Raw genomic sequence first — 57,671 nt, 5'->3', positions numbered from 1 at the left:
CCACTCCAAGACATGGATATTCAACGATGGACCCCGACGGCACCATGACCCAGTCTATAGCCGGGAGCTTCCCATGAAGATAGAAGGAAGTACTGCGGCGCCCGACGTACTTCGTCCGGCTGTTTCCTTCGAGGATGCGAAATGGGACTCGATCGAATATTTGCTGGACGAGGCCGATACATGGCTCGCTCGCGGAGGAGAGCCGCGCCTGCTAGGGTTGTCAGATCCACGCATCACCGAGGTATGGAGCAAAGTAAGTCCAGATCACGAGCCTCCCCCCGGCCTACTGGCCTTCCTGCATCGCGCTGGCGCGGACGCACCGTTCATGAGTCCATACCTTGAACATAGTTATCGCCTGGAACACTACGAAGATAACCTTCGTTCCGCTAGGATTTTCGTAGGCAGCCTGTCATCGAATGACAACCCCACTGATTTGCATTGCCTGGACGAGAAAGGCGCCTTACGTGCATCGATCGTCATTATCGCGTGCGATATTATCGGCGAAACCTACTACTGCATGGATGTATCGAACAAGGATTCTCCGATTTACCAGCTATACACCGAGAACTGCGAACTGATGGAGAGTTCCCATACGATGCTTGGATTTCTCGGGCTGGAACTGATCAACTACTGGGCCAAACAGGATTGGCCGGAAGGATAGAAACCTCTTCGGCGTCGGCCGCGATGCTGGCGTTAGCTTCCCGAAGCCACCGCGCGCCGCACCGAAACCCGCACCACATCAACCCCAAGTGGCGTTCCCTTGTTGAAAGGCTCCGGCGGCGTCAGTTCCAACTGCATGGTGTCGGGCTGGCGAGTGGCATCGCGCTCAACATACGCGACAACCGACTGCTCGCCCTGCCCTGCCGGGAGCACGAGTGCCTGCGCGTGTCCATCCACGACCAACGCCATCGCCTTTGACGAGCGCGACGCAACATACCGAACGGTCACCTCGTAGTGACCCTCGCCCAGGGCTGCGTGCCACTGCAACTTGTACACGGTTGAGGGATCCTCGTATCCGTAACCGTTGTAGTTGAGGAACTTTTCAGCGTCGGCTTCTGGCAGGTCTACCATGCCGTTCGCCGGGGCGCGTACATCCCGCGGAATGACGCGCAAGGGCTTTGCCAGCGACAGGGCGATCACGGGTTCGAATGCCTTCGCCGCCTGTCCCGCAAGCAAGGTACCAGCGTGGATATCCAGGCCATCTCCGGCACGCCTGGCGTCAACGGCTGCACCAGGCGCACCGCCAAGCAACCGAATATCGCCGAATGGCGACCCGACCACGCCAGGTAAATGCAACACACCATCGGCGGGAGCATGGTCGATAAAAAGGTAAACCTTATCGCGTCCGATCGTGGCATGGCCGAAATCGAGCCTGCCGAACGGCGAAGCCCGCGTGCCATACACCGCCTCGCCGTTGGTCGCCATCCATGCCCCGATGCCGTGCAACACATCCGCCTCGAACGGCACCACGCTGCCATCACCCTTCGGCCCGATATTCAGGATGTAGTTTCCGCCGGCACTCACCACACGCACCAGCCGGGAAATGTTCTCCCGCACCTTCGCCTGTACATCGCCTCGCTGCTGCCAGCTGCGATAACCCCAGGTTTCAGGGAACATCGACGCCGGCGACTGCCAGGGTTCCTCAACGCGCACCTTGGGTTCGGCGTTGTCGCCCATCACGGTGAAGTCGCCCTGGTGATTCCACACGCGACCTGAAACCATGGTCTGTGGCTGCAGCGCGTGCACTGTTTCTTCAAAATGCCGGCTTTGTGCCGCGGTGGGCTTACCCATGTCGAACCAGATTTCGGCGATCGGCCCGTAGTTGCCCAGCAGTTCCTTCAACTGTGCCACGTTGAAGGCTTCCTGCCCCGCCGTGATCGGATTGCTGTTGCCCTCGATATAGGTGTTTCCACCCGGATGGTGCCAATCGATGGTGGAGTAATAGACACCGAAGGCCAGCCCTTCCTTCTTGCAGGCCTCAGCCAGTTCCTTCACCACGTCGCGCTTGAACGGCGTGGCATCGACGATGTTGTACGGCGTGACGCGCGTATGGAACATGTTGAAACCATCGTGGTGCTTGGCCGTGACCACGATGAACTTCATGCCGGCCGCCTTGGCAAGCCTGGCGATAGTGTCGGCGTCGAAGTCCACCGGATTGAACGACGACGCGGTGGCGGCATACGCCGTCCCATCGATATTCCCGTTGGCGAGAATCTGCTCGCTATAACCGTTGTCCACGCGCTTGCCCTGCCACTCACCGCCTAGTGCTGAATAAAGCCCGAAATGGATGAACATGCCGAAGCGCCGATCTTGCCACTGGGCGATGGTGGCGGCGCTGGGCCGATGGGTGCCCAGCGGGCGGGGGACGTCCTGTGCACCTGTCGTGGCAGCCAGGGCGTGCCCGCACAGGGCAAGGAGGGAAGCGGCGACGGCCGCGCGAACGCTGTTCTGCATGGGGTGATTCCGGTCATGGAAAGGCATCCGCTGACGTCCCTCAACGCGCGAACAGTAAAGAGTGTGTCCACCGCGCGGCGCCTTGGCAACCCCTTCTTGTGACGCCGACAGGTGATAATCGGCCACCTTCGACTTGAACCCCGTCCTTCCATGAGCCAGACCAGCCATCGCGTCCATGGCCTTGCCGGTGACGACCTCGAGCCCGACTGGCCCGCGCTCACCCTGGATGAACTGGTGGCGTTGAGCATGGACTACCCGATGCTTGCGCCGCCGCTGGCGATCAGTTGGCACAGCCCCCGGCCACTCTCGGCCGCGGCCCTGGTGCGCCATGGCCAGGGCACGGTGTTCGTGAAGCGGCATCACCATAGCGTGCGGTCGATCCGGTCGCTGGACACCGAACATCGCTTCATGCATCACCTGCGCTCGCGGGGCATACCCATCCCTGGGTTGCTCACCGATACGATAGGACGCACTGCGGTGCAGGCAGGTGACTGGGTCTACGAGGTTTACCAGGCGATCACCGGTGATGTCTACCGCGAAGCGTTCTCGTGGTCGCCGCTGGACAACCTGCAGCACGCGCACACCGCCGGCTGCATGCTGGGCAAGCTGCATAATGCATCCGAAGGATTCGACGGTCACGATCGCGGCACGCATATCCTGGTTGCGCGAAGTGACTTGATCCTGGCGCCTGATCCGCTGAAGGAACTTGAAAAACAGTTCCCTGAGCGCCCAGCCTTGCGCGACTATCTGCAAGAGCGTCCATGGCGCGATCAACTTCGCACAGCGCTCGAACCCTGGCATGCACGGGCTCACCGCGGGCTGGCTGGGAAGCCCACACTATGGACGCATGGCGACTGGCACGTATCGAACCTCGGGTGGAGCGGCGGCGGCGCCAATGCACGGATCACCTCTGTGTTCGATTTCGGACTGGCGGCACCTACCTTCGCCCTGTTCGACCTTGCCACGGCTATCGAACGCAACGCGATTGCCTGGCTTGCCCTTGACGAACCGGGGGCCGCGCACCTGGACATCGCCCTGGCGCTGATCGAAGGTTATCGCCAGTCGCGGCCATTGCCAGCCAGCGACATCGCCCTGCTCGCCGACCTCCTGCCCATTGTCCACGTCGATTTCGCGCTCTCGGAAGTGGAGTATTTCCAGGCCATCACCGGCGCCCCCTCCCACGCCGATGTGGCTTACGAGACCTTCCTGTGTGGGCATGCGGCATGGTTCCACACCGCCGAGGGCGCGGCGCTTCTCGCTGCCATTCGACAATTTGCCGGCATTTCGTGATTTAATCATCCCATTGAAGCGGGGGTGCCTGGCGTACAGTCAGGCTGAGAGAGTCCCTTGGAACCTGACCCGGTTAGTACCGGCGTAGGGAGCTTGATGAATCGCATCGCCCGGACGGCGATGCGGTTTACCGTCGCTTCGCTTTGCCCGAAGACGACGATGACCCTACCCCGCACGCCCCTCGCCCTTGCCCTCATTTCCGCCATCGCCGTGGCCCATGCCGCGGACACGCCGGATGCGCCTTCAGTGGTGCAAGCAAAGAACCTTGCCACCGTTGACGTCAACGCCACCGTCGACAAAGGCTATCGCGCCAGCGACGCGCAACTGGATACGTTCGGCAGCTTCGGCTCTGCGCCACTGCACGACACACCTGCGTCGATCCTGGTGATCACCCGCGACCAGATCGACGACCGTCAGCCACGCTCGCTCAGCGAACTGGTCCGCGGCGATGCAGCTATCGGCGACAACTACGCGCCGGTGGGGTACTACCAGGACATTGCCATCCGTGGCTTCCCCCTGGATCTTGCCACCGCCTTCCGCCTTAACGATCTCACGATCTCCGCCGAGCAACCGCTGGCACTGGAAGACAAGCAGCGCGTGGAGATCCTCAAGGGGTTGGGCGGCCTGGAGGCCGGCGTGTTGGCTCCCGGTGGCCTGGTGAACTATGTCAGCAAGCGGCCTGCAGACGTCCATACGGCCACCATCGGTACCGATTCCCATGGCTCGGCCTATACCGCCGTGGATCTGGGTGGCTGGCTTACGCCTGGGTTCGGGTTGCGCGTGAATGCTGCGCACGAGAACATGCATTCCTACGTCGATCACCTTGACGGCCGCCGCAGCTTTGTCTCGCTGGCGGCCGACTGGAAGATCAACGACGACAGCAAGCTGGAGCTTGATACCGACTACCAGACCAGCGGCCAGCGCTCGGTATCGGGCTACCAACTCCTGGGTGGGACCACCCTTCCGCCGCACCCCAGCCGCACGCAACTCCTGGGCTATCAACCCTGGCAGCGCCCGGTAGGCATCGACGCCAGCAACACGACGCTGCGCTATAGCTACCGATTCAGCGACGACTGGACGGCGCGCCTCTCCGCCGGACACAGCCGTACCCGGATCGACGACAACGTCGCCTTCGCCTATGGCTGCTTCTATGCGGCAAGCTGTGCCTCGGGTGCTACACCGGGGTACTTCTTCGCCCCCAACGGTGACTACGATGTCTACGATTTCCGCAGCCCGGACGACACACGGCAGAACGACGAGCTGCGCGCGGTGGTGGCCGGCAGCTTCGACACCGGTTCAATCACCCACGAAGTGAATATGGGTGCCAGCGCCTTCCGCCGCACCATGGACCAGCGGCCGTATGTGTACGATTACGTTGGCACGGCGAACATCAGCGAAGCCAACCCGCCCGTATTCGATCCGTCACCCAATCAGCCCGGCCCATTAGCGCGCGTGCTCACCAGCTGGCAGCGCGCGGTGTTCGCCGTGGATCGCGTGCACCTTTCAGACACCTGGCAAGCCATCGCCGGCGCCCGCTTCGTCCGGCTAAACGAGCGCGAGTACGACGATACCGGCGAGCTTTCCCGTGACACGCGCCTGGTAAAACTGCTGCCGCAGGCGGCGCTGATGTGGCAGCCGACGGCGCCGCTCACCACCTACGTAAGCTTCAGCAAGGGATTGTCACTGGGCACCGCGGCACCCTACTGGACCACCAACGGCGGCACCGTCTTGCCACCGCTGCTGTCCCGCCAGCTCGAAGCCGGCGTGAAGTACGCCTTCGGCGACTCACTGGACCTGCAAGCGGCGGTGTATCGCATCAGCCAGCCGTACCAGTTTGCCCGTCCGGACGATTCGGCCACCGGTTTCACCTTCGTGCAGCAGGGCAACGAGGTGCACACCGGCGTAGAACTGAACGCCGCAGGCCGGGTCACGGAGAATTTCCGCCTGACGGCCAGCATCAACGTGATCCGCGCCCGCGCGCAAGGCACTGGCACACCTTCGTATGAAGACCACCAGGTTGTGAACGTGCCGCGCCTTCGCTCAGCCGTGTACGTCGACTACCGCCTGCCCTTCGCACCGTCTTTAAGCCTGCTGGGCGGCTGGCGCTACGCCAGCGCGAACGTGGCCACGCCCGATGGCGCCACCCGCGTGCCGGCGTACCACGTATTCGACGCGGGCCTGCGCTACGAAGCGCAACTCAATGGCCATGCACTCACCTGGCGATTGAATGTGGACAACGTGTTCAACCACTTCTACTGGCGCGATACTGGCACGAGCGGCGGCGACAGCTACCTCTTCCCGGGCATGCCGCGACTGGCGCGCCTGTCGGTGACTTATGACTTTTGAGCTTTCCTGGTTTGAAGTGGCATCGGCGGTCGTAAGCGCCGTGGCGGTGTGGCTTAGTGCACGCCGCCATCCGTGGTGCTGGCCGGTGGGCCTGGTGTCGGTGGCAGCCTATGCGTGGGTGTTCGTCGATGCGCGCCTTTATTCCGACGCGCTGCTGCAAGGGGCGTTCGCGGCCTTCATCGTGTACGGCTGGCGGCGATGGCTCAACAACCTTGGCGACGACGGCCGCGTTCGCGTGGCGCCATTGCCGGCAGGCGAAGCTCTATGGCATTTGGGCCTGGGTGTACTCGGCGCGGTAGCGCTGGGTGCATTCATGCACTACCGCACCGACGCCGCCTTGCCGTGGCTCGACGCTTCGCTGGCATCCTTCAGCCTTGTCGCCCAATGGTGGCAGGCGCGAAGGCATACCGCCGCGTGGCCGATGTGGATTGCGGTGGACGTGATCTACGTGGGGGAATACGTCTACAAGTCGCTTCTGGTCACGGCCATTCTGTATACGGGGTTCGTGGCGCTTGCGGCGATGGGATGGGTGGCGTGGCGGCGCCAGCACGTCGCTCCCGTGAGCCATGACACCTATTCGACCCACCCTTGAAACACAACTGAAATAATTGAAATTAAAGGATTTTTTACTTAAGAAACGCCTTGTGCGGTCGATAAGCGGGCGAGCCACGTACTCCCCCGATATTCCCTCCCCAGGAAAACGATCGTGCCTTTCCCTAGCTTCAACATCCCCACCTTTCCCCGCCTTACCGGCCTTCGTGTCACCTTCGTCCTGCGCATCGCCTGCTTCGTCGTCGTGATGGCGGTAGCTGCCACCATCGGCATGACCGCCATGTCCCGTGCAGGTGAGGCGCTGCGCACGATGTACAGCTCCGAACTTGCCACGGCCAGCGTCGTGGGCCGCATGATGAACATCTACCGTTCCAGCGCCCAGGAAGTACGCGAGTCGCTGCAGATGAAGCTGCCATCACGCTCGGAAAGCGCCACCGGCGTCATCAATACCAACCAGAAACTCATCGTCCGCATGTGGGATGCCTACCTGCAAACCAGCGGCGGCGTGCCCAGCGGCGACGACTTCAGCTCGTTCACCAGTCACAAGGCCTCGATCGATAAATTCCTCGGTCGCATGGCCGAAAAACTCAATGAAGAGAAATACGACGAAGCCAGCGAGCTGCAGGACGATCTTCTCGGGCCTGTCTACATCACCCTGCAGACCGACGCCGGGAATATCCTGGATAAAGTTGCCAGCGACGGCGCGCAGCGCTTCGAGCAGCAGGTACACCAGGTAACCGTGGCTCGCTGGGCCATGCTGGGCGCCATTGGCATCGGCTTCGTCATTGCCCTGCTCCTGGATATCCTGCTTCTACGCCGCGTGATCGGGGGTGTGCGAGCTGCGTCTACCGTAGCCGAAGGCATCACCCTGGGTCGGCTGGGACATGCCTGCGCCCTGGACGGCGACGACGAACTGGCCGTGCTCTCCCGCTCACTGGCCACGATGGACGGCAAGCTGCAGGACATCGTCACCGGCCTTCGCGGCAGTTCAGGCACCGTGCGCGGCATCAGCCGGATCATGTCCGGCGGCAGTGAATCGCTGTCGCATCGCACACAAAGCCAGTCGGCGGCGCTTGAGCAATCCTCAGCGCAGCTGGCCAGTCTTTCCGATGCCATCGTCCACCATGCCTCGCTCACCCAGGCGGTGGATGGCGAGATCAGGCAGCTGGGTGAAAAAGCCCGTGACGGCCGGGATATCGTGGCGCGCAGCCTTGATGCCATGGCCCAGATCAAGGGCGGCAGCGCCCGCATCGCCGAAGTGGTTGAGATCATCCAGGCCATCGCCTTCCAGACCAACCTGCTGGCCCTGAACGCCGCGGTGGAAGCCGCACGCGCCGGCGAACAGGGACGCGGGTTCTCGGTGGTAGCCGCCGAAGTGCGCAGCCTGTCCCATCGCTGCTCGGACTCGGTCAAGGAGATCCGCGCATTGATCGAAGACAACACCGACCGCGTCGAAGTCGGCGCGGTACTGGCAGCGCAATCGCGCGCCGCCTTCGACGACATCGCCACCGGCTTTGCGCGCGTCGCCGACCATTCCGCCACCATCGCCCAGGGCAGCAAGCAACAGACGGTGGCCCTGGCGCAGATGGGTGCGGCTTTCGGCGAGCTGAACACCATTACCGGCCAGAATGCCGAACTGGTGGATGACATCCAGTCCGCTGCGGCCAGCCTGCAGCGCGAAGCGGGTGGGTTGGGGAACCTGGTGGCGTTCTTCGCGCCGGAGACGACGCCTTCCGTCACTAACGCGCGGACCTCTGAAGAACCCGCGCTGGCGTAAAAAGACGCTTCCTTGATGGCGAGATCCATCATGGTGTGCCGCCTGGAGATTGAGCATCGTTTGATGGGATGTGTCAGGTAACTTTGCGACCATTCGCATAGCATCGCTGCGCAGAAATCAGGATCATTCACGCGTTGCCGGTGTACCGGCAACCGGGTGTCGAAGCCTGGGAAGAAGTCGCGCCCCGCAGCATCACCTGCGGGGCGCGAGGTTCACCGCCATACGGCGGGCGACCAGGCGGGCGTATGCCCGGCCGTCTTCTTCCGGTCTTCGACCCTGGCTCGCCCGCCACCCCTACCCATAAACGGGCTTTGGCAAACGAGCTACGGTGGCGGATGAACGTGTTCGGCTAGCGGAAGTAGCCTTGGGTTGACTGTCTTCGATGACGGACCAGGGCGAGAGGTGCACAGGCCGGGGCGTTCATTCGCCTGATCCGTCGACGCCACGGCGCAGTCAACCCGTCGCACCGACCGGGCACAAGGCACCACACCTCTCGACTGGATATTCAGCCACCCTTGCGGCCACCGGGAACTCCAACGACACAGCTGTCGGCGATCACTGACAGACGCGTCGTATCTTTATCCTTCTAATGCCGGAGCGCCGCGCCTTATGGCAAGTCGCGACCACCGAAACATTGGAAAAGGAGATTCCTCGATGATGCGTCAGAAATTCGTTCGGATAATTCAGTCAGTTACCGCAACCCTGTTGCTTGGCTGTACTTCTGCCTATGCCCAGGGCCTGCAAGCGCCGTCGGAGAACCATGTCGCTGTTTCGAAGAACCTATCGAATCAAGCTGCTTTGGTGTCACCAAAGAACCGCACGCCGACATCAATACAGCCGGCCGGCAAAAAGAAAATTGCTATCGTGATCTACCCGGATTTCGAGACGCTGGACGTTTTCGGCCCCGTGCAGATGTGGGGTCGCCTGGATGACCATGAACTGGTCATGGTCTCGCAGCATGGCGGCCTGGTTAAATCTGCCCAGGGCTTCGAAGCGGTGGCGGACTACTCATTCGACAATGCCCCCCAATTCGACATCATCATGGTTCCCGGAAGTTTGGCAGGGACCGAACGAGAAGTGAAAAATCCCGCCATGCTGGAATTCCTTCGCCGCCAGGACAGGGGTACCGAGTTGACAACTTCGGTTTGCACCGGATCGGCCTTGCTTGCGCGGGCGGGGATCCTCGATGGACGCAAGGCCACCTCCAACAAAAGAAGATGGGAATTCGCCACCAGCCAGGGCTCCATGGTTCACTGGCAGGGTCGTGCGCGCTGGGTTGTCGATGGCAAATTCATTACCTCGTCCGGGGTTTCCGCAGGAACGGACATGGCGCTGGCGTTGGTGGAAATGCTTTACGGACGCGCACGTGCCGAACGCGTTGCAGCGGGCGCGGAATATACATGGAACGACGACCCATCCAACGATCCCTTCGCCGTGGAATAAGTCCACGTTACCAGGCGCGCGTGGCTGGATACCGATGGTCAACGGTTGACGTAGCTCTGCATTTGCTCGGAATAGCGCGCGCCCTGTACTTCGATTCCGGTGATCGCCTCTTCAATCTTCCGTAGATCGCCTGCCGTCAATGCAACGCGATCCGCGCCGAGGTTTTCCTCAAGCCGGTGCAGCTTCGTCGTGCCCGGGATGGGGACGATCCAGGGCTTGCGCGCCAGCAGCCAGGCCAGTGCGATCTGGGCCAGCGTCACCTGCTTGTCGGTGGCAATGCGACCGAGCGCATCCACCAGCGCCTGGTTGGCCTTGCGTGCTTCAGGTGCAAAGCGCGGCGACGAATTCCGGTAGTCGGTAGGATCGAGGGTCGTGGTGGCGTTGATGGCACCGGTAAGGAAGCCCTTGCCGAGCGGGCTGAAGGGAACGAAACCGATACCGAGTTCTTCCAACACAGGAAGAATGTCCTCTTCCGGTTCGCGCCACCACAGGGAATATTCACTCTGCAGTGCCGTTACTGACTGCACGGCGTGGGCACGGCGGATGGTCGCGACACCCGCCTCGGACAGACCGAAGTGCTTCACCTTGCCTTGCGCGATCAGGTCCTTCACGGTTCCCGCAACATCCTCGATCGGTACATTGGGATCCACGCGGTGCTGGTAGAGAAGGTCGATGACATCCGTCTTCAATCGTTTGAGCGACGCTTCCACCACCTCGCGGATATGGTCGGGCCGGCTATCGAGGCCCTCCAGCGGCTTGCCGTTGCTGAAACCGAACTTGGTGGCGATCACCACCTCGTTGCGCATCGGCGCGAGGGCTTCGCCTACCAGTTCTTCGTTGGTGTAGGGCCCATAGGCTTCAGCGGTGTCGAAGAAGGTGACGCCGCGCTCGAATGCCGTGCGGATCAGTTTGATGCCTTCTTTAGTGTCGATGGCCGGCCCATGGCCGAAACTCAGGCTCATGCAGCCGAGGCCAAGGGCTGAAACTTCCAGCCCGCTCTTGCCGAGGGATCGCTTTTGCATGGTGGATTCTCCGATGGGGGTGAGGGTCCCAGAAAGTCTATGGGCGGTACCGGCTTCGAATTAGCCCCCGCGGAGTACTAGCATCTATATCCACAATTCATGAATAAGTGTTTGCCGCAGGATTATCCACGCGCCTATCCTATGAATAGGCCGTTCCAGATCCCTTCCCAGCATCAATCATGAAAGGTGGTCATATCCCATGCGCAAGGATTTCCACGAACTGAGTGCTTTCCTCGCTGTCGCACGGGAGTGCAGCTTTACCCGCGCAGCGAAGAAGTTGGGCACCACCCAATCAGCGCTCAGCCACTCCGTCCGCAAACTGGAAAGCCGCCTGGGTGTACGCCTGCTCACGCGCACCACTCGCAGCGTGTCGCCCACGGAAGCCGGCGAACGGCTGCTCGGCAACATCGGTCCGATGTTCGACGACATCGAGGCTGAAGTCGCCGCCCTGAGTTCGTTCCGCGAGAAACCCGCAGGCATGATTCGCATCACCGTCTCGCAGCACGCGGCCGCCACGTTGATCCAGCCGATGCTGGCGCGATTCCTGCCGAACTATCCGGACATCAAGATCGAGGTATCGATCGACAACCAGCTGGTGGACATCGTGGCCGATCGCTTCGACTTCGGCGTACGCATCGGCGAGCAGGTCGCCAGCGGCATGATCGCCACGCGCATCGGCCCGGACTTCCGCATGATCGTGGTCGGCTCGCCCTCGTACTTCAAGGATCGTGCGCCGCCCGTCACGCCGCAGGACCTCACCTCGCACAGCTGCATCAACATAAGGTTGCCTTCCTACGGCGCCCTCTATCCCTGGGAATTCGAAAAAGACGGCCGCGAAATCAAGGTGCGCGTGGATGGCCAGCTGATCGTGAACAGCAGCCCACGGATCCTCGATTCGGCCATCGCCGGACTTGGACTGGCGTGGGTTCCGGAAGACCTCGCCAGGCCGTATCTCGACGACGGACGATTGATCGCAGCGCTGGACGAATGGTGCGTGCCGTTTCCGGGCTACCACCTCTACTACCCGAACCGGAGGCATACATCATCGGCGTTTACGCTGTTTATCGAGGCGTTGCGGTATCGGGGGTGAGGGCACCATCAGCTGGTTCATGGCAGACAGCTCGCGCTACCGTACCCACCGTGAGCCCCTGGACCAGCACCGAGAAGACAACCACACCGTAGGTCAGGGTGAGGATGGTGTCGCGGGCCGGGCCAGGCGCCAGGGAAAAAGCCAGCGCAACCGAGATGCCGCCACGAAGGCCGCCCCAGGTCATTACCCGCCATGAACCGGATGGCAGACGGAAGAATCTGGGCAGGATACGGACTGGCACCCCGACCGTCAGCAGTCGCGCAGCCACAGTGACAAGAATGGTTCCCAGGATGGCAAGCAGCAAGGGAAGGGAAAAAGCGATGACAATGACCTCCATGCCGATGAGGACAAACAGTACGGCGTTGAGAATCTCGTCGAGCAACTCCCAGAACATGTCCACATACCGCCGGGTGGTATCGGACATCGCTTCCGCACGGGCACCGTTGCCAACCATCAATCCAACCACGACCATCGCCAGCGGTCCCGAAACGTGCAGGTGGGTGGCCAGCGCATAGCCGCCCATCACCGCTGCAAGGGTCATTAGGACTTCGACCTGGTACTGGTCGATGCTTTTTAGGAGACGGAAGGTCAAAAAGCCCAGGACCACGCCGAACGCGATGCCGCCACCGGCTTCGTGCAGCAGCATCATGCCCGCTTCGCCCAGCGTCGGCGTTACACCCGTGGCAGCTACACCAAGCAGCAGGGAAAAGAGCACCACACCCACGCCGTCGTTGAACAGCGACTCCCCTGCAATCACCAGTTCAAGCGACCGCGGTGCGCCGATGGACTTGAGAATACCCATGACCGAAATCGGGTCGGTGGGTGAGATGAGCGCACCAAACAGCAGGCAGTCGATCAGTGGCAGCGGCACGCCGACCCATGGCAGGAGCCCCCACATGGCGACGCCGACGACGGCCGTGGACAGGCACGTTCCAACAATGGCAAGGGATGCAATCTGCCATCGATATTGCCGCAGGGTTCCCAGGTCGACATGCAAGGCCCCGGCAAACAGCAAAAACGACAGCATCCCCTGCATCAGCACGTCGGAAAAATCGATGGACCGAAGAAGTGATTTCTCGAACGCGTCCAGACCATGATCCAGTCCGAATGCATGCAGCCCCACGATGCCAAGGGAAATGACCAGCGCGATGGCCATCACCCCGATGGTGGCAGGCAGGCGCAGAAACCGGTGATTGACGTATGCAAGAAGCGCGGTCACCACCAAAAACAACGCCGCGACATCAAGCATGACCACGCTCCCTCGACAGGCATGCTGTCATGATTACATTTTTGCCACGAACCCGTCAGGGTGCAAGCAGGAGCAACCATGTTCGAGACATTCCACCAGTGGGCCGTCCACTATGCCTTTCTCGGCATTCCCGCATGGCGCTGGCTGATGGGCAGCGGCACTGCGCTGGTAGGGACGCTTGTCGTCTCGACGGCTATCAGGTTGATGTCCAGGGCCCTGTCCCGCAGCCACCTTTCCGGCGCCCGAGCCGTCGGCGTCGCCGCCTCACAGACACACATATGGCTGGTCTTTATTGCCTTTCTCGTGCTTGGCGCCCAGGCACTCGGCTTGTCCGATCGCGCCAATCGCTACATCGACGTCATCGGCACCATTGCGATCGCCGTGCAGCTCGGCCTCTGGGCCAACAGCCTGGTCCGCTCATGGACGTCGCTCTCGTTGACTGCGGAAGGGACACAAAGCTACAACCCGGTCGTGTTGTCCATGATGAGCTGGTTCGCGCGCATCATGATCTGGGCGACCTTGCTGCTCGCGGCACTGAGCGTTGCCGGCGTCAACATCACGGCCTTTGTTGCAAGCCTTGGCGTGGGTGGCATCGCCGTCGCGTTGGCCTTGCAGAACATCCTCGGTGACCTCTTCGCATCGATGTCGATCGGACTGGACAAACCGTTTGAAATCGGCCAGTTCATCACCTTCGGTGACGTTGCAGGCACCATCGTTCACGTCGGTGTGAAAACCACCCGTATCCGGTCATTGTCAGGCGAGGAAATCGTCGTCGGCAATGCGAAGCTGCTCAACAATACCCTGCACAACTATGCCCGCATGCAGGAGCGGCGGATCGTGTTTACCTTTGGCGTGACGTTCGACACCGACGAGCCCACGCTTGCCACCATCCCGGCGATGGTTCGCTCCATTGCACAGGACACCGCCGATGTCCGCCTCGACCGTGTCCACTTCAAGGCTATCGGCGAAAGCTCGCTCGACTTCGAAGTCGTCTATTACGTCACTTCGCCGGACTTCAATCGCTACATGGACGCCCAGCAGTCCATCAATCTTGGACTGGTTGCCGCCTTCGCCGAAAAAAACATCCAGTTCGCCTTTCCGACCCGTACCCTCGTTATCCCCGCCCCTCTTGCCATTTCAAGGGCCACCGAATCCGAGGCAGCATAGCTGCTGGCCCAGCGGGAAACCTAGCCATCATGACCACTGCGATCATGCTGTTTCGCCGCGACTTGCGGCTGGCCGACAACACCGCACTGGCTGCCGCCTGCCGGGATCATTCGCGGGTGCTGCCGCTTTATATCCATGCCGATGGTGAAGAAGCACCGTGGGAGACGGGTGCCGCGAGCCGCTGGTGGCTTCACCATTCTCTGCATGCATTGCAAGCTGATTTGCAAGAGCGCGGTGCGCATCTTCACCTCAGAGCAGGGGAAACGTTGCAGGTGCTTCGCCACGTGATCGAGCACAGCGACGCCCAAGCAGTCTATTGGAATCGCAGGTACGAACCGGCCGTGATTGCACGCGATACCCAAGTCAAGGCGGCCTTGCTCGAACAAGGGGTCGCGGTACACAGCCACTCCGCCGCCTTGTGGTCCGAGCCCTGGCAGGTACAAACCAAACAGGGTGAACCTTATCGCGTGTTTACACCGTACTGGCGCAACCTGCGTTCATCGATCAGCATATCGTCGCCATCGGCCAGTCCCGAAAGCGTCCAATGGGCCGAACTGCCGGACGGTCTGCCACTGGAAGCGCTCTCACTGTTGCCGCGCGTGCGCTGGGACAAGTCCTTTGGCGACACATGGCAACCCGGCGAACGCGGCGCCGGGGATGCGCTGGACCTGTTCTGCGACGATGCCCTGGGCGATTACGCAACCGGACGCGACAAACCCGCACGACATGGCACATCGCGTCTGTCCCCGCACCTGCATTTCGGCGAGATCTCGCCATGGCAGATTCATCGAACCCTCCACGCGCGTCTGGAACGAGTGGACGCGCGCCGCCGGCCGGATATTGAACCTTACTTGCGTGAACTGGGCTGGCGCGAGTTTGCGCACCACTTGCTGTATCACTTTCCGCATACGGCTACCGAGAGCTTCAATCCACGCTTCGCCAACTTCCCCTGGGCCACAACGGACGAAACGCAGCTTAAGCGCTGGCAGCAGGGCCGCACGGGCATTCCACTGGTGGATGCCGGCATGCGGGAGTTGTGGCAAACCGGCTGGATGCACAACCGCGTGCGTATGGTGGTGGCGAGTTTCCTTGCCAAGAACCTGCGCCAGCACTGGTCCCATGGTGCGCGATGGTTCTGGGACACCCTGGTGGACGCGGACCTCGCCAACAACACGCTCGGTTGGCAATGGGTGGCTGGCTGCGGCGCGGATGCGGCTCCGTATTTCCGCGTGTTCAATCCGGTGACACAGGCGAAGAAGTTCGATCCCGACGGCGCATACCTGCGCCGCTGGTTGCCGGAGCTGGCTGATTTCTCCATCGATCTATTGCACGAACCATGGAAAGACGAATCGCTGCGCAAGCGCGCAGGATATCCGCTTCCGATGGTCGAACTGGGCGCTTCCAGGCAGGACGCGCTCAATGCTTTCCAGTCGTTGCGTAAGCCCTGATGGGCCCGACAGACGTCCGCCCAGAAAAAAGCGCCCACGAGGAGCGCTTTTATCGTTTCTGGCGGAGAGGGTGACCGCCATGCGCACGTCCAGATTCTTCTAGCAGAGTCCATCGCGATCTCTCCGCTTAGGCTTATTTAAACACTTTTATCGAGGATCCCATCCAATTGGATGCAGCTCTTTCGAGCTGCATCCAAGGCGGCGTGGCATACTGGTTGGCATACTTCGAACGCTAGCGGAGCTTAATTTCATGGCAGTGCTAACCGATACGCGGGCGCGAAACATCAGGCCGAGCGATCAACCAATCAGCCATGGCGCGGTGACAGGTCTCGCGCTGCATCCATCCTCGTCTAGCAAGGGCCATGGAAAGTGGGTGTTTCGATATGTGAGCCCCGCGACCAAAAGGCGGCGCAACGCAGGGTTAGGAACGTACCCCGAAATAACAACCTCGTGTGGCGATACGCAAGGCGGCGTGTAAAAACGCATTGACTGCGCCGTCGCTGTCCAACAACCGAGCCCGCTACGTGGTCTTGCAGGGTGGCTGTCGACTTCGCACACCTTGTGATGACACTGTCCTTCCACCGGTTTGGACAATGTCTGTCGCATCCGTGAGCCGCCCTTCTGAGCGGCTTTATAGTCGGCCCGGTGTCAGCCAGCTGCTCCTCAACGGAGTCGTTGCGGTTGGTGGCAAAGCTGGCCACGCTTCACATGCGGAGAAGCCCAGCGCGTCGCCGTGCTACGACCCTCACGTTTACAGGGCGCCGGCGTCCTCGCACGATCTCTCGATGCCTCTGAAGGAGCCTATCGATTAAAGAAGACCTGTCTCGGTGCCGGCCATCGAATCGAACGACGGCCGATCACGTACCGGCTTCTCTGTGCCTCCGCGTTTTTCCGTAGCAAATTCTTCCAGCGCTGCCCAACCGGGAATGGTCAAGGCGGCCCCGGCAAGCGTGCTGATGCTTGCCCGCTCACCGTGGTACCACGGGTTGTATTCATCTTCCTGGACATTGCAGTAACGCAGCACAGATTTCACCTAAGCGTTCAGCAGCGGGCGCAGTGGCTCCACGGCTCTTTCATCACGCCCACTCAACCGCACTCTACGCAAGTCGTCCATTCTTTTTCTCGCATGTCGACCGCCGACTCGAATAGCGGTTAGATAACCGGATAAAGAACTTCCCCAAAATCCTCTCCTGGATGATCGAGCATCAGCTGGATTACCAGCGGCACGATCGTTCCCAGGATCACTGTCCCGTCGCGCAGCTGTTCGCGATTGACCTGGCTTTTCCATGTAGCCCCACCATGGACGAGCTGATTACGAAGGACGTACAGACGATCGAATACGATGCTCAAGAGCCTCGCCGTATCCCCGCCAGCGATGGCGCCAAGTGCAGCTTTCTTGCCCTTTGAAAAGCTCTCCTCCCAGCGATCAGAGGAATCGTGGGTACGCTGCGCCACCCAGAACGGCTCGAACACAAACTTGTTGCCGACCAAGGTGCGTATAGGACCTGAGAACTGGCGGAACAGGGCGTCGTGCAGGGTGCGGCTTGCATCGAGCCGCACTAGCTTGGCAACGAAGGCATGGAAGCGATCACGCTCGCCCTCCTCCTGCCCAAGCTCGCGTGCATAAGCAGCGTTTAGCGCTACCCACTGGAAAATAAACCTCGCATCCAGATCGTCGCCCTCCGTTTCCGACCGGGCGAGCCAACTGATGGCGCGGTGAAGCCGGATGCTTGCATCCGCCCCCTGACCTTCGCGTACTTCCCTATGGCGCGCCTTGAGTGTCAAGGCGTCTGGCTGCGTCATGCGATGCTCCCCTTGCGACCTGAAAATAAGATCACACCCGTCGGACGTAGACAATCCCCGGATTGAGCTGATGCCGGATCCGGGGTCAGCGGGCAGCGCGCCGACGCGGCATAAGGCTTTCGACAAGCCTTTCCACTTCGGTTGATTCGCGCCGCACAAGGCTCTCACTGCCGCAGGCAGGGCAAACCTCGAAGTGCGTCAGCCCCTGCAACAAGGCGTCACCCGTGGGCGGGGTCGTCTTGCGCCATTCGCAGTCGAGGCACTCGAAGGTCCAGCTCCTCACCTTGCCCCACATGCTCAGTCACCCGCCGTCGGATTATTGACGCCCGACAGATAAGTGCACAGGCCAAAGAGGGCAAACCCATACACAACCGCACCACCAATAAACTTGAACACGGCAATATTCCTCCAACGCAAATAAATCTCACGCCGTGGCGTGAGGGGCATTCGGCGTCCATGCCGTGCCAGGCGTTCCGTCGTATCCCATTCTGCGTTTTGATGCGACATACTACGTCGCACATCGATGCATCATGGAGATCGTCGATAGCCGCAGGGGGCGGAGCACGTGAGTACTGCAACGAGTGACACGATATGGCGCCAATGGAGTCTGTTGCGCCTGATTCCACCGAACCGTTGGCCCACCACGGTAGCGGACCTCCGCGATTCGCTGGCTAAACAAGGCATCGACGTAAGCCGCCGCACTGTCGAGCGTGACCTGCAGTCGCTCTCAGCGCGCTTCCCGCTAATTGCCAATGAAACCAGTAAGCCATTCGGCTGGTGCTGGGTGAAGGATCCGAACTTCGGGTTCGCGCCCAAGCTGAGCATTTCGCAGGCCGTTGCGCTATTACTCGCGCAGCTTCACCTGCGCACGCTGATGCCCGATAGCCTGATGCGCGAACTCGCGCCGATCTTCGATCAGGCGAACCAGGAGCTGGCGAACGGCGCGTGGAACGAGTGGCACCGACGCACGGCTGTCATTCCGACCTCCCTCGCCCTATTGCCGCCCGCTATGGATTGTTCCGTGCTGGGCGACGTGCATGAGGCACTCGCCATGCGGCATCAGCTGGTCGCTACCTATCGGTCCAAGGGCGCTACCGAGGCGCGAGAAATTACGATTCACCCACTTGGGCTGATCATGCGTGGCTCGGTTCAATACCTGGTCTGCACGCTGTTTCACTACGCAGATATCCGTCAGCTGGCCGTGCACCGCCTATCCAGCACGGCGGTCACCCGTGACGCCGCCACGTCCCCTGACGACTTCGTGTTCGCCACCTATGTCCGCACGGCGGCTAAATACGAGTCACAAGGCCCCATACGCCTGGTCGCGCGTTTCACCCCTGAGGCCGCCGAACACCTCCGTGAGACGCGCCTGTCGACCGATCAGCAAATCACCGACATGCCCGATATCCGGCGCGTTGAGGTGACAGCTACCGTAGAGGCGGACCAGACCCTGCGCTGGTGGCTTAAGGCATTTGGAAGCAGCGTGGAAGTGATGGAACCGGCGGAGCTTCGCGAAGAGATCAGGCAAGAGGCGGTGAAAGCTGCTTCGCTGTACCAACTAAGCCCACAGTCCAACCCCCACGAATAAGTCTGACCGCCAAGCCTCGAAATAGCATGGCCGTGGATAAGGAGAATCGGTGCCCCACTCGTTTCAGTTTCAAACCTCGCCATTCGCTGGACCGGACACCACAGAAGCCAACGTCTTTGTCCATGGCTACAGTGCAGGGCATAGCGATGAGGACAGGCGGTTCCTGCTCGACAAGATCCCGGATCAGCTAAGCAACTACACCAATATCTTTGCGTTCTGGCCTTCGAACCATCTTCTTCGTTTCGACGCATCCTCACTTCCGGCACTTCTCGCAGCAGGTCTGAAATTCGTCCCTGCAATGTCGAGTTTGTCCCTCAACGTCCTTGGTATTCCGGGGGCGTTTGCCTTGGACCGGATGGACAACTTCACTCAAGCCCGCGCGCGGGCGGAGCATATGGGGGCGGTGCTGTTTGACCAGTTGCAGGATTATCTGCGTAGCAACCATCCAAAGATCCGCACCATCAACCTGATCGGACACTCGCTCGGTGGGCGACTGATTATCAGCAGCCTGAAGAATTCTTCGTATCGACCGCAGTTGGCTGTCAACGATGTCCTACTGATGGCGGCCACCGTCGAGGTTACCGCCATAGAGGCGCAACACCTGCGCGAACGGTTCAAGGGAAGGCTTATCAATGCCTTTTCCAAGACAGACCGGATCCTGCTGTTGAATTGGGGCGAGATCTCCCTGGGTCGTAATGAGGTCGAGCACTTCGAGAGCATCGAGGTGAAAGATTTCGGCCACGGCGACTACTGGAAGCGGCTGAATGAAGTGCTGGCCGAAACTCGCTTTAAGAATGCTCACGCGCCCAGCTCGTCTGAGCCCGCTCAAACACCCGCTGAAGCGCTCCTGCGAAAGCAGAGGCCCGAAGATCTCGCCGAAGAACACAACATGACACTAGAACTGAATAGCCCAAGTGATGTCTACCAGCAAATCAACGACGAGCTGGCAATTATTATCGGTGAACTGAGACATCCCGCGGACGACGAAGCGTTGAACCGTGCTCGCGAAGAGGCGCTCCTACGGCTTACCGAACATCGGGAATTATTGCTCGATCGGCTCGCGCAACTTGAGAAGAACGCTGAGTGGAATACGTTCACCATTGCGTTTTACGGCGAGACCGGCGCGGGCAAATCGACCCTCATCGAGACGTTGCGCATTCTCCTTCAGGAGCCTGGAAAGGTGGCGAGTCAGCAGGTGTTTCGCAAGCTGCGAGAGCAGCACGTCCTGACTGATGAAGCCAAAAAAGGGCTGCAACGTAACATTGATGAAGTCGAAGCGCGACTTGAGACCTTGACGCAGGAACTGACCACCACGGTACTGCAGTTCCAACAACTTTTAAGTCATGCCCAGGAAGCGCTGGATCATGCCGACGCACGGTCCGGTGAGGTGAAGCAACGCCTCGGCAAAGCGCTTTCCCAGCACGAGCAATCTCACGGAGACGCTCTTGCCGCCGTCACACGCCTGCATTCGCTTATTGTGGAACGCAAGAGTAGCGCTTCGCCGTGGCAGAGGCTGCTGAACCTTTTCAGAAAGATGCCTGAAGAGCATCAACTGAATGAAGCCGCCGCTGCATTGACTGTCACCTCAGCTGAACGCAACAGGGCTGCCGAAACGCTGTATGTCGAACAGACGAAGGCGGAAAAAGAGCGTATTGCCATGGAGCATCAGGTGCTCGAGATAGCGGCAAGGCGCGACGAGGCGTGTGCGGCGCTTTCCGCCCAACAGGCGGATACGACGCAGCAGCAGCGGACGCTGACTCACCACCGCACTGAACAGGAGACTCAGCTTGCACAATTGCTGGGAGAGTTGCAGGTTCATGCTGACGGTCAAATCATCGGACACGGGTCGAGTGATTTCACCCGCGAGACGCAGCGCTATGAATTCGAACTGGATGGCCAACGCTTTGCGCTGCTGGATGTACCCGGCATCGAGGGCAAAGAAGGTCTGGTCCTGGACCAGATAGAAAGTGCCGTCCAGACCGCTCACGCGGTGTTCTACGTCACCAACCAGGCCGCGCCGCCACAAACGGGCGAAGGAAAGCAGCAGGGCACACTGGAAAAGATCAAGCAGCACTTGGGGGCGCAAACCGAGGTGTGGACCATCTTTAACAAGAAGATTACCAACCCCAGGCAATCACTGACTGGCCGCCCACTGGTTTCCGAAGACGAAGCCGCCAGCCTTGCTACGCTTGATCAAAGAATGCGCGAGCAGCTCGGGAAGCACTATAGGCATGTGTTTCCGCTCAGCGCGCTTTCTGCCTTTCTCGCTTCCACCGATCACTTCGCGCCGGATTCGCAGAATGCCAGGCGCCGCAGCAAAGTACTTGAGGACTTCGGTGCCGACGAGTTGCTGGAAAGATCTTGTCTGCGCTCCTTTCTGGAACTGCTCAGTGGCCAGGTCATCCAGAATGGTGAGGCCAAGATCATTCGGGCCAACTTCAACAAGGCTAATGAGGCGCTTAACCACACCACCCAAACCCTTTCAGGCATTCAGCAAGCCCTGCATGCGCTGTCAGAAAATCTCTCGCAGGAAGAGCAAAGCGCCAAGATCCAGTTGAGCAGCAGCTTTGGATCGCTGCGAAAACGCCTTGAGTCCAGTGGAGAAACCCTGATCGACAGCCTTGCCAGCAAGGTGCGTGGCGGCGTTTATGCCAGCATTCGAAGAGATATCAGCAACGACACCTTCAAAAGCGAACTGACCAAACAGCTTGAGGCTATGCAGGGAAAGCTTGGCAAGGAAATGCCCGTTGCAGTAAACGTAGAAGTCGGTAAATTTCAGAAGGCCGCCGAAGATATTCTCGCCGGGTTTGAAGAACACGCCCAGGAGTTGACCTCAAGCTACGGAAGACTCGGCAGTATCGAATTCAACCAGCCTTTCGACCTCAACATAAAAATCGACAATGGCATCAAGGTGGTGTCCCTGTTGGCCAGCCTGGTGGGTATCGCCGCAGCTCCATTCACCGGCGGCGCCAGTCTGTGGATCGCTGGGGCATCGATATTGGGCGCGGTGGTATCGATCGGCAAAGCGGTCTGGAGTGCGATTAGCACGGACTACAAGATGTCGCAGCAACGCCAGGCCGTCGATACGAGTCTGCTTCGCGCTACCAATAAATTGCGGAACATGCTGCGCGAAAGTCTGGACAGCGCCCTGGGCGAGATGCAGAAGACTATCGACCAGCTGGATCAAGCCCTCGAAGCGCCTGCCAGGCAGGCTGCCAACCAGGTGAGGACGCTGTCGCGCTCGACCACTCGCCTGCAAATCCTCTCCCGCAAAATCGAACTCGCAGGAAACCTCTGATGGAAAACACTCTCAAGACCTTCAAGGATCAACAGGCAGATGCACTGACGCTACTGGAGAGGCTTCAGAATTTCCTTGGCCACGGAGCACAGGCAGGCGTATCGATAGACCCGGCGTTGAGCAGCAAGCTGATGAACGTCATCAGCAGCGTGTCTGGTGAGAAGCTCAAGGTCGCACTGATTGGCGGCTTCTCTGAAGGCAAGACTTCGATCGCGGCGGCCTGGATGGAAAAGCTGGACAGATCCAGCATGAAGATCAGCCACCAGGAATCCTCGAACGAGGTGAAACTTTACGAAGTTGGCGACGATTTCCTGCTGATCGACACTCCCGGTCTGTACGGCTTCAAAGAACAGCAGAACGCAGAAACGAACGCCGTCGAGAAGTACAAGGACATCGCCAAAAAGTACGTAAGCGAATCCCACCTGGTTCTCTACGTGATGAACTCGACCAACCCCGTCAAGGACAGCCACAGAGATGACCTGACGTGGCTATTCCGCACACTGGATCTGCTGCCACGCACAGTATTCGTGCTCAGCCGTTTTGACGAAGTGGCTGACGTAGAGGATGAGCAGGACTACCTGACTCATTTGAAGGTCAAACGGGACAACGTGGAGAGCCGGCTTCGCGATCAGATTTCCTTGACTGACGACGAAGCAGCGGCGCTGTCCATTGTCGCCGTCGCCGCCAATCCCTTCGACCTGGGTGTGGAGCACTGGCTGGGCAACCCCGAAGAGTTCAAGGCTCTGTCCCATATCGACACACTCCAGACGGCCACCACGGCAAAGATTCAGCAGAATGGTGGCAGCACCGCACTGGTCAACGACATGCTCGCCAGCGTTATCCGAGACGTGCTGAGCAAGCAGCTGCCCGTTGCCATCGATAACGATGAGAAGGTGTCTGTGGAAGTCGAAAGGCTCGACGCGCTCAACTCTCGTCTGGGCAAGCAACTGGCAGCAACCGGGCAACAGATCGAAGAGGCGCGGATCAGTCTTCGCGATTTCGCTGCGCGCTACTTCTCCGACCTTATCCTGCAGGCCAAGGGTTGCAGCCTTGAAACCTTCGCGGAGTTCTTCGAACGCGAAGTGGGCGCCGAGGGCATCATCCTGTCCACCCGTCTGCAAAATGAATTCAGCCGCCAGACCCAGTCGATCACGCTCGAAGTCGGGAAGATGCAGATAGGCTTCGACAACGAGGTCAACCACTTCAATACTACGGTCAAGACCTTGGGCAAACAGGGCATCAACCACGTTCTGAAAGGCAATTTCATCACTAACACCACGGTGCTGGCGGCACGCGATGGTCTGACTACCATCGCTAAGACGGTAGGCATGGATATCGGCAAGTATCTGAAATTCAAGCCTTGGGGCGCGGTGAATGTCGCCAAGGGAGCCAATGGCGCGCTTGCCTTTCTCGGCGTGGCCCTCGAAGCCTGGGACAGCTGGGAGCAATACAAACGCGAAGAGGCCTTCAAGAAGGCAGTCGCGACGATGGTCCGCAATTTCGAAAAGCAGCGTGAGGACTTCCTTGCCCTCGTGAACTCGGAGCGCTTCAAAGAGGAATTCTTCCCGGATTACTTGCTGCTCAACACACGTCGCCAGGAGCTGCACAGCAATCTGGACGAAAGCCGTGCACGTCAGCGGCATTTCCAGGCATGGCGGGTTGAAGCTGAGGCGATCGACGCCGAGTTCAAAAGGCTGAACTGACCTCGGGTAGGCGCCCGCTGAAGGATGAAGCGAGCGTTTCGTAATTCGATGCGATGGATAAAAGTAAGGCGGCCGCCTCCCATTATGCAGAAGCGGCACGATCCCGTAGGCTGGGGTTGTCCGTATGCGCAAGCAAAGACAACCCCGGTGCCACTACCCCGCCAGGCGGTCCTGGCCCTATCGGAGTTATGCCGATTATCCGGCGACAGCCCCTGGCTGCTCCCGGCTCGCACCATGTCGAAGGCAACGACCACGCACATCCACCTTGGGACACTCAATGCCGCGGCGTCGGCGCGTCTGCGGCCCACGCTGGTGGGTACTGGCCCATTTTGTATCCATGACCTTCGCCGAACGAGCCGTACGCAATTGGAAGCCTTGGGCACCGCCTCCGTCGTTGCGGAGCGCTGCCTTAATCATCGCGTCAGCGGCATCAGCGGCATATGCAACCGCCATGACTACCTCGATGAGCGTAAAGAAGCGCTACAGAGGTGGGCCGATGTACTTGAACAATTAGGTGCGTAGGCGCGCAACACCTAGCCATGGAACGCATAAGGCTGTGCAGTACATAACGGCCGGATTTTGCCGCTCCGGTTGTACCCAAGGTTGTACCCAACGAGGGCCGGGAGATCATCCCGGCCCCTTATTTTCAGTGATCTTTGTCACCTTAGAGGTTTATGTACAAAACCTCGCATGCGACGACTTTGGCATAAATACGCCAAGTCAGATGGGCGTTCACCTCGGTCCCCGAAGGCGGGGCCGCGCGAAAAGGACGTCATAGGCAAGCCGGCCATCGCTCGCATGGGCCTGGGCCTGGGCCTGGGCCTGGGTCAGACTAACTTTTGGTGCCATCCCGTGATAGGTACCGTGTTTCAACAGCTCCATCACTCTACTTGACAACCGCGTCACACTAATCGATAAACAAGGCCACAGGGGCTTCGCGATCGCTCGTAGCTGTGGCTGCGCGCATATTTAGCTTGAAGCGGCATTTTGAAGCACTCCAAGCCAGGGATTGGGCATATGAATTCTCTTTTTAGGCGTCGGACTGTGGTTGCCCATGGCCGCTTGGCGATGCGCGAGTTGCGCCTCGACGCGGCGCGCCAGCACCGACACGGCGTGCAGATCATGTCATTTGAACAACTCGCGGTCCGGTTGGCCGGCGGCTTCGCCCGTCCGATCGATGACGAGTGTTTGCGAAGCGCGATGCAGGCCGTGCTGCCGGGCGCGACCCTTGGAGAGCTGGAAAGCATCAAGCTGCTTCCCGGCATGATCGCAGCGGCGGCCGACACACTCCACAAGGCGTGGCGGGCAGGTATCGACCTTGCCGCACGCGCCGGGGATCATCCTCGCCTCGACTCGATCGCGCGCCTGGAAGCTGCGGTTCTCGCCCAGTTACCGCCCGGCATGATGCGTCCCACCGATCTCGTCGGCCGCGCATTGCAGCGCATTGCTCACGCTCGTGCGGTTTTGGGTCCGGTTGAGATCGTTGGAATCACAGAGCTTTCCCCGTGCTGGCGTCCGCTCTTGCAGGAACTCACCGTGCATACCCCGGTAACCTGGACAGCCGGCCCTCGGCCGACCCCGCCGTGGCTGGACGCGTACGACGTGATGATCAACCGCGCAGATGTGACCGCTCCGGTAGTCAGCACGGTCAGCACCGCGAACGCGTATCACGAGGCGATCGAAGCCGTTCGATGGGCGCGGGGCCTGATGGCCTCAGGCGAAGCGGAGCCCGCCGATATCGCGATCGCGGCTGCGTCGACCGGTGACTATGACGACCATCTCCTCGCCTTGCGCGCCGATGCGAACCTGGATCTTCATTTCGTTCACGGCATCAAGGTCACGACAACACGGGACGGCCAGGCGGCTGCGGCGCTCGCCGATCTCCTCATTCACGGCTTTTCGCAGACCCGGATGCGGCGGCTCGCTGCGTTGTGCAGTTCGGGAACCGGCCGGTTTGGCGGCTTGCCGCAGGGCTGGCTGCGAATGTTGCCAACCGATGCGCCGCTGGCATCGTTGGCATCTTGGCAACGCTTGCTGGACCGGCTGAACGCCGCCGACTGGCCCGACGCGAAGGACCATACGCCGACCCTGCGTGGCATCATCGATCTGTTGGCGAAGGGACATCCGGCAGTCGACGAGATTGGCGTAGCCTTTTTGTCCGGTCGCGCCCTGGCGATCTGGCGCAAGGCTCTTCTGGCTGGACCATCGGGATCGCTCGATGCAGCGCTGGAAAGCCTGAAACAAGATGACGGGCTTGAGGCCTGCGTTTCCGTGGCTTGGATGCCTGCAAGCGCCCTGGCGGCTTCACCGCGCCGTTTCGTTAGGCTGATCGGCATGAATTCATCTCGCTGGCCGCGCGGCATTTCCGAAGACCGTCTGATTTCCGATCACATCGTCCCAACCGCCGAGCTGGACCCACTGCCGGTCGGCGCGGCGGATCGGCGAGATTTCGAGACTATCCTCGCCACGACAAGCGGTGAGATCGTCATGTCGCGCGCCCGTCGCGACGGCGAAGGCCGCTTGCTGGGGCGCAGCGCACTGCTCGGTCCGGCATCTGACGAGATTTATATCCGTCGCAATGCGGCTCCGGCTCACGCATTCAGCGAGACCGATCGGCTCATGGCGCGACCCGATGAGTTCGCGCGGGACAGCCAGGCCATCAGCGCCACCACAGCCTGGCGGAACTGGCATCGCAAGGAGATCACACCGCACGATGGACTTGTCCGCGCCAACCATCCTCTCCTGCAAGCTATCCTCGGCCGTACCCAATCGGCCAGCTCACTTCGCGTGCTGCTTCGCAACCCGCTCGGCTTCGTATGGCGCTACGGGATGCGCCTGCGCGCCCCAGAGAGCGGTGCTGATCCGCTTGTCCTCGATGCATTGGCCATGGGCGACCTGGTTCACATGACACTCGATCTGGCGCTTGCGACGCTTGAAAAGAACGGCAGGCTCGCCGCGGCTGACGAAGCGCAAGTCGCTGGCGCCGTGCAGGATGCTGCAACCAGAATCGCCGTGATTTGGGAAACCGAACGATCGGTCCCACCGGCTCTAATCTGGCGGCGGACGCTCCACGACGCCCAGCTTCTCACCACGCGCGCCCTGACTTACGGTGACGAGCATCTGCCCGACGCCCGCTCCTTCGGCGAAGTCGCCTTCGGCGGCGCCACGCCCAAGGCGGACGCCGCCAGCCCGTGGGATTCGCAGACACCCGTCGAAATCCCCGCAACCGGCTTTCGCATCGCCGGCTATATTGATCGCCTGGACATTGCCGGCGACGGGAAGCGCGCGCTCGTTCGCGACTATAAGACAGGACGGCCGCCCAAGGACGATATCAGCCTCGATGGTGGCCGCGAGTTGCAACGCTGCCTCTATGCCTTCGCCGTCAAGGCGCTCCTTGGCGACGACGTGTCGATCAGTGCATCGCTACTGTTTCCGCGCGATCAGGTCGACTTCCAACTCGGCCACCCGGAAGCGACGCTCACCGAGATTACCGGCTACTTGCAAGCCGCCCGGGCGAACCTTCAATCCGGTCTGGCCCTCATCGGTCCCGACACTGGCGGCGCCTACGACGATCTGGCGTTCGCCCTGCCGGCCAATGCGGGCGCCACTTACTGCAAACGAAAACTGCCTGCCGCTACCGAAGCTTTCGGCGATGCTGCGCTGGTCTGGGAGGCACAGTGATGACCGCTGCTACCAAGACACTGCCCGATGACGCCGCCCGCCGCACCGCCATCGGCGTCCACGACCGCTCGATCCTGGTCGAAGCCGGCGCAGGCTCCGGCAAAACCGCCGTGATAGCCGGCCGCATCGCCGCTATGCTCGCAGAGGGCATCGCGCCCAAGTCGATCGCAGCCGTCACCTTTACAGAACTGGCAGCAAGCGAGCTGCTGATCCGCGCTCGCGAGTTCGTCGCCGACCTCGCGGCCGGCACAATTCCGACTGAACTGCGCACTGCTTTTCCTGACGGCTTGTCAGCCAACCACAGCCGGAACCTTGCGGCCGCAGCATCGGTTATCGACGAGATCACCTGCTCGACAATCCATGGCTTCTGCCAGCGGCTGATCAAACCCTACCCGGTCGAGGCAGACATCGATCCCGGCGCGAGCGTAATGGACCGCAACCAGGCCGATCTCGCATTCATCGAAATCGTCGAAACGTGGCTGCGCGAACAGCTTTCGGGTGGTGGAGGCGGCATCATCGAGGAAATGGTGCTGCACAATCCCGGCGAAACCGTGGGCTTGATCCACAAGATCGTCGCCAACCTGCGCAAACGCAGGACCGTCTCCGCGGCGCCGGTCAGCGTCCTGGCCCCGCACTTGGGCGCTTTCCATCACGCCGTCGAGGGTCTGATGGAGTTCATCCGCACCGCGCCAGCGGTGGAGGGAGAAACCGCGTTGCTCGCCGAGCGCTTCGCCGGAATGGCCGCAGAGCTGGACAGCGGGCCGGTCGTCGAAACGCCAGCCGGCTTGGTGCGACTTCTGGTTACGCCGCCGCATCCCGACCTCTGCACCAAAGCCGGCTCGTTCCTTGTCTACAAGAAAAAAGGCAAATGGGTCGAAGCCGCCAAGCGCGAAGGCTTCGCCAAGACCGAAGGCGAGCGGCTAAATATCGCGGCGGACGCGCATTACGCAGCGTGCTGCCAAACCTGGCAGGAATTGGTCCAGAACGTCGCCAGTCGCGTCCTGTGCGACCTCATCGCTCAGGTGCAGTCTGTGCTGGCCCGTTTCCGGGACTACAAGCGTTCGGCCGCCCAGCTTGATTTCGATGATCTGATCTTCGCGGCGCGCGATCTTTTGCGCGATCACGACGATGTCCGACGGTCCCTCGCCGCCCGCTTCGGCCACGTCCTTGTCGACGAGTTTCAGGATACAGACCCGCTTCAGACGGAAATCTTCTGGCGCCTCTGCGGCGATCCGCCGGCCGGGGTCGCGAGCGCGGACTGGAGCGCATTCATCATCCGTCCCGGAGCGCTCTTCCTCGTCGGCGATCCCAAGCAGGCGATTTATCGCTTCCGCGGCGCCGATGTCAGCGCCTATGTCCGGGCGCGCGATGCCTATCTCGCGCAGGACCCTGACAGCGTCCTGGCGATCTCCACCAATTTCCGTTCCTGCGCGCCGATCCTGACCTATGTGAACGACCGCTTCAAGGCGCTGCTTTCGAGCGAGGGACAACCCGGCTTCACGGCGCTCGACCCTTTTCACGCCGATCGCGGCGAGGCGCTTTGTGTTGCTGCTCTCGACATCGCTGTTGCCGACGAGAACGGCAAGGCCTCAGCCGAGCAACAGCGCGACGGTGAAGCCGACGCGATCGCCCAAATGTGCGCCCGGCTGATTAGCAGTGAGATGATCCTCGATCGTCGCTCCGGCGCCAGTCGACGTTGCAGGCCAGGCGACATTGCGTTGCTCGCGCCCACTGGCAGTGATCTTTGGCGATACGAAGAGGCGCTCGAGCGCCACCGCATCCCGGTCGCCACACAAGCAGGTAAAGGCCTGTTCCGCCGCCAAGAGATCCAGGATCTGATCGCGCTGACGCGTGTTCTCGCCGACCGCCGAGATACGCTCGCCCTCGGGGCCTTGCTGCGCGGCCCGCTCGTCGGTCTGACCGAAGAGGAACTGCTCGACGTCATCTGGGCGCTTCCTCGTGCCGAAGACGATCCCGAACGGCTGCCCCGGCTCGATCTCGGCGTTGAGGTGGAGCATATTGGGCATCCGCTGGCCCGCTCGACCATTGAAACGCTACAGGCGCTCTATCGTCAAACCAACAGCACCACACCGCACGATCTGTTGTCGCAAGCGGTGGGCGCGCTGCGGGTCCGCCCCATCTTGCTGGAACGCCATCGCGGCCATGCAGAGCGCGCGCTTGCCAACGTCGATCTCTATCTCAGCCTGACCACGTCCTTTGCTGTTCGCGGTCTGTGCGCTTTCGCCGAGACGATGACAGCGGCGTGGACCGATGAGGCCCGCGCGATCGAGGGACGGCCCGATGCTCAGGAAGAGGCCGTGGCGCTCTACACGATGCACGCGGCCAAGGGCCTTGAATGGCCGATCGTCGTCCCGATCAACACGATGACCGGCATCATGGCGCCCGAAAGCGCGGTGACCGACCGCGACAGCGATACCTTCTACTGCCCGGTGTTTGGGGTGAAGCCCGTTGGCTATGACGCTGCGCGGGAGGCTGAGAAGGCCGAACTCAACCGCGAGCGCATTCGCTTGTGGTATGTCGCAGCAACTCGCGCCCGCGAGCTTCTGGTGCTTCCACGCCTCGACGCGGCGCAATCGAAGTCGGCATGGATTTCGCTTCTGGATCTTTCGCTTGCCGAACTGCCGGCGCTCGACCTCTCGCATTTGCCGCCCGAGCTCGACCTTGCCGCAGGCGGCGAGGCCAACGATCAGACCCGCGATGACTTTGCCGCTGAAGCGGCATCGATCGTAGCGCGCCAGCGTCGCCTGATCTGGCTTGCACCAAGCCGCGACGAAAGCGCCGATGGACCGGTTTTGACCCCGGAAGCGGTTGAAATCTGGGCAGCGTCGGAGGCCGGTCAGCCCGACGAGGCGGTGCGCCCCAATGTTCAGGGCGGCCGCGAAAGGGGCCTGATCCTGCATAAGCTGCTGGAAGAAATCCTGACCGGCGAGACGCCTGACGATGCCGGAGCACTCAGCGAACGCGCACAGGAGCTCATTGTCGAGATCGGCCGGCCTATCATGGCAGACCCTTCGCAGGGCCTTTCTCCAGACGAGCTTTCCGGATGCGTCGTCCGCACATTGGCGCTCCCCGAGATCGCGGAGCTGCGTCAGACGTTGGTGCCCGAACTGGCCGTGTATGCAGCGGTGGACCTTGACTGCGTCGAGCAGGTGACCGTGGGAGTCGCTGACGCCACCAGTTTCGACAACGCGGGTAAGCCCGACGTTGTCGTCGACTGGAAAAGCGATGTGCAGCCAACAACCGAAACTCTCAGCGACTACCGCGCGCAAGTGCGGGCCTATCTCGATATGACAGGCAGCAGACGCGGTCTGATCGTGTTCGTCACAACAGGTCAGATCATTGCGGTTGAAGCAACGCCAGCGGCCATCGTCGGCTAGGAGAAGGGTAGTCAATGTCTTCACTTGCCTGGATTGATTTCGATGAAGCCGAGCGCCAGCGCGCGCAGCGGATCATGGCGCTATTCCAGGAGCGGGAAACCCGCGACGAACTGGGCCTGGGCGGCATCCGCGATTCGATCGCCGATCACCTTTTCCCGGGCACCAGCACGATCCAAACCCGGCTGCGCTACATGTTGTTCATCCCTTGGTTGTTCCAGATGCTCGAAGGATCATCGGCCGGGGCGGACCAGCTCGCGCGCGAAGCGCGCGCCCTCGAAAACCGGCTCGCCAACGCGCTCAAGGCCAGCGGCGAGTCCAACGGCATCATTGGCAGGGATGCGGGTGCGGACCTCCAGAGACTGCCCAGTTCGGTCTACTGGGCCGGGCTTGGCACATGGGGCATCCGTCTCTTCCCGGGCTCAACCGACAACCTCTTTTCCTCCATGCGCCATCTCCAACGCGCGCGGCCTCGTGTCCGCGAAAGCGAGGATTCCGCGTCCGAGGCCCAAGCCCTTCAGATCTGGACGCCGACGCTACCAAGGCGTCCCACCGACCTGCTCGACCTTACGCAGTTCAAGCTCTCGCTCGACGAGGCCCAGTTCATCATCGACCGGCTCATCGCCCACCAACCGCACAGCCTCTTGGCGTTTTTAGCGCGAAGCGGGTCCAGGCAAGCTGAATGCGACAACATCTGGGAGCACCCCCATCTTGCCGATTTCCCTGACGACGCCCGCACATTGGTCAGCCATGGCGCGATATTCTCCAGCGTGATGCACGGCGCCTCACTGCTCTACAACTTGCTGCTCAGTCGGCTGCGCGATCGGGCCGAATGGATCGAAAAATACGAGATGCGGTTTGCCGAATGGCAATCCAGCCTGGACATGGCAGCGATCCGGGCTTGGTCACTCGATGCCTTCTGGGCGGCGATCGTTCATCCCGCACACAGCATCCGGCCCGCCGCCAAACGCTTCGTCACCGAATGGCTTGGCCTGTTGACCGCAGGCAGCGTCCTAGACGGTGCGCTGACACCGGCCGCCCGTCTTGTGCAGGATCGCGAGCGGCACCTGAAAACAAACCAGTCCCGATTTGCCAACCGAGCCGTGCGAGACCGTTGGACAGGCGCTTCTGGTGTCGAGCCGCTGACCTTCCGATGGGCGCAAGCCAAGTCGCACCTGCGGGATCTTGCCAGTGCTGAATAGAACGACGCTCGATCCGGAAACCCGCGTTCTCTACGGCGACAGCCTTCAGCCCCCTCCGGGCTATGTCTTCGACGCGGCGATCGCGACGACATTCTCGCTCGATTTCGAAACCGCGCTCGCCGCACCCGTCAGCCTCGCCCTGTTCGCGGCTGAAAATCGCGACGACATTCTCACCCACCCGCTGGCGCTGCTCGAAGGCGCCGAGCGGATCGCTGGACGCCTCGTCATCTATGCCGATGCAGGGCATCTTCATGCTCAAAGCCGCCCTCATTCACGGCTCTGCTCTCTGCTCGAACGCATCATTGTCGAAGTCGCCGCACCGCGCGAGGGTGCATTCCATCCCAAGCTCTGGGCTCTCCGCTATCGTCCGACGCGCGCCGAAGATCCGACGCTCCTGCGGCTGCTGGTGCTATCGCGCAACCTTACGCGAGATCGTTCCTGGGACATTTCGCTACGCCTCGACGGCGAGCTGACGCGCCGCCCCGATGCGAACAACCGGCCGCTGTTCGATCTTCTGAGCCGACTGCCAGACCTCGCCGTCGCCGGCATCTCCAGCGATGCGCGCACACTGACCGCTGAGGTTGCCGAAGACATTCGGCGCGCCCGGTGGACCGTACCCGACCCATTCGATGAGGTCAGCTTCGCGATCAACGGGTTCGGCGGCAAAATCTGGCAGCCTGCGTCCTGCGCGCGACTGGGCGTCATCTCGCCCTTTTGCGATACCAGTGCGCTCAACCTGCTCAGCGGGCTGCCGACAGCAGAAAAGCCCGTTATCATCAGCCGCCCGGATCAATTGGCTGGCGTCGACAGCGCCACGCTGGACGCTTTTGAACGCGTTTCCGTCCTCGACGAAATGGCCGCCACCGAAGACGGCGAGGAGGTTTCCACCGGCGCGCTGCAGGGACTACACGCCAAGGCGTTCATCGCCGAGACGGGCTGGGACACTATCCTGACGATTGGGTCTGGCAACGCGACGCGTCCCGCCCTTCTGTCGGGGAACAATGTGGAGCTCTTCGTCTCGCTCAGAGGCAAGCGATCGAAGGTCGGCAGCGTCGAGCAGATCATGGGCGAGAAGGGCTTTGGGCGCCTCACCCGCACCTTCGTTGCCAGCGAGCTTGAACCCATCGATCCCGCCACCATCGCCGCAGAGGACCGGCTCGACGACGCACGCCGCGTCTTGTGCCGCGGTGGATTGCGCCTGCGCTGTGAGCGGATCGAGAGCATTGACGGCGACGCGCACCCGTGGCGCGTCTGGCTCATTCCCACGGAGCCGTTGCCGCTTGTCGGCATCGCCTCGCTGCAGGTTTGGCCTATCACCCGGGGAGACGGCCACGCCAGTGATGTTCTGAGTGCCCTTCGCGCAGGCACGGCCGTCGATCTCGGTGCGATGCCGATCGTTGACCTCACCCGCTTTCTGGGCTTTCGGTTGACCGCAAACAGTGCCCAGGTGTCAGCCCTGTTCAGCACCAGTCTGGTGATGGAAGGCCTCCCGCCCGAACGCCATGCCGCCATTCTTCGCTGGGTGATCGACAGCCGAGATGCGTTCTTCCGCTATCTGCGGCTCCTATTGTCAGAACTCGGCGATCCATTCGGCGCGGCCTTGGCGGCGCAGGAGGGTTCCGGCAGCATGGCTTGGGCCAGTGCCACCGACGACGCGCCGCTCCTGGAAGATATGGTCCGCGCCTTATGTCGTGGAGGCGAAAGACTTCATGCGATCGAACGCCTGATGACGCGATTGGAGGCCGGCAACGATACCGGTGCCGATCCGATACCCAGTGATTTCCGAACCCTTTGGGATGCTTTCCGCATTGCCCTCCATGATTTGAGCCTCAGCCATGGCGGATAACCGGTTTGAAGCCGAAGCTGCCCTCGCTCCGCTCAAGGCCTTTCAGCGTCGTACAGTCGATTATGTGTTTGACCGGTTTTACGGCGAGCAGGATCCCGTCAGGCAATTCCTTGTCGCGGACGAAGTGGGCCTTGGCAAAACCATGGTCGCGCGCGGTGTCATCGCCCGCACCATCGAGAAACTTTGGGACAGCACTGACCGGATCGATATCCTCTACATCTGTTCCAATCAGGCGATTGCGGCTCAGAACATCAATCGCCTCAACGTGCTTGGCCGACGCGAGCTGGCGTTGCCGACCCGCATGACCCTTATACCGCTCCAGGTCCGGGGCGATCAGGGGCTCGACGCCAACAAGGTCAACTTCATCAGCCTGACACCGGGCACGACCTTTGACCTGCGCTCGACCACAGGCGTTACACAGGAACGCGCCTTGCTGCTGCGGATGCTCGAACACCGCGTGTCGCGGCCGCGCGGCCTGCACAATCTGCTTCAGGTGTCCGCCGGTGTTGATGGCTGGAATGCCGCCGTCCGCGAGCTGTCCCTAGATGGTGTCGACCAGCGGATCATCGATCGCTTCCGCCGCGACGTCGAAAAAGATGCCGAGCTGTTCACGGAACTGGAGGCGGTATGCGACCTCTTCCCGCGTCGCCATGAGACCTATCCTCAAGAGCTGAACCGGCGGCGCAATGCCTTGATCGGTCGTCTTCGCGGCAAGCTCTCCCACGCCTGCATCGACGCCCTGAAACCCGACCTCATCATCATGGATGAGTTTCAACGGTTTCGCGACTTGCTCCACGGCGAAACCCCGGCTGCTGATTTGGCTCGCGAGCTGTTCGACTACTCGGACGGCAAAGGTCATGCCGCGCGCACGCTGCTGCTCTCCGCCACACCCTACCGGATGCTGACCTTGTCGGGTGACGAACCCGATGACAGTGAGCATTACCGTGATTTTCTGGAGACCTTGTCCTTCCTCTACGGTCGGACCAACGGTCCCGACGTAGCCAAGACGCTGGAACGCGAAATGCGCGAGTTTCGCGGCTTCCTTCATGCGCTGCCCGGCGCGCGCAACGAGGCCATCGGCGCGCGCCATGTCGTCGAGGATCGGCTGCGCAAGGTAATGGCGCGCACCGAACGCGTGGCCAGCACCATCGAGCGCGACTCAATGGTGAGCGAGCCGCCGATGGCCATCACGATCCTGCCATCTGATCTGCGCCAGGCCGCAGCAGTGTCGAACGTTGCGCGCGCCCTTGATGCGCCAGAGATCACCGAATACTGGAAGTCCGCGCCCTACCTCCTCAACTTCATGCGCGACTATGCGCTCAAGCGGCTTTTGAAAAATCAGCTCGACAAGCCGGCGCCCAATCTGTGCGCGGCGCTCGAAAGCGCACGGTCCGCCATGCTCGATCATGACCAGCTCGACGCCTACGAGCCGCTTGAACCCGCCAACGGACGGATGCGCGGCGTGATGAATGACGTGTTCGGCGATGGTCTCGATCAACATCTGTGGATCCCGCCATCTCTGCCCTATTACGGTCCCGCGCGTTCCGGACCGCCGCTGACCAAGGCTTTGATCTTCTCATCCTGGTCGATGGTGCCCGATGCGATCGCGGCAATCCTGTCCTACGAGGCTGAGCGCCGTATGGGCGTCGGCGCTTCGGGGCAGCGATATTTCGGTCATGTTCGCCCACGCCCGATCCAATTTCGGCAAAATCAGGGACGACTTGTCGCTATGCGCGCGATGCACCTGGTCTATCCGTCGCCGACCTTGGCGCGGCTTGCCGACCCTCTCGCGATCTTTGGGGCGTCGGACGAGGACCTGTCGGTCGAAGCCATGCGCAAAGCCGTCGCCGACCGCTTGCGCAAAAGCGTCTCCGCACTCGCCGAGCGGTCAGGCGACACTGCCGACGGTCGTGATTGGGAATGGGCTGCCCCGGCCGTCATCGACGCCATGGCAAAGGCCAGCTCTGTCGCCTGGGTCAACTCGCCTTACGGCCTCGCGCTGCTCGGCAACGAGGAGGGCTTCAAGGAGCATGTCGCCGAACTGCGGACCGTGACGAGCGAACGCAGCTTTGGCCCCGTACCAGACACGCTGATTGACCTCCTGGTCGATGTCGCTCTTGGTAGCCCCGCAGTCTGCGCGCTGCGCGCCCTGCACAGGATTGCCCCCGATCTCGATTGGGACGATCATCGCTTGCTGAAGGCGGCGAACCAAATCTCCTGGGGCTTCCGCACGCTTTTCAACCAGCATGATGCCGTCGCTCTCCTCCGCAAGGACGAAGATGAGCGCTATTGGCGCCAGGTGCTCAGTTACGGCGTTGAGCACAACCTTCAGGCCGTTCTCGACGAGTATGTCCACTATCTGCTCGACGCCGAGGGTTTGGGCGACAAGCCAGCCGCCGATCGCATCGTTGGAATCAGCAAGGCAATCTCGGAGGCGTTGGCCATCCGCCCTTCGCAGATCGATGTCGAGGATCCGACGGTCGACGGTAAAAAACTCGTGATCAACAAGTTTCAGATGCGCGGGCGCTTCGCCATGCGCTTGGCCGACTACAAAGACGAGGAAGGTGGGGCCGCACGCCTCTCCAGCGTTCGCGACGCCTTCAACTCACCGTTCCGACCGTTTGTGCTAGCCACAACTTCCGTCGGACAGGAAGGCCTCGACTTTCACCCTTATTGCTATCGACTCTACCACTGGAATTTACCTGGAAATCCTGTCGATCTCGAGCAGCGCGAGGGGCGTATCCATCGCTTCAAAGGTCATGCGATTCGCCTCAATCTGGCGCATCGGCAGGTCGAAGCGGTGCGTGGGCGCCAGACAGATCACGGTGATCCTTGGCAGCTCATGTTCGATGCCGCCCGCACCGAGGCCAAGAATGACTCTGACCTGATTCCCTACTGGATCTACGAAGGTCCGGTGAAGGTCGAACGCCGCGTGCCCATACTCCCCTTCAGCCGCGAGATTGTTAGACTCGAGTGGCTAAAACGGAGCCTGACCGTCTATCGACTTGCGTTTGGCCAGCCGCGTCAGGAAGACCTGCTGGAATATCTTCATAGCCTTATGGGAACTGCAATGTCGGCAGAAGATCTCGCCGATCTGCAGATCCGATTGCAGCCTTGAAGGTCGTTCCGATCATGGTCCGTAACAGAACTTAAACCCCTGCCGGCTAACGCCCTATGTTCGGAAGTCACGCCGCTCATTTGAAGCCCACATCCCCGTATCTGAAGCTGCGGTAAGCTCTCCTGCCAAAAGTTGCACCACTAAACATGGGAGGGGCCCTGACCCATGACCCACCCCGGACTCTTAACCCGTGCGGTACTAAAGACGGCGTGACATCGGACGCGTGAAAAAACTGCAACCAACTAGTTTTCAGATCTATATCCCCACCATGGCCCCGGTCCGCGACCGCGTTAGGACTTGCCGCTCTGCAAGTCCTTGGTGGGATTTGACATGAGAACAACATCCGAAAGCCTTAGCTTCATCCTGACGCTGGCTGGTGCCATCTGGCGACTGTCGCAGAGTGCGTAAGAAAACCGCCTGGCGATTAAAAGCGCCTACGACGGGACCGAAAAGAGTCTCTAGGCATTGCCTGAGACTCTATCGCCAGCTCAGCCAATCGCGCGGTTCTTAAGCTTCAGCTCAATCAACCCCCAACGCCTTAAAGACAGCGTCGACGGGGTCGGAGTAAAAGCTTGTCTGAAATTTTGCAAAGAGTTCGCCTGGCACCGTGGAAATGTCAGAGACGCTGCACATCGGCAGCAGGATCCGCTTCGCGCCAGCGTCGAAGGCGACCTGCAAGGATTCGGCCAAATTGCGGGCCGGTGTGGTGGTGCCGCCGAGTGACATGTCTCCCATTACCACCATCTGGCTTTGCATTGGCCGGCCCAGCGCGGCGGAGCACAATGCGACGAAACTGGACAGAGTGAGTGTTTCGGGGCTGCCGCTGTTTTGAAGTTCGACGAGGTGGAGGTGGAAGTCCTGGACGGCTGTCTTGATTCCCGCGCTGACGCGGCTGGCGTTGGCCTTGAAATAGTCGAAGGCGACTCGCACAGACTCTCGCTGACCGGACCCGGACACTGATAGCTTGCCGTTGCCAGCCATCGCTTGAATCTCCAAGCGATAAACGCCCGGCATGCTGCCTGGGCCCATGGCGATGGTGTAGAGCGTACCGGGCGCCATGCGGCCCTCCGGGATTAAGCCGCCACCGCCCTGCTCCGGCACGTTGACGAAGCGCTCTTCGCTATCTTCGAGATCAATGTACGAGAAATGGACGTCGTAGAACTCCATGCCGCCGATCTTCTTGAGCTGCTCCTTGACCCGACGGCGAGCCTCAAGAGCATATTCAAGGCACTGCTTAACTTGGTCTTTATCGTATTCGCCATGAGGACAAAGCAGCTTCAAAAGGCCAGATGTCGTCCGGCGAACGGCGATAACGTCGCGTTGGTTGAGATTGTTGCCAAGCTTGAAGTGTTTGTCGATCGCGTCAGAAAAACTGTGCTTACGCATCTCGCGCAGATATTCGGCCAAGTAGTCCACGATCAGACCGAACTGGTTAGTGAAGAACTCCGGGCGCATCTTCGGAATTTCCCAGCCGGGCACATAAGCGTGGAAACGGTCGAAGAACGCCGAGTCGATCATCACCTCGGGGAACGGTGAGAGCAGGTGCGAGGTCTTCACTAGCGACTCGACGCTCTGGTTGATGTTGCCGATGAACACCATCGAGGCATTGGCATTGATGGACTCGCGCCCGCGGCTAAAGGAACCAGAAGCCATGTAGTCCTTCATGATCTGGACGCCATCGTGATCTTTGAAGGTAATGCCGGCCACTTCGTCGAAGGCGACCACGTCCCACAAGCCCACCAGCCCCACCTTGCGGGCGCCCATGTTGTAAAAAAGGTTCGCCACTGTCGTCTGGCCGCCAGAGACCAAAATGCTGTTCGGGCTAATTTCCTTGAAGATGTGGCTCTTGCCGGTGTTGCGCGGGCCCAGCTCGCAATAGTTGTAGTTGTTCTCCACCAGCGGAATCATGCGCGCCAGTAGATGCCACTTGGCCCGCTTCTCGAACACGGTGGGCTCCATGCCAGTGGAGCGCAGCAACACGTCCAGCCACTGCTCGTCAGTGAACGCGCGGCGCGCTTCGAACAAGGCCTGCATGTCCATGTTGGGCATCTGGATTGGCTTCAGATCTTCTACGATGAAGGGCGAGCTTTTCTGGCCTTCCTCGTATACGTACCGCAGCGTCACTATGCACCAGATGCCACCGGCAAGCAGCTTTTCGTATTGGCGCACGATGGAGTCCGAGATCTCGGCGTTCTTCACGCCCAGGTTTGACAACAGTGCCTCGTATTGGTCCCGCTTCTCGTTGAGCTTAACGGTCAACTTGTCGATGACCTTGTAGGTACCGCTTTCGCGGATCTTCGACTTGACCTTTTCCGCCTCGTCGGGGCGCACGTAGTTCTCAGCTAGGATGCGCTTAACCGTTTTCAGGCCTACCTGGATCGTCTCCTCGTCGTCCGAGGCGCAATACATGCCGAGCAGGTACTCGAGCACGTAGACCGGCACGTTCGCACCCTCCTTGATCAGCTTGGTCAGATCCTTCCGCACCACCTTGCCACTGAAGTGGCGGTTGAGCAGCTGGTCGAGATCCGGCTTAGCGGATTCGCGGGCATCGGGCTGGATCATGTCGGTGAAGTCAGAAGCCATTGGAGAACGCCAGATCGATCTTCAGGGGAACACGCAGCACCTCGACCTTGGTCTGCGCGTCACGCGCGATAAAAAAGTACTCCTTCTGCCGATCATAGCTGCCTGAGCGGATCGTCAGAATGATCGACTTCACCCGCTCCCCCAATACGCTGGATGCACTGTCGAAGGTCAGGATCTGCTCGTTGCTCACCGGGGTCTCGCCGTCGCGCAGCGATATCCGTACGGTGCGCGGCAGCACACGGTTGGAAGTGGGCTCGGTCTGGATGAGCTCAAAACGCTGCGTATTGGTCACGACCTTGTTGGAGAAGCCCATCAGGCTGATCTCCACCGGGCGGGTGCGGGCGCTATCCGATTCAGAGACGCGTACGGTGATCAACGGAACGATCACCTCTTGAGGCATCGCCGAACCGTGAACGAAGCGGGCACCGCCAGCAAAGTGGAAGCGCATGGCGCCTTTGGGCAGCCAGAAGTCCGCGCTGCCTGCCCCCGGCGTGGTTCCGGCTGTCAGTGCGGTGGTGCCCTGCCAAATCTTGTCGTTGGCCGGCAAATCACGCCCGATCAAATAGCGCTTTTTGGCCTTGAGTGTGCCAGCAGGCTTCTCAGGCAACGCGGCGCGGCTGGCATCATCCAACGGCGACTCCTGATAGAGAAATCCGTGATCAGCCGTCACCAGCACCATGGAGCCGTTGAGGTTGTTAATGATGTGCGAGATCACACCACTCAACTCTTTCACCGTGTCGGCTACCGCACGGAATGTCTGACCTTCGGAACCTTGCTTGTCACCCAGCATGTCGATCAGATCGTGGTAGAGGTAGATCACCTTGTGTTGACCCACCAGCTCACGCCCCTTGGTCTTACCCAAAGCCAGCAACTCATCCGCCTTCACCGCGATGCCGTCATAGCGCGCCAGCTGCGCGTTGCGGCTCTCCAGCGTCGCGGTCGATTGGCCATCGACCAGTACATCAAGGCTGTCGCCCGTTTTGTATGCGATGCTCTGGTGCGGTAACAGCGCCGCCATGCCTAGGGCCGTGTAGCTTGGCAACACACTCAACATCGCATCGAGCTTGGCCGTAAAGCGGTTCTTGGCGTTGATCTCGCGAACCAAGGTCTCGCCCGCTTCGTAACGGAAGGCGTCAGAGATCAGCACAAACACGCGTTTGGTGGTACCTCCGCTGAGTGCAGCGGCGACATGGTTGTCGAAGAAGTCCTGCTGCGGGGTCATACCCGGCACGCGCCACGTCGCAAGCAAGCCCTGCTCGCCTGCCAACACGCCGGCCCACGCGGACGACAGGCCGGGAATGAACCAACCGGAATACGCATCCTCAATCGCGTCGCGCAGCTCGTGCAGCACGCCCCAACCCATCGGCTCCACCTTGTCGGCGGCAAAATGGAAGCAGCGATACCATTGGTCAAAGCGATACAGCTCGTCGCGATACGCCTGCACAGCCGTCGCCGCGTCGGCAAAGCTGAAGCCGGCTGCATAACGCTCCTTCAGCGCCAGGAACTCGGCCGCTGCCTCGATTGCGTCGTAGCAGGCAGACAAGGCGCGGATCTCATCGCTGGCGTCGCTGATCAGCGCGTTGCTCCAGTGGCCATCGCGGCGGCGGGCGGTGATCGTTTGCACGTCGCCTAGAGCCGCACCGCCAAGCTGCATCACCCGGGTCTTCAAGTCATGGATGATCTGACGTTCCACCGCAGCGAAGGTCATGCATTCCAGCAGATCCTCCGCGTGCCAGCCGGAGATCAGCTCGCCCAACTTGAGCATCTGTGCAACCGCCGCCGAAAGATGCGCATAGGCGGCATGGCTGTGCAGGTCGTTGCGCCAGCGCGCGGCCAGGATCGTCGCGTTGTTTGCCAGCTGCGAATTTTCCAGCAGTAGATGCCGGATGGAATACGGCGCCTCGGCGCTGATCGTGCGGGCAAACTCAGTGACCAGGATGCGCAGCCACAAATCGGCAAGAGCGGGTTCGTCGCTTTGATAGCCGAACGTGCGCTGCATCAGCTCCCAGAATGCGGGTTCCAGGCCATAACCCTGCAAATCGATCCAAGCCTTGGCCGGCTCGCCAATACGGGGCTGACCTTCTACCCAAAGTCCAAGCAACAGCTGGTGCGCAATCGTAAGCGGCTCGGACTCGTCGCTGCGCAACAGTACGGCCATCATCTTGCGGTCGAGCTCCGCCTCGCCGTCACTAGATTCGACCAGACGCTTGAGTTTGCTGCGGCGCGCCTCCGCGCCGAGGAATTTAGTGCGTGAGCGGATATAGGGCGCCAGCGCCAGCGAGGTCAGGCCAAGGTTCTCGATCAGCAGCGTGGTCAGGTCAGCACGGAACGCTTTGGAACGCAGCCGCACATCCAGCAGCCAATCAGCGGCGGCGTCGGGCTCCGCAGAGGTGCTGTACAGCAGGAATTGAGAAGCGGGTTGCTGCTCCAGTTGCCGTTTGACCGCCAGCACCGGCGCTTGCTCCAGCCGCATGATCGCAATGTCGTCGCCCAGCTCCAGCGATTCCAGCGTGATGGCGAACTGCGAATCCGTGTCGTGCCAAAACACCACGCGCTCAGTCGTAAACAAGGCGCGCAGCGAGTCGACCACGCGGCATTCATTCACATCCATGCGTCACCTCGCCTTGCGCCTCGTTGAGCCAGAACGTAACGGCAGGACTGAGCGCAGCAACAATCATTCGTCATCGCCCTTCCCGCCCGTCACCGCCTTGACCTCGGCCAGCAGCTCGCCGAACTTGACGTAGTTCACTTTCACCCCGTCATCCAGATCCAGCGTGATGCGCTGGTCGGCGTAGTGGCGCAGCTGCTCGTCGTACTCCAGCAGCTCTCGATGCTGCTTGCGCAGCTTTTCAATCTGCTTGGTGAGCTTGTTGCGTTGCGCGGTAGAACCGGACGCGGCGACATCCTGCTCCAGCTCTTCGATCTTGCTCTGCATCTTGCCGGTTAGCGGCACCACGTATTCGGCGCGCAGTCGCGACAGCGTGCCGGCGTTGTAGCGGTGTAGATAGACCAGCGCTTGGAACGCGCCCTGCTTACCGCTGGAAAACAGCCAGTAGATCGGTCGCTTCTTGTAGGTCTGCAGGTGATCCTTGAAAAACTTGTCCGCCAGATAGCGGCGGATTGCCTGCTCCGGCGATTCGCTGGTCTTGCGGCCCAGGTTATCCGCCAGGAACGACATGTTCTGTTCCGGCGATTCCTTGCCCCACACGGCAAGCAGAAATTCGCGCACACGCAGCGCCGCGTCATCCTCGAACCACAGTTCATCGGTGACCGGCACGATGCCGTCGGCGTCGGCGGGGAACTTCGTGTAGCGCGAGGCGTCGAAGCCGACGTTGCCGCTGTTGGCGTAGATCAGGCCCGGTTCGTCCAGGCTGTAGCGCCCCATCATGCAGCCGACGGCGTAGGAGACCAGCTCCTCCATGCTGTCTTGACGGAAGCGTGCCCACAGCTCCTCGTCGGTGAGCTTGCCTCCGTAGCGGTAGGCGGGGTTCACCGTAAGGGTAATCTGCTCGATCGGGACGTCGGGGGTGAGCTCGTCCTGCAGGCCATAGGCGTCGATGAAGAGGCGGTTGTTCTCTTCTTCGAGCCGCTTCATTTCGGCGATGGCGTCGCGGTTCTGGGTGATCCAGGACGTATAGCTTCGCTCGAGTGTCGGGTGAGATTCGGAGGAGGCTTTCATAATGGGATCTAACTGAAAGCCCCAAGAGCATTCGTACGCATCCCAATCTAGTTTCGACAACCCAACCAACCTATTTGTATTAGTTGCGATCATCGAGCTGAACGACTTAACCGCCTCATCAACAAAAGGGATCGACACGAAGTTTCCGATCTGAAAACTCAAAGTCGGATTTATTGCTTTCACCATCTCTGTGACGATGGGCGTATTGCAATACGCTAAAAGTATCTCGGATTGCACCTTTCCCACTTGGAACGCTGACATTCCTTTTATGTCGTGTATGAAGCCCCGCGGAAAACTCCTAAATGAAGGCGGCCCAGACGTGACATCAGACCAACTAAGCGACGGCCGAAAATAGAACTCCGTGTTCTGAGCTCTCGATCGAGGCCTGCCGCCGGCTTCGGTTCCAAACACTCGAATTTCGCAACCATCGCCTTCCCAATTAACAACAAAGTCTTGATTCCCGTACCATCGTCGAAAAGGACCTCCTTTATTGTAAGGGAACCACCTCTTGCAAGATTCGGCGGCTTCTGCTCGGCCAGATAAATCGATCCCTATTTTGACAGAGGCGACCTCAAACCATTGCCGTAGAAAGCGGTCATTGTCGGCTGTGGCTAGACCTTGCTTGGCCTCCACGAGTTCACCAAGTGAGGTGCCTGTCTCAAAGACGCTACGCACCCGCTCACTAATCCAGTATGCGACAGGACTTCCCAGAATCTTCTTGAAATCCTCCTTTACGACCGTAGCCTGACGCTCGTTCGGTGTAGGAAACTCGACCGGAATGCCATCATCATTCAGCTCGTAGTAGCGGGAGCAGCAGTAGTGCCCTCGATAGCCTTCGACCTGCGCACTGCGTGAGCTAACTACAGCGACACCGAAGTTGATTCCCATCGCTGTCGGCCGCTTTCCGTCATATGGAAAATGAGCTAAATTACGCACGGTATGGCGCTGGAGCACTGTCGCTCTGAAGCTTTCATAGCTAGATAGAAACATCCAGCTTTCCATTGTGACCATTGCGTTATAACCAGAGTCCTTGGCGAGCGAGTAGCCGCGTTCTATGAAGCAAGCGAAGAGGTCACTTCTAGCATCCGGAAAATATTTGCTAGCAAACAACCTAACCTCGGGGTTCATATACCTGCCCCCCATATAGGGAGGATTCGCCACTACTGCATCGTACTGTGCCGCGAGCGCCTCGAGCTGCTGTACCAGCGGTCTAAGGCGCCTAAGCGCCTCGAACACAAAGAGGTCTTGGCTAATCACCTCGCTTAGCCGCTTGAGTCCTGGCAGTTTCACCGCTAGTTCATCGGGGACCAGAATTAACGACCCAAACGTCGTCGCCGGCCCAAATAGGTCCTTTAGGCTCTTAAGGTCGCCAAGTTCGAGCTCGTAGTCATCAAGATTTACGACTTTGGCTAATCTCTCGGGATCAAACCCAGCACTATCCAGCAGCGCAATGATGTTTAGCTTCACCCCCCGCTCAAAAAGCTGCCGGTCATCGGCTCGCGCTTTCATCATCAGAGCGAAGCCCGTCAGCTGCGCCGCCCGCTCGTCGATGTCTAAGCCAAAGAGATTCTTCTCCAGAATCAGCTTCGCCACATCGCGCTGGCGGTAGCCGCGCTCCAAGTAGATCGCCTTAAACAAGTCGTAGGCCTCGACGAGGATGTGGCCGGAACCGCTCGCGGGGTCGATCAGAGTCAGTTCTTCGGGGTTGAGCGAATCCGGTGTAATCGCCGAAAGCTGGGCGTTGACCTCGTCAGTCTGCTCAGCCGGCTCGATGTAGTACGCCATCTGCGCCTTGAGCGGCGAGCTCGGATAGGTTGCCAGCCACTGCGCACCCAGCGAATTCTGCACCATGTATTTCACGATCCAGTTCGGCGTGAACAGCTGGGTCGCCGCCGGAATATCTTCGGACTTCACCACCTTGCCGATGACCTGGTCTTTCTTTTCCGAGATGTAGAACTGGTAGAGCCAGCCGATGATTTCGATCTGCTGCCAGTCCTCTTCAGGGATGGACTGCACCAGCTTGGCCACCACCGAATCGGTGAGCAGCAGGTTTTCGGGTAACAGCAGCTCGGTCTCATCACCCAACTGCTCGAACAGGAAAGGCATGGCCTGATGCAGCGCATTGCATTGAGCGACCAGGATCAAGCGGTACAGCTGGGGATCCTGATTGGCCAGCTTAAACTCGCGCACGGTACCGGCGGACAAGCCCGGCAGTGCATTCGAGTCCGCCAGATCCAGCGCGTGCGCCAGCACCTCGGGCAGACCGCCCTGCGGGTTCGACAACACGCGTCGGCCGTGGCCGAGGTAGTCGTGCACTTCCATGTAGCGCAGCGCGGCCAACCGGTTGAACCAGGCGTAGGCCACGGCCTCGACCGTGTGACCAAAACCTTGCAGCTTCATTCGTGCGATCAGTTTGTTGCGCTGCTCGTTGACCTTCACCGGCCACGGCCGACCGGCGATCATCACGATGTCGTTTTTGACCTCAGCCTCGGCCACCTGCAGCGCGCCCTTGGCCTCGCTCAGCCCCAGCAGGTTGGCGCGCGCCGTCACCGCGGCTATGAAGTCCTTGCGCGCCTGCGGGGCGTAGCTCTTGAGATTCCCTGTATTCATTGCTTACTGGATCCGGATGCGTTTGCCGGACTTGAGCACGGCGGTGAAGTGGGCTTTGAGCTCGGCGAGGTAGGTGTCGACCTCGGCCTCGGTTTCAAGATAGGTAGTGGTGGCCAGGTCGGCCGGACGGATGGTCTGCGAGATTTTCGGTGCTGCTGCGGCAGCGGCCGATGCTGAAGCCGTAGCGGAACTCGTCGATATTTTGGCCTCACCGCTAGCTGTCGCCGCCTTGCTCGCGGCCTGCGCCGCGGTGTGTGCCTTCAGCAAGGTGTCGCGGATCAGATCCATCGCCTCTTCCAGCTTGTCGCCGGCACCGTTGGCCAGAAACTGGATCTCAGGGATGCTGACCGCGTCGGCAATCTTCAGCTTCAGCTGTTGCAGAGGACGCAGAGCCGCATTGCTGAGATCGGCATTCGCGACTGCCTGCAGCAACGCCTTGTTCGCCTCGTCGATGCACTGTTCGACGATGCGCAGCGCCGCCTCGCGCTGGGCCTGCACCAGGGCCTGGTTGCTGGCTTCAAGGGCGGCCAGCAGCGGCTCGATCTTGCTGATGCTGGCGTACGGGGCAGGCTCTTCGCGGATGCGCTGCAGATCCTTCAGGGCGACGCTGGCCTTGGGGTCTGTGGCCAGCACATCGCGATTGGGCTCAAAACGGTTGAGTGTGGCCAGAAAGCGCTGCCAGGTCGGCAGTTGGTTGGTGTAGAAGCCGCGGACGTCGTTGAGATCCTCACCGGCATCCAGCCATTCATCGCGCGACTTGTTCAGCGCCTCGATGAACTCGAACGGGTCGCGGATGGCGAGCTGCCGCTCGCAGCGCGCCAGCAAGGCCTCAATCACCGCCTTGCCGGGATAGTGCAATTGCCCCGCGGTGAGCTGCCAGCGTTTCAGGTCATCCTTCCACTCGACCAGCTTGCTGCGGAAGTCGACGACCACGCCATCTTCTTCCTTGCGCGGCAAGGAGGAGAACAGCTGCCGGTACAGATCCGACGCGCGCGCAATGCTGCCGGCATCGGCAGTCTTGCGCTTGAGGATCGAGATTTGCTTGTGCTGCACTCCTTTCGTCAGCGGATCGAACGCGCTGCGCGGATCCAGATCGGAACCACCCATGGTGAGTTTGATCTCGCCAGCCATGAACAGGCGGGTGATCAGCAGCACCACTTCCCACTCTGGCTTCCAGCCGTAGGGGATGTCGGTGAAGCGATCGACCACATCGGACAGCAGCACACGATTCTGCGACGCGGCGAGCTGCAGGTACTGGCGCACCTCCTCGATGGCCTGCGGGTTGCCGTCTTCGCCGCCGAGCGCCAGCTCCTGCTGCCCGACGTTGTCGGCGCTGAGCAGGGCGCGGATCTCGGCAATAGAATCGGGCTTGCGAATTTTCAGGTACGGCAGTTTGTTGTAGGTATTGGTGATCAGGTAATTGATCAGCTCATCCAGCAGGGTGGGCGCCGTGGCGGCCTTGGAGCGCACCTGCTGACCCTTGGCGTAGCAGTCGCCCCGCACGATCAGTTCGCCGATTTGCGCGACCAGGCGCTGCCGGCGTTCGCGATTTTCGTCTTTGCGCTCCAGCAGAATCTTGCGCAGGGACGGCGGTGCCGCGCTGGCCTTGGGGCTGTCGACATATTTCTCGATCTGCTGATACAGGGTCAGCTCGATATCCAGACGGGTTCCCTCGCCCATGCGGATCAGCGCTTTGCCGTTGCCTTCGGCGCTGAGCATGATGCAGCGATCCGGCTTGAGGCTTTCGTAGTCGTCACCCAGCGGCGAGCGGATGTCCAAGCTGAGCGCCTGATTGGCTTGACGGTACGGCGCGCCATCGAGCAGCCGGTTGAATTCGTAGTCAGCCTTGGTATCGCGGTGGCGCACCTTGGTTTGCCCGCCGAGGATTTCGTCGAAGACGATCTCCGCCAGCAGTTTGGATTTCTCAGCGGCGGATACGTCGACATGGCCGATCTCGCGAGCAATGTCGCGCTCTTCATTGGTGAGAAAGAACCACAGGTCGCCGTTGCGGTTGACAAGCTTCTGCTGCTCCAGCCGCTCCAGACTCTGCTGGATCTGCCGCTTGAGCTGCAGCTTGTCGGCATCGATCTGATCGAGGCAAAGCGCCGCCAGGTTGTCGATGGAGGGCTTGATCACCTCGGCAATATGGCGGATCAGGAACAGCGCCTTCAGCAGCCGAATGTCCTGCTTCTCGAGGGCGGGATTTTGTTCGGCCTGGTCGATGGCGCGCTTTACGGTCGTATCGAGAAAGCTCTCGATCGAGGGATAGAAGTCGTACAGCGGCACCAGCGACTGGATGCTGCGATCGACATTGATCTTGGCGGCAGACTGGAACGCGTCCAGCAGGGAACGCTCGCCGCGTGAAAGGTGCTGACCGGTGGCGCCGACCTTTCGGATGGCCTCGAAGATTTTTTGCAGCAGCTCGAACTGGTATGGCGCGAACGGATAGTTGGCCACGTAGCTGACAGAATCGAGGTAGCCGCGCATGGTCACGGCGTTGCCGTTGAACGATATCTGGTTGTTGATGATGTCGCCCTGCTGCTCGAACACGTTGCGCAGCGCCTCGTGAGCGGCTTCGGTCTTGGCCAGCAGGCGTACGCCGATGACTTCGTCGGTATTGGAACTGGCCAACGACAGGCGGGTGTGGAAGCGGCCCTGGATCTTTGAGAAATCCTGTGAGCGCGCCTTGTTGGCTTCGCCGATGGCCGCCTCGATATCTTCCTGACTGGTGACGATGACCCAGGCGCGCCCCTTGCATTGGGTGCCGAGCTGCTCGGCAATGGTTTGCAGATTGAGCATGAGCTGGGTGTTATTGCCGATGAACTGGCCGACCTCATCGACGAGGAAGATGATGCGATGGTCCTTGCCCTTGGTGTCCAGGTACTCGCTCAGCAGCTTGGCGAAGTTCTCGATGTTGATCTTGTAGCTGTCACGGGATTCGTCGAACCAGCGCTGGGCGGATTCCACCGACATCTTCAACGCGACAGCCAAGGCCTGGGCGATTTCATCGCGCAGAAAGTCAAACGCATCGCGCTCCGCTGTCCACGAGCCACCGTGGATGCGCGCGAACTCCTGCTGGAAGGTGTCGTAGGCACCCTTGCTGACAAGGTAGCGCTCCATCTCGGCGATATGCGGCGCATCGCCTGAGAAACCGAGCTTTTCGTTGAACACGCGAAGGAACACTTGCAGAACTACATCGCGATCGGACTTGCTGTCTGCCTTGGCATCGATGTTGAACAGGATGACGTCGGCGCTGCCGCGCGTGGCGCGCTGGATGTCCGCCAGCAACAGCGGATCCTTGATCTTGGTCTCGTCGAAGAATTCGGCCGCACGCTTGGTGTTGCCGGAGACCGGGTCGACTGCTGCCTGGTTTTCCAGCAGATACGACAGGATCTTGATGAAGTGCGATTTACCGGAGCCGAAGAAGCCCGATACCCACACGCCCATGCGGTCGGTGATGACCGAATTGTTTGGGTTGTCGCCGGCCGCCAGATAGGCGTCGAAGAAGCGGCGAAAGTAGTCGGCCAACTGCTTGGTGACCACGTATTCGTCCAGCTCCTGCCAGATGCTTTCGGCATCGCGCTGGTCAGCCTTGATGACGCCGTTGATCGGGCGGTCAATCGGCTTGCGGAAAAGCTCCCTGATTTTCATGTCTTCAGTCATCCCCTGTGAATCATTCCGCCAGCCGGAAGGCGCGGTAGTAGTGGTCATCGGCCAATGTGTTGAACAGGCGCAGCGAGAAGCCGTCGTAGCGCCCGGGATAGAACATCACCACCGGCGTGTGGTTCATGATCGGCTGCAAGGCGGTCAGCAAGGTGTGTGAGCGCAGCATCGGATACGCGGCCCCTACGCCGGTCAGCAGCAGCATGTCTCTTTGGTCGAAGTCGATCTTGCTGGCGATGCGTTGGGCCAGCTTGTCTTCTTTCAGCACAGGCCGGAGCGCGGCGAGCGCGGCGTCATTGCCCTTGTCGGCCTGGATGGCCAGGACGCGGTCATAGAGCTTGCGGTCTTCCAGCAGGTCGACGATGAGCTCGAAGAGGTTGACGACCGCGGGGCGCAACACTGGCTGCTGCCGCGCCAGGCCGGGCAGCAGGATGTCGGTGATAAACCCGCGCATCTCCAATTCCTGCTCAGGCAGGTAGTCGAAAACCCAAAAGCCGATCTCGTTGCCCAGCCCCCTGTTGGCAAGGAAGTCGGCGGAACTGAGCTGGGGCAGCAGGCGATTGAGACGCTCGCGAAATTTGTCGCTCATGCACGAATTTCCATCATCGAAACGAGCTGCCCTTCTCCGGCGGCCAACAAGGACTGGCGAACAGCCGGATGAAGGTGCGGAGGCAGCAGACGCAGGGATCTCGTAGTTTCCAAATAGCGGGCCTCGGCGAGGATCCGAATGATCACCTGTAGCAGCTTCTTGCGCGTCGAGTTGCTCCACGATGCCACGGACGGATCGCGCGCTGCGCAATCGTGCAGAAAGGGCTCCCAGGCAGTGACCGAAAGCGAGTCCTCCAATCGCCGGACGTGATCGGCCACGACCTCACGAAGGAAGTCGGTGAGCAACTGGCTGTGCTTTAGCGCAGCGGCGAATAGCAACTGCGTGGCAATTTCCTTATCGCCGTTTCGGATCGAACTCCATGCCGACGCGTCAATGGTCTCCAGCCGGAGGCGGATCAGGCGCGCCTGGCGAGCTGCAGTGGCCGGAGATGACTTCTGCAATATATTGTCCACGCGCAAGGCACGCTCCCAAGCAGCGCGGTCGGGGCGCTGAAGCATAAGTCCAGCAATAATCCGACTCTCGGGGATCATCAATGATCCAGCGGACAGATCGGCTTGGTACCCCTTCAAAGCATGCGGCCGGTGAAAATCAGTAGAAGCTGGTTGCGAATGAAGCTGTTCAATCAACATGGCTCAATGGGACCCGTCCCTGTCGTAAACGGCGCGAAGCTAAAATTCCACACACCTCAGGGTTGCCGACGACAAACGATTGAACGTGTAGGCCCATGCTGACTGCGTGAGTCTCTAAACCCCTTCGAGTGTAGATCAGAATCACGGACGACCGAAAAGCAGAAAGCAGCCGATGGCATGCTCGATGGCACACTAAAAACGACACACACAAAAAAGCCCTTGATAAACAAGGGCTTTTTTGGCTCTACTGGCGGAGAGGGTGGGATTCGAACCCACGTTAGGCCTAAACCTAAACCGGATTTCGAATCCGGCGCATTCGACCACTCTGCCACCTCTCCTTTGGTCGTCGAGCGCGGGCGTGCCGCGTCGAGCAGGCAATGATACGGGCGCGGGTGAGCCGTGACAACTCCCAGGCAGTGGGGCATTCTCCTCATTGGGCGGGGATTTCCGCCTGTAAATGAATGAAACGACGCTTCCATGATCGAATTTGGGCACGGCACGCACCCGGGGATGGCCCGGTCGCGCAACGAGGACACCTACTACGCGGATCCCTCCCTGGGGCTGTTCCTGGTGCTGGACGGCATGGGTGGGCATCGGCATGGGGAATTGGCCTCGGCCAGCGTGCGTGACGGCGTGGTGGAGCGGGTGACGCGGGGGCAGTCCCTGCTGTCGGCGCTGACAGCCGCCAACGATGAGCTTTTGATGCATACCCGCAACCTGCCCCACGCCCGGCCGATGGGCACCACGGTGGCTGCGGTGCGTTTGATGGACGGCGGCTGGGAGGCGGCCTGGGTGGGAGACAGCCGTATCTATGTCGACGACGGCGAACTGCGCCGGCTGGTGCACGATGGCAAGCTGGCCGAGGCGCTGGTGGAAAAAGGCGAGTGGCCTGAGGCACGCGATACGGCCGCCCCGCGCGGGGTGATGAACCAGGCGCTGGGTGTTACGGGCAACGAGCAACTCTATGTGCAGATATGCCGCGGCCCCTGGAAGCCAGGGATGCGCTTGCTGCTATGCACCGACGGCCTTACCGAGGTAGTCGATGACGCGCAGCTCCAAACCATCAGCGAACGCGCCGATCTGGGAGCGCAGGAAGCGATCGAACAGATGATCCTGACGGCGCTCGATGGCGGAGCGAGGGATAACGTCACGGCGATCCTGGTACGGCACGGGTGACACGCCGCGGGATGAAGCGCTGCGGCTATGCCACAGACTGGCCAGACTCCACCAGCTCGTCGACCAACGTACGCCACACCGTGGCGCCACCGGACGCCTTGTCGATCGCCTGAAGGCGCTGCTCATGCAGCGCAGCTTCCGTTTCGCTGGCGCGCAGTACCCGGGGCCTTGCGGTGATGGCGAAACCCTGCAGCGATACATGGTGCCGAGACGGCGCGCCGGCATCAAAGGCGAGATCCAGCACGACCTGGCCGGTGGTCATGGACAGGTACACATCCGCCAGCAGCTGCGCGTCCAGCAGGCCGCCGTGGAGGTCGCGGTGGGTGTTGTCCACCCCTAAGCGCCTGCACAACGCATCCAGGCTGTTGCGCTGCCCGGGATAGCGTTCGCGCGCCATCACAAGGGTATCGAGCACGCTGGCGTGGTCGGTCACCTTGCCATGGTTGCCGGCCATGGCGAGCTCGGCGTCGAGGAAACCTATGTCAAAGCTGGCATTGTGGATGATCAGTTCCGCGCCCTTGATGAAGGCCAGGAAGTCGTCCACCACCTCGGCGAATTTCGGCTTGTCGAGAAGGAATTCATCCTCGATGCCGGTGACCGCGCGCGCACCTTCATCAATGGCGCGCCCAGGGTTCAGATAGGTGTGGAAGGTACGGCCGCTGGGCCGGCGCTCGAGCAGTTCCACCGCGCCGATTTCGATCAGGCGATGGCCCTGCCGTACTTCCAGGCCCGTGGTTTCCGTATCAAGGACAATCTGCCTCATGCCGGAATGCCACCTGCCTTGAACACCAGTGCCTGCTCGCGCGCCGCTTCGTCCACGCGCTCGTTCTCCGCGTGGCCGCTGTGGCCTTTCACCCATTCCCAGCGCACGCTGTGCGGCGCCTTGGCCGCGGCCAGGCGCTGCCAGAGGTCCTGGTTCTTCACCGGCTTCTTGTCGGAGGTTTTCCAGCCATTTGCGATCCAGCGGGGCATCCAGTCTTCGATGCCCTGCATCACATAGCGGGAGTCGGTGGTCAGGCGTACCTGGCAGGGGCGTGTCAGTGCTTCGAGCGCGCCGATGGCGGCCATCAGTTCCATGCGGTTGTTGGTGGTGGCCGGATCGCCGCCGGCGACCATACGCTCGGTATTGCCTGCGCGGAGCAAGGCGGCCCAGCCGCCGGGCCCGGGGTTACCGAGGCAAGCGCCGTCGGTGAATGCTTCAACCTGGTTCATGCTTTCCTTCATTGGGTCGTTCAGCGCGCAGCACGGCGCGCGCCGGATACAAGGCTACCGGACTGTACGGGTACGGCGGCGGCCTTGATCACGCGCAATGGCGTGGCGGCGATACGCTGTTTGCGCGCAAACAAAATATAGGCGCCGCCAGCCAGGCTGCTGCCCTCACCTGTCATGACCGACGGCAACACATGGCCGGCTCGGTGCACGGCAATCACGTGCAGGTCGGCCCGGCCGCAAGCCGATCGCAGCAGCACCGGCTGGCGCAGGCTGGCCCGCGTGCCACGAGCGCGCCACTGGAACCAGGGCGCCCAGGCACTCACCGGATGCACGCCGGTGATCGCAAGTACGCCGCCCGGTGCTAGCACGCGGGCAGCCTCGATGATCAGATCCTCGCCGTTGGGAACGATTTCAGCCGCGTGGCGCAAAACCACCACCCCGAACGCGTCGTCCTGGAACGGAAGGGGGGCGCCCCCGCAGGCCTGTACGTCGCCCTGCCAGCCGCCCCGAGCCAGGTGCAGGCGCGTCCAGCGTCCGAGCAAGGGCAGCGGCGGCGGGACGATCTCAGGCACCGGTGCGATGTGCAGCGCATGGTCGCCCGTGGAACGCGCCAGTTCCGGTGCCAGCACCGCCGACTCGCTGGCCAGCAGCGCGCGCATGGGCGGCAGGGCGTAGAGATCGGGGTACAGCTGTGGCATTGGCGTGGGTGCTTTGGCAGGGACGGACGGGTGCCCCGACGCTAAGTGTATCGGCTCCGGCGCAGGATTCGGCGACCTCAGTGGGTTAACGTGTTGATAACAAGGGAGCTGGCAACCCGCTGATATAGTCCGGCGGCCCCGCGGCGCCAGCCGCCCGTCGAGTGCTCGATTTGCTCCCTGAACCGATCCCGGCACTATCAGACAACTACATCTGGCTTCTTACCGACGCGGCAGGCAACGCCGCGGTGGTGGATCCTGGCGATGCCGGCCCGGTTGAGCGCGTGCTGGCCGAGCGTGGGCTTACCCTGCGCAGCATCCTGCTCACCCATCACCATCCCGACCACATCGCTGGCGTAGCCGCACTCTGCCAGGGGCGGGATGTGGAGGTGATTGCCCCCGTTGACGAGCGCATTCCGCACGCCGATCGCCGCGTGGGCCATGGCGACATCGTGAACTTCTCCCAGCCCGCCGCGCACTTCGGAGTGATCGCTGTCCCCGGCCATACCACCACGCACATCGCCTATGCCGGCGAAGGCCTGCTTTTCTGCGGCGACACCCTGTTCAGCCTGGGCTGCGGCCGTCTGTTCGAAGGCACGCCTGGCCAGATGCTTGATTCGCTCAACCTTCTGGCTGCCCTGCCCGACGACACCCTGGTCTGTTGTGGCCATGAGTACACCCAGGCAAACGCGCGCTTTGCACTGTCCATCGATGGCAACAATGCGGGGCTGAAGGCACGCGCGAAGGAAGTCGACGACAAACGCTTGCGCGGCGAGCCGACGGTGCCAAGCCGCATGGGCACGGAGCGCGCAACCAATCCCTTCCTGCGCACCGACAGTAACGCCATCGTCGCCTGGGCCGCCCACAAGGCCGACGCCCACGACAGCGTGTCCCGCTTCGCCGCGGTACGCCGCGCCAAGGATGACTTTCGATGAATCACCCCTTGCGTACGGCCCTGGCCGCCACCCTGGCCGCGGCCCTGGCTGCCTGCTCGACTACCGCGCCAGTGATGCCCAACGCGCCACCGATCACCACCACGCCCACCACGCAGCCCGCACCGCCGATGATGCCCACGCCGGCACCGGTCACGCCGGTAGTGACGGATTTCTGGGACGAGATGCGCGCGAGTTTCCAGATGGACGGTTGCGATTCCGATGATGGCGTGGCCCGCTGGGCACGCATCTTCACCAGGCGGCCGGATCAGTTTGAAGAACACCTGGCCGCCGTGTTGCCCGTGGTCGAATATGCCCAGGAGTCGGCCCAGGCCCACGGCGTGGCCGGGGAATTCGCACTGCTGCCCTGGATCGAAAGCTCATTCAAGCCGGTCAAGGGCAAGAAGGGCCGTCCGGCCGGCATGTGGCAGATCGTGCCCTCCACCGCGCGCACCCTGGGCCTGCCTTCGCGCAAAGGCTACGACGCGCGGCTGGACACCGCCGCATCCACTGCCGCGGTGATGAAGATGCTGGCCGGCTATCACGATGAATTGCACGACTGGCGCCTGGTAGCGATGGCATTCAATGCCGGTGAGTTCAGCGTGCGCAAGGCCGTGGACAAATACGGCGTGCCGCCCGCGCAGCCGGCGGTGCCGAAGATGCCGATGAAGGCGGTGACCCGGGAGCATCTGACCAAACTGCTGGCGATTGCCTGCGTGGTGCGCCAGCCGGAGCGCTTCCACGTGCGGCTGCCGCCGGTGGACGCAAAGCGATCGCTGGAGAAGGTCACTGTGTCCGGTGCAAAGACCGTGGGCCAGGTGGCCGAACTATCCTCGATGCCGGTGGAACGCATGCTTGCGTTGAACCCGGCGCATACGTCGGCCAATGCCCAGGCCAACACCACGCTGCTGATGCCCTCGGCGGCGGCCGAGGCCTACCGCGAGGCGGCCGCCAGCGGACGCCAGCCCAGCCCTGCCACCATCGCGCCACCGGTGGACGATGCCGAGGCACAGGGCAAAGGCAACGCGAAGCCGCGTTCGGTAAAGGTGGCCAATGGCCAGTCGCTATGGACGGTTGCCCGCGCCAACAAGGTGACGGTAAAGCAACTGATGAGCTGGAACCGGCTCAAGAGCGACAAGGTGAAACCGGGACAGCTGTTGAGGCTGTCCCCGTGATGCCGCCCCGCTAGAGATTGTCTTTGGAAATCTTGATTTCGGTCTTGGCTTTCATCGCGTCGATGAAGCCCAGCGTCTGCGCGGCGGATACCGCCTGCCCCATCTGCTGACGGAAACCCGTGCGCTCTTCGGCGGTGATCTTCGACGTATCGCCATCGATGACCTTGTCGACCGCCACGAGCGCATAGGCGCCCTTGTCCATTGGCACCGCGACCACCGCCGGCTTGCCGTCGGCGGGACGCGGCAGGGCAAAGATCGCCTGCACCACGGCGGGCGGTTGATCCTGCGCGCCACGGGCGACGCCAGCGACCGTCTTGACCTGCCCGTGCGCGGCATTGGCGATGGCAGCGAGGTCTTCGCCCTTCTGCGCGCGTGCGACCAGTTCGTCGGCCTGCTTCTTCGCCTGCGCCGCAATGCGGTCGTCGATCACGCCCTGGCGTACGGCGGCCTGTACTTCGGTGAGCGGCTTGGCCACCGAAGGAGTGTGCTTGTCGACGTGGATCACCACACCGTGGTTGCCGCCAAGGTCGATGAGGCCGGAACTATTACCCTGTGCCAGGACATCGTCGGAGAACGCAGCGGCGATGACCTTGGGGTTGGCGGCGATGCCCTTGCCACCATCACGGCCGAACGGTTCGGTGGTCTGCAGCGGCAGCGAGCTTGCCTTGGCGGCGGGCTCGAGCGACGAGGGATTCTGGTAGGCCTCGTCGGCAAGATGGCCGGCGACTTCGTTGTATTTGCGGTCGTGAGCCTCTGAGGTGGCCTTGGCCAGGATGTCCCCGCGTACTTCCTCGAACGGTTTGGCGGCGCCACTGCGAACGTCGCGCAGGTAAATGATGTGGTAACCCTCGTCCGGCGAAAGCACCGGCTGTGAAATCTCGCCTTTCTTCATGGCGAACAGCGCAGCGTCGAACGAGGCATTGGCCACGCCCTTCTCGATGAAGCCGAGGTCGCCGCCCTGGCGCTTGGAGCCAAGGTCGTCTGAGTTCTGCGCGGCCAACGTGGCGAAGTTCGCCGGCGTGGCTTCCGAGGCGATCTTGCGTGCCTTCTCCAGCGCCGCCTTCTGCTGCTCCGGCGTGGCGTTCTTGGGCACGTTTACCAGGATGTGCGACACCTCGCGCTGCTCCGGCTGCACGTAGCGCGACTTCTGCTGCTCGTACAGGCCACGAAGATCTGCATCGCTCGGCGGTGCGTCGTCTTTCAGATCCTTGGCGTTGACTTCGATGTACTGCAGG

Annotated in this window: 37 protein-coding genes, 1 tRNA gene and 1 riboswitch (1 of these 39 cut by a window edge); of the genes, 22 read left to right on the top strand and 16 right to left on the bottom strand. The window is 61.1% G+C overall.

The annotated features are described in order from the left end of the window. Positions 1–73 precede the first annotated feature (73 nt). Positions 74–661, top strand: a complete 588-nt coding sequence (locus tag VGM61_RS14015; protein WP_331523448.1) for a hypothetical protein — start codon at positions 74–76, stop codon at positions 659–661. 32 nt (positions 662–693) lie between these two features. Here VGM61_RS14015 and VGM61_RS14010 read toward each other — a convergent pair whose 3' ends face one another. After that, on the bottom strand, positions 694–2,454 hold the full coding sequence (locus tag VGM61_RS14010) for an alpha-L-fucosidase (RefSeq protein ID WP_331523447.1): 1,761 nt from the start codon (positions 2,452–2,454) through the stop codon (positions 694–696). 150 nt (positions 2,455–2,604) lie between these two features. Here VGM61_RS14010 and VGM61_RS14005 point away from each other — a divergent pair, with 150 nt between their 5' ends. The 5 genes from VGM61_RS14005 (at position 2,605) to VGM61_RS13985 (ending at position 9,862) form a co-directional block, all read left to right on the top strand. After that, positions 2,605–3,744: a phosphotransferase enzyme family protein gene (locus VGM61_RS14005; RefSeq protein ID WP_331523446.1), complete on the top strand. Its 1,140-nt coding sequence runs from the start codon at positions 2,605–2,607 to the stop codon at positions 3,742–3,744. A gap of 10 nt (positions 3,745–3,754) precedes the next feature. Beyond that, positions 3,755–3,852: riboswitch (TPP riboswitch) on the top strand. A 51-nt stretch (positions 3,853–3,903) separates the two neighbouring features. Then, positions 3,904–6,090 carry a TonB-dependent siderophore receptor gene (locus VGM61_RS14000; protein WP_331523461.1) on the top strand — a complete coding sequence of 729 codons (2,187 nt, stop codon included), beginning with the start codon at positions 3,904–3,906 and terminating at the stop codon, positions 6,088–6,090. After that, positions 6,080–6,682: a nicotinamide riboside transporter PnuC gene (gene pnuC / locus VGM61_RS13995; RefSeq protein ID WP_331523445.1), complete on the top strand. Its 603-nt coding sequence runs from the start codon at positions 6,080–6,082 to the stop codon at positions 6,680–6,682. Before VGM61_RS14000 ends, pnuC begins: the two co-directional genes overlap by 11 nt. A 114-nt stretch (positions 6,683–6,796) precedes the next feature. Then, positions 6,797–8,419 (top strand): methyl-accepting chemotaxis protein, encoded by a 1,623-nt coding sequence (locus tag VGM61_RS13990; RefSeq protein ID WP_331523444.1) that lies wholly within the window; start codon positions 6,797–6,799, stop codon positions 8,417–8,419. 654 nt (positions 8,420–9,073) lie between these two features. Further along, positions 9,074–9,862 carry a DJ-1/PfpI family protein gene (locus tag VGM61_RS13985; RefSeq protein WP_331523443.1) on the top strand — a complete coding sequence of 263 codons (789 nt, stop codon included), beginning with the start codon at positions 9,074–9,076 and terminating at the stop codon, positions 9,860–9,862. Positions 9,863–9,900: 38 nt separating this feature from the next. On the opposite strand, the gene VGM61_RS13980 is transcribed toward VGM61_RS13985, so the two are convergent. Then, complete coding sequence (locus tag VGM61_RS13980; protein WP_331523442.1) at positions 9,901–10,884, bottom strand: aldo/keto reductase; 984 nt, start codon at positions 10,882–10,884, stop codon at positions 9,901–9,903. A 199-nt stretch (positions 10,885–11,083) separates the two neighbouring features. Between VGM61_RS13980 and VGM61_RS13975 the strand changes: the two genes are divergently transcribed. Continuing rightward, positions 11,084–11,974, top strand: coding sequence for a LysR family transcriptional regulator (locus VGM61_RS13975; RefSeq protein ID WP_331523441.1), 891 nt, complete (start codon positions 11,084–11,086; stop codon positions 11,972–11,974). On the opposite strand, the gene VGM61_RS13970 is transcribed toward VGM61_RS13975, so the two are convergent. Continuing rightward, positions 11,946–13,223 (bottom strand): sodium:proton antiporter, encoded by a 1,278-nt coding sequence (locus VGM61_RS13970; protein WP_331523440.1) that lies wholly within the window; start codon positions 13,221–13,223, stop codon positions 11,946–11,948. The genes VGM61_RS13975 and VGM61_RS13970 overlap by 29 nt on opposite strands. 78 nt (positions 13,224–13,301) lie before the next feature. Here VGM61_RS13970 and VGM61_RS13965 point away from each other — a divergent pair, with 78 nt between their 5' ends. The 3 genes from VGM61_RS13965 (at position 13,302) to VGM61_RS13955 (ending at position 16,316) form a co-directional block, all read left to right on the top strand. Beyond that, positions 13,302–14,390, top strand: a complete 1,089-nt coding sequence (locus VGM61_RS13965; RefSeq protein ID WP_331523439.1) for a mechanosensitive ion channel family protein — start codon at positions 13,302–13,304, stop codon at positions 14,388–14,390. A gap of 29 nt (positions 14,391–14,419) precedes the next feature. Next, on the top strand, positions 14,420–15,838 hold the full coding sequence (locus VGM61_RS13960; protein ID WP_331523438.1) for a deoxyribodipyrimidine photo-lyase: 1,419 nt from the start codon (positions 14,420–14,422) through the stop codon (positions 15,836–15,838). A 250-nt stretch (positions 15,839–16,088) separates the two neighbouring features. Further along, positions 16,089–16,316 (top strand): integrase arm-type DNA-binding domain-containing protein, encoded by a 228-nt coding sequence (locus VGM61_RS13955; protein ID WP_331523437.1) that lies wholly within the window; start codon positions 16,089–16,091, stop codon positions 16,314–16,316. A 330-nt stretch (positions 16,317–16,646) separates the two neighbouring features. On the opposite strand, the gene VGM61_RS13950 is transcribed toward VGM61_RS13955, so the two are convergent. Both VGM61_RS13950 and VGM61_RS13945 read right to left on the bottom strand, forming a co-directional pair. Further along, a complete protein-coding gene (locus VGM61_RS13950; protein ID WP_331523436.1) occupies positions 16,647–16,871 on the bottom strand; it encodes a hypothetical protein in 225 nt (74 codons plus the stop codon). A gap of 119 nt (positions 16,872–16,990) precedes the next feature. After that, the gene (locus tag VGM61_RS13945) at positions 16,991–17,641 is read right to left on the bottom strand and encodes a hypothetical protein (RefSeq protein WP_331523435.1); all 651 of its coding nucleotides are present in this window, start codon (positions 17,639–17,641) and stop codon (positions 16,991–16,993) included. A 610-nt stretch (positions 17,642–18,251) separates the two neighbouring features. On the opposite strand from VGM61_RS13945, the gene VGM61_RS13940 reads away from it, so the two are divergent. The 9 genes from VGM61_RS13940 to VGM61_RS13900 all read left to right on the top strand — a co-directional run bounded on the left by VGM61_RS13940 (position 18,252) and on the right by VGM61_RS13900 (position 37,472). Then, positions 18,252–19,229 carry a WYL domain-containing protein gene (locus VGM61_RS13940; RefSeq protein ID WP_331523433.1) on the top strand — a complete coding sequence of 326 codons (978 nt, stop codon included), beginning with the start codon at positions 18,252–18,254 and terminating at the stop codon, positions 19,227–19,229. A 49-nt stretch (positions 19,230–19,278) separates the two neighbouring features. After that, positions 19,279–22,527: a DUF726 domain-containing protein gene (locus VGM61_RS13935; protein ID WP_331523432.1), complete on the top strand. Its 3,249-nt coding sequence runs from the start codon at positions 19,279–19,281 to the stop codon at positions 22,525–22,527. Further along, complete coding sequence (locus VGM61_RS13930; RefSeq protein ID WP_331523431.1) at positions 22,527–24,230, top strand: LeoA/HP0731 family dynamin-like GTPase; 1,704 nt, start codon at positions 22,527–22,529, stop codon at positions 24,228–24,230. The genes VGM61_RS13935 and VGM61_RS13930 overlap by 1 nt, the downstream gene beginning before the upstream one ends. A gap of 234 nt (positions 24,231–24,464) precedes the next feature. Further along, positions 24,465–24,752 carry a hypothetical protein gene (locus VGM61_RS13925; RefSeq protein ID WP_331523430.1) on the top strand — a complete coding sequence of 96 codons (288 nt, stop codon included), beginning with the start codon at positions 24,465–24,467 and terminating at the stop codon, positions 24,750–24,752. Positions 24,753–25,298: 546 nt separating this feature from the next. After that, the gene (locus VGM61_RS13920; protein ID WP_331523429.1) at positions 25,299–27,911 is read left to right on the top strand and encodes a PD-(D/E)XK nuclease family protein; all 2,613 of its coding nucleotides are present in this window, start codon (positions 25,299–25,301) and stop codon (positions 27,909–27,911) included. Continuing rightward, a complete protein-coding gene (locus VGM61_RS13915; RefSeq protein WP_331523428.1) occupies positions 27,911–31,309 on the top strand; it encodes a UvrD-helicase domain-containing protein in 3,399 nt (1,132 codons plus the stop codon). Before VGM61_RS13920 ends, VGM61_RS13915 begins: the two co-directional genes overlap by 1 nt. A 14-nt stretch (positions 31,310–31,323) precedes the next feature. Further along, entirely contained in the window at positions 31,324–32,508 is a 1,185-nt protein-coding gene (locus tag VGM61_RS13910; protein ID WP_331523427.1) for a DUF6361 family protein, read from the top strand. Next, complete coding sequence (locus VGM61_RS13905; protein WP_331523426.1) at positions 32,498–34,354, top strand: phospholipase D family protein; 1,857 nt, start codon at positions 32,498–32,500, stop codon at positions 34,352–34,354. The genes VGM61_RS13910 and VGM61_RS13905 overlap by 11 nt, the downstream gene beginning before the upstream one ends. Further along, positions 34,344–37,472 carry a helicase gene (locus VGM61_RS13900; protein ID WP_331523425.1) on the top strand — a complete coding sequence of 1,043 codons (3,129 nt, stop codon included), beginning with the start codon at positions 34,344–34,346 and terminating at the stop codon, positions 37,470–37,472. Before VGM61_RS13905 ends, VGM61_RS13900 begins: the two co-directional genes overlap by 11 nt. Positions 37,473–37,991: 519 nt before the next feature. Here VGM61_RS13900 and brxL read toward each other — a convergent pair. From brxL to VGM61_RS13865, 7 genes are all read right to left on the bottom strand, one after another. Then, positions 37,992–40,055, bottom strand: a complete 2,064-nt coding sequence (brxL, locus tag VGM61_RS13895) for a protease Lon-related BREX system protein BrxL (RefSeq protein ID WP_331523424.1) — start codon at positions 40,053–40,055, stop codon at positions 37,992–37,994. Next, positions 40,045–42,666: a BREX-1 system phosphatase PglZ type A gene (gene pglZ, locus VGM61_RS13890; protein WP_331523423.1), complete on the bottom strand. Its 2,622-nt coding sequence runs from the start codon at positions 42,664–42,666 to the stop codon at positions 40,045–40,047. The genes brxL and pglZ overlap by 11 nt, the downstream gene beginning before the upstream one ends. 63 nt (positions 42,667–42,729) lie before the next feature. After that, positions 42,730–46,344 (bottom strand): BREX-1 system adenine-specific DNA-methyltransferase PglX, encoded by a 3,615-nt coding sequence (pglX, locus tag VGM61_RS13885; protein ID WP_331523422.1) that lies wholly within the window; start codon positions 46,342–46,344, stop codon positions 42,730–42,732. A 3-nt stretch (positions 46,345–46,347) separates the two neighbouring features. After that, the gene (brxC, locus tag VGM61_RS13880; RefSeq protein ID WP_331523421.1) at positions 46,348–50,007 is read right to left on the bottom strand and encodes a BREX system P-loop protein BrxC; all 3,660 of its coding nucleotides are present in this window, start codon (positions 50,005–50,007) and stop codon (positions 46,348–46,350) included. 10 nt (positions 50,008–50,017) lie between these two features. Then, positions 50,018–50,596, bottom strand: coding sequence for a DUF1788 domain-containing protein (locus VGM61_RS13875; protein WP_331523420.1), 579 nt, complete (start codon positions 50,594–50,596; stop codon positions 50,018–50,020). Then, positions 50,593–51,246, bottom strand: coding sequence for a DUF1819 family protein (locus VGM61_RS13870; protein WP_331523419.1), 654 nt, complete (start codon positions 51,244–51,246; stop codon positions 50,593–50,595). Before VGM61_RS13870 ends, VGM61_RS13875 begins: the two co-directional genes overlap by 4 nt. Before the next feature lie 248 nt (positions 51,247–51,494). Further along, positions 51,495–51,584 (bottom strand) — tRNA-Ser (locus tag VGM61_RS13865). A 139-nt stretch (positions 51,585–51,723) separates the two neighbouring features. Between VGM61_RS13865 and VGM61_RS13860 the strand changes: the two genes are divergently transcribed. Next, positions 51,724–52,422, top strand: coding sequence for a PP2C family serine/threonine-protein phosphatase (locus VGM61_RS13860; protein ID WP_331523418.1), 699 nt, complete (start codon positions 51,724–51,726; stop codon positions 52,420–52,422). Positions 52,423–52,447: 25 nt separating this feature from the next. On the opposite strand, the gene dnaQ is transcribed toward VGM61_RS13860, so the two are convergent. The 3 genes from dnaQ to VGM61_RS13845 are packed head-to-tail and all read right to left on the bottom strand — an operon-like array spanning position 52,448 to position 54,332. Continuing rightward, on the bottom strand, positions 52,448–53,185 hold the full coding sequence (gene dnaQ, locus VGM61_RS13855; RefSeq protein ID WP_331523417.1) for a DNA polymerase III subunit epsilon: 738 nt from the start codon (positions 53,183–53,185) through the stop codon (positions 52,448–52,450). Then, a complete protein-coding gene (rnhA, locus tag VGM61_RS13850; protein ID WP_331523416.1) occupies positions 53,182–53,634 on the bottom strand; it encodes a ribonuclease HI in 453 nt (150 codons plus the stop codon). The genes dnaQ and rnhA overlap by 4 nt, the downstream gene beginning before the upstream one ends. A gap of 20 nt (positions 53,635–53,654) precedes the next feature. After that, a complete protein-coding gene (locus VGM61_RS13845) occupies positions 53,655–54,332 on the bottom strand; it encodes a class I SAM-dependent methyltransferase (RefSeq protein ID WP_331523415.1) in 678 nt (225 codons plus the stop codon). Positions 54,333–54,493: 161 nt separating this feature from the next. Here VGM61_RS13845 and gloB point away from each other — a divergent pair, with 161 nt between their 5' ends. Beyond that, positions 54,494–55,264, top strand: coding sequence for a hydroxyacylglutathione hydrolase (gene gloB / locus VGM61_RS13840; protein WP_331523414.1), 771 nt, complete (start codon positions 54,494–54,496; stop codon positions 55,262–55,264). Beyond that, on the top strand, positions 55,261–56,436 hold the full coding sequence (locus VGM61_RS13835; protein WP_331523413.1) for a transglycosylase SLT domain-containing protein: 1,176 nt from the start codon (positions 55,261–55,263) through the stop codon (positions 56,434–56,436). Before gloB ends, VGM61_RS13835 begins: the two co-directional genes overlap by 4 nt. A gap of 10 nt (positions 56,437–56,446) precedes the next feature. Here the strand turns inward: VGM61_RS13835 and VGM61_RS13830 are convergent, their stop codons facing one another. Then, a protein-coding gene (locus VGM61_RS13830; RefSeq protein ID WP_331523412.1) for a SurA N-terminal domain-containing protein crosses the window boundary here: on the bottom strand, positions 56,447–57,671 show its 3' portion. 683 nt of this gene lie beyond the right edge of the window; the window shows 1,225 of its 1,908 coding nt (coding positions 684–1,908); the start codon falls outside the window, past its right edge; its stop codon occupies positions 56,447–56,449.

The sequence above is a fragment of the Pinirhizobacter sp. genome, assembly GCF_036499745.1.
In the GTDB taxonomy this organism is placed as follows: domain Bacteria; phylum Pseudomonadota; class Gammaproteobacteria; order Xanthomonadales; family Rhodanobacteraceae; genus Pinirhizobacter.
The sequence above is the reverse complement of the archived record's forward strand: the minus strand, read 5'-3'. Positions and strand labels throughout refer to the sequence as shown.

Excerpts from the sequence above, each read along its gene's own strand:
- VGM61_RS14015 (WP_331523448.1), top strand. The coding sequence starts at position 74 with ATGAAGATAGAAGGAAGTACTGCGGCGCCCGACGTACTTCGTCCGGCT.
- VGM61_RS14010 (WP_331523447.1), bottom strand. The coding sequence starts at position 2,454 with ATGCAGAACAGCGTTCGCGCGGCCGTCGCCGCTTCCCTCCTTGCCCTG.
- VGM61_RS14005 (WP_331523446.1), top strand. The coding sequence starts at position 2,605 with ATGAGCCAGACCAGCCATCGCGTCCATGGCCTTGCCGGTGACGACCTC.
- VGM61_RS14000 (WP_331523461.1), top strand. The coding sequence starts at position 3,904 with ATGACCCTACCCCGCACGCCCCTCGCCCTTGCCCTCATTTCCGCCATC.
- pnuC (WP_331523445.1), top strand. The coding sequence starts at position 6,080 with ATGACTTTTGAGCTTTCCTGGTTTGAAGTGGCATCGGCGGTCGTAAGC.
- VGM61_RS13985 (WP_331523443.1), top strand. The coding sequence starts at position 9,074 with ATGATGCGTCAGAAATTCGTTCGGATAATTCAGTCAGTTACCGCAACC.
- VGM61_RS13980 (WP_331523442.1), bottom strand. The coding sequence starts at position 10,884 with ATGCAAAAGCGATCCCTCGGCAAGAGCGGGCTGGAAGTTTCAGCCCTT.
- VGM61_RS13975 (WP_331523441.1), top strand. The coding sequence starts at position 11,084 with ATGCGCAAGGATTTCCACGAACTGAGTGCTTTCCTCGCTGTCGCACGG.
- VGM61_RS13970 (WP_331523440.1), bottom strand. The coding sequence starts at position 13,223 with ATGCTTGATGTCGCGGCGTTGTTTTTGGTGGTGACCGCGCTTCTTGCA.
- VGM61_RS13965 (WP_331523439.1), top strand. The coding sequence starts at position 13,302 with ATGTTCGAGACATTCCACCAGTGGGCCGTCCACTATGCCTTTCTCGGC.
- VGM61_RS13960 (WP_331523438.1), top strand. The coding sequence starts at position 14,420 with ATGACCACTGCGATCATGCTGTTTCGCCGCGACTTGCGGCTGGCCGAC.
- VGM61_RS13955 (WP_331523437.1), top strand. The coding sequence starts at position 16,089 with ATGGCAGTGCTAACCGATACGCGGGCGCGAAACATCAGGCCGAGCGAT.
- VGM61_RS13945 (WP_331523435.1), bottom strand. The coding sequence starts at position 17,641 with ATGACGCAGCCAGACGCCTTGACACTCAAGGCGCGCCATAGGGAAGTA.
- VGM61_RS13930 (WP_331523431.1), top strand. The coding sequence starts at position 22,527 with ATGGAAAACACTCTCAAGACCTTCAAGGATCAACAGGCAGATGCACTG.
- VGM61_RS13925 (WP_331523430.1), top strand. The coding sequence starts at position 24,465 with ATGTCGAAGGCAACGACCACGCACATCCACCTTGGGACACTCAATGCC.
- VGM61_RS13920 (WP_331523429.1), top strand. The coding sequence starts at position 25,299 with ATGCGCGAGTTGCGCCTCGACGCGGCGCGCCAGCACCGACACGGCGTG.
- VGM61_RS13915 (WP_331523428.1), top strand. The coding sequence starts at position 27,911 with ATGACCGCTGCTACCAAGACACTGCCCGATGACGCCGCCCGCCGCACC.
- VGM61_RS13910 (WP_331523427.1), top strand. The coding sequence starts at position 31,324 with ATGTCTTCACTTGCCTGGATTGATTTCGATGAAGCCGAGCGCCAGCGC.
- VGM61_RS13900 (WP_331523425.1), top strand. The coding sequence starts at position 34,344 with ATGGCGGATAACCGGTTTGAAGCCGAAGCTGCCCTCGCTCCGCTCAAG.
- brxL (WP_331523424.1), bottom strand. The coding sequence starts at position 40,055 with ATGGCTTCTGACTTCACCGACATGATCCAGCCCGATGCCCGCGAATCC.
- pglZ (WP_331523423.1), bottom strand. The coding sequence starts at position 42,666 with ATGGATGTGAATGAATGCCGCGTGGTCGACTCGCTGCGCGCCTTGTTT.
- pglX (WP_331523422.1), bottom strand. The coding sequence starts at position 46,344 with ATGAATACAGGGAATCTCAAGAGCTACGCCCCGCAGGCGCGCAAGGAC.
- brxC (WP_331523421.1), bottom strand. The coding sequence starts at position 50,007 with ATGACTGAAGACATGAAAATCAGGGAGCTTTTCCGCAAGCCGATTGAC.
- VGM61_RS13875 (WP_331523420.1), bottom strand. The coding sequence starts at position 50,596 with ATGAGCGACAAATTTCGCGAGCGTCTCAATCGCCTGCTGCCCCAGCTC.
- VGM61_RS13870 (WP_331523419.1), bottom strand. The coding sequence starts at position 51,246 with ATGTTGATTGAACAGCTTCATTCGCAACCAGCTTCTACTGATTTTCAC.
- VGM61_RS13860 (WP_331523418.1), top strand. The coding sequence starts at position 51,724 with ATGATCGAATTTGGGCACGGCACGCACCCGGGGATGGCCCGGTCGCGC.
- dnaQ (WP_331523417.1), bottom strand. The coding sequence starts at position 53,185 with ATGAGGCAGATTGTCCTTGATACGGAAACCACGGGCCTGGAAGTACGG.
- rnhA (WP_331523416.1), bottom strand. The coding sequence starts at position 53,634 with ATGAACCAGGTTGAAGCATTCACCGACGGCGCTTGCCTCGGTAACCCC.
- VGM61_RS13845 (WP_331523415.1), bottom strand. The coding sequence starts at position 54,332 with ATGCCACAGCTGTACCCCGATCTCTACGCCCTGCCGCCCATGCGCGCG.
- VGM61_RS13835 (WP_331523413.1), top strand. The coding sequence starts at position 55,261 with ATGAATCACCCCTTGCGTACGGCCCTGGCCGCCACCCTGGCCGCGGCC.